This is a genomic window from Pseudomonas sp. CC11G (assembly GCF_056174845.1).
Map to the genome: position 1 here is coordinate 57,672 of NZ_JBWBZC010000017.1, position 55,930 is coordinate 113,601.

At 61.3% G+C, this 55,930-nt stretch carries 49 protein-coding genes and 9 pseudogenes (2 of these 58 only partly in view); 30 read left to right on the forward strand and 28 right to left on the reverse strand.

All coding sequences use genetic code 11. The features are described 5' to 3' along the window. Together AC0V2S_RS18990 and AC0V2S_RS18995 are read right to left on the reverse strand one after the other, a co-directional pair. On the reverse strand, positions 1 to 411 hold the 5' portion of the coding sequence (locus tag AC0V2S_RS18990; protein WP_475511076.1) for a Cache 3/Cache 2 fusion domain-containing protein. It extends 642 nt beyond the left edge of the window; 411 of the gene's 1,053 nt are visible here — the first part of the coding sequence; it begins with the start codon at positions 409 to 411; its stop codon lies beyond the left edge, outside the window. A gap of 142 nt (positions 412 to 553) precedes the next feature. After that, a pseudogene (locus AC0V2S_RS18995) lies at positions 554 to 1,527 on the reverse strand (LysR substrate-binding domain-containing protein). A 153-nt stretch (positions 1,528 to 1,680) separates the two neighbouring features. On the opposite strand from AC0V2S_RS18995, the pseudogene AC0V2S_RS19000 reads away from it, so the two are divergent. Next, positions 1,681 to 3,119 (forward strand): annotated as a pseudogene (locus AC0V2S_RS19000) (NorM family multidrug efflux MATE transporter). On the opposite strand, the pseudogene AC0V2S_RS19005 reads toward AC0V2S_RS19000, so the two are convergent. After that, positions 3,031 to 4,545, reverse strand: a pseudogene (locus AC0V2S_RS19005) (putative bifunctional diguanylate cyclase/phosphodiesterase); the annotation flags it as partial. The pseudogenes AC0V2S_RS19000 and AC0V2S_RS19005 sit on opposite strands and share 89 nt — an antisense overlap. A gap of 410 nt (positions 4,546 to 4,955) precedes the next feature. Here AC0V2S_RS19005 and rep point away from each other — a divergent pair. Next, positions 4,956 to 6,965 carry a DNA helicase Rep gene (gene rep, locus AC0V2S_RS19010; protein ID WP_475511077.1) on the forward strand — a complete coding sequence of 670 codons (2,010 nt, stop codon included), beginning with the start codon at positions 4,956 to 4,958 and terminating at the stop codon, positions 6,963 to 6,965. A 67-nt stretch (positions 6,966 to 7,032) separates the two neighbouring features. Next, positions 7,033 to 7,605: a xanthine phosphoribosyltransferase gene (locus AC0V2S_RS19015; protein WP_475511078.1), complete on the forward strand. Its 573-nt coding sequence runs from the start codon at positions 7,033 to 7,035 to the stop codon at positions 7,603 to 7,605. A 61-nt stretch (positions 7,606 to 7,666) separates the two neighbouring features. Here the strand turns inward: AC0V2S_RS19015 and AC0V2S_RS19020 are convergent, their stop codons facing one another. The 8 genes from AC0V2S_RS19020 to dadA form a co-directional block, all read right to left on the reverse strand. Further along, on the reverse strand, positions 7,667 to 9,610 hold the full coding sequence (locus tag AC0V2S_RS19020) for an acetyl-CoA hydrolase/transferase C-terminal domain-containing protein (protein ID WP_475511079.1): 1,944 nt from the start codon (positions 9,608 to 9,610) through the stop codon (positions 7,667 to 7,669). Then, a complete protein-coding gene (locus tag AC0V2S_RS19025; RefSeq protein ID WP_475511080.1) occupies positions 9,610 to 9,825 on the reverse strand; it encodes a hypothetical protein in 216 nt (71 codons plus the stop codon). Before AC0V2S_RS19025 ends, AC0V2S_RS19020 begins: the two co-directional genes overlap by 1 nt. 226 nt (positions 9,826 to 10,051) lie before the next feature. Continuing rightward, complete coding sequence (locus tag AC0V2S_RS19030; protein ID WP_475511081.1) at positions 10,052 to 12,265, reverse strand: autotransporter family protein; 2,214 nt, start codon at positions 12,263 to 12,265, stop codon at positions 10,052 to 10,054. 1,017 nt (positions 12,266 to 13,282) lie between these two features. Next, complete coding sequence (locus AC0V2S_RS19035; RefSeq protein ID WP_475511082.1) at positions 13,283 to 13,711, reverse strand: c-type cytochrome; 429 nt, start codon at positions 13,709 to 13,711, stop codon at positions 13,283 to 13,285. A gap of 191 nt (positions 13,712 to 13,902) precedes the next feature. Next, positions 13,903 to 14,451, reverse strand: coding sequence for a cupin domain-containing protein (locus AC0V2S_RS19040; RefSeq protein ID WP_475511083.1), 549 nt, complete (start codon positions 14,449 to 14,451; stop codon positions 13,903 to 13,905). Positions 14,452 to 14,551: 100 nt separating this feature from the next. Continuing rightward, entirely contained in the window at positions 14,552 to 15,640 is a 1,089-nt protein-coding gene (alr, locus tag AC0V2S_RS19045; protein ID WP_475511084.1) for an alanine racemase, read from the reverse strand. 40 nt (positions 15,641 to 15,680) lie between these two features. After that, the gene (locus tag AC0V2S_RS19050; protein ID WP_475511085.1) at positions 15,681 to 16,034 is read right to left on the reverse strand and encodes a RidA family protein; all 354 of its coding nucleotides are present in this window, start codon (positions 16,032 to 16,034) and stop codon (positions 15,681 to 15,683) included. Further along, positions 16,009 to 17,307, reverse strand: a complete 1,299-nt coding sequence (gene dadA, locus AC0V2S_RS19055) for a D-amino acid dehydrogenase (protein ID WP_475511086.1) — start codon at positions 17,305 to 17,307, stop codon at positions 16,009 to 16,011. The genes AC0V2S_RS19050 and dadA overlap by 26 nt, the downstream gene beginning before the upstream one ends. A 156-nt stretch (positions 17,308 to 17,463) precedes the next feature. Between dadA and dadR the strand changes: the two genes are divergently transcribed. After that, on the forward strand, positions 17,464 to 17,952 hold the full coding sequence (dadR, locus tag AC0V2S_RS19060; protein WP_108098017.1) for a transcriptional regulator DadR: 489 nt from the start codon (positions 17,464 to 17,466) through the stop codon (positions 17,950 to 17,952). A 4-nt stretch (positions 17,953 to 17,956) separates the two neighbouring features. Here the strand turns inward: dadR and AC0V2S_RS19065 are convergent, their stop codons facing one another. Beyond that, positions 17,957 to 18,310, reverse strand: coding sequence for a YkgJ family cysteine cluster protein (locus AC0V2S_RS19065; protein ID WP_108098018.1), 354 nt, complete (start codon positions 18,308 to 18,310; stop codon positions 17,957 to 17,959). Positions 18,311 to 18,496: 186 nt separating this feature from the next. Here AC0V2S_RS19065 and AC0V2S_RS19070 point away from each other — a divergent pair, with 186 nt between their 5' ends. Then, positions 18,497 to 19,810, forward strand: coding sequence for an NAD(P)/FAD-dependent oxidoreductase (locus tag AC0V2S_RS19070; protein ID WP_475511087.1), 1,314 nt, complete (start codon positions 18,497 to 18,499; stop codon positions 19,808 to 19,810). A 54-nt stretch (positions 19,811 to 19,864) separates the two neighbouring features. On the opposite strand, the gene AC0V2S_RS19075 is transcribed toward AC0V2S_RS19070, so the two are convergent. Then, positions 19,865 to 20,113: a DUF1127 domain-containing protein gene (locus AC0V2S_RS19075; protein WP_475511088.1), complete on the reverse strand. Its 249-nt coding sequence runs from the start codon at positions 20,111 to 20,113 to the stop codon at positions 19,865 to 19,867. Positions 20,114 to 20,322: 209 nt separating this feature from the next. Between AC0V2S_RS19075 and AC0V2S_RS19080 the strand changes: the two genes are divergently transcribed. Next, positions 20,323 to 21,747, forward strand: coding sequence for an aminotransferase-like domain-containing protein (locus AC0V2S_RS19080; protein WP_475511089.1), 1,425 nt, complete (start codon positions 20,323 to 20,325; stop codon positions 21,745 to 21,747). 93 nt (positions 21,748 to 21,840) lie between these two features. On the opposite strand, the gene AC0V2S_RS19085 is transcribed toward AC0V2S_RS19080, so the two are convergent. Together AC0V2S_RS19085 and AC0V2S_RS19090 are read right to left on the reverse strand one after the other, a co-directional pair. Further along, positions 21,841 to 23,001: an MFS transporter gene (locus AC0V2S_RS19085; protein WP_475511144.1), complete on the reverse strand. Its 1,161-nt coding sequence runs from the start codon at positions 22,999 to 23,001 to the stop codon at positions 21,841 to 21,843. A gap of 287 nt (positions 23,002 to 23,288) precedes the next feature. After that, positions 23,289 to 24,782 carry an aldehyde dehydrogenase gene (locus AC0V2S_RS19090; protein ID WP_475511090.1) on the reverse strand — a complete coding sequence of 498 codons (1,494 nt, stop codon included), beginning with the start codon at positions 24,780 to 24,782 and terminating at the stop codon, positions 23,289 to 23,291. A gap of 277 nt (positions 24,783 to 25,059) precedes the next feature. Here AC0V2S_RS19090 and AC0V2S_RS19095 point away from each other — a divergent pair, with 277 nt between their 5' ends. Beyond that, entirely contained in the window at positions 25,060 to 25,425 is a 366-nt protein-coding gene (locus AC0V2S_RS19095) for a cupin domain-containing protein (protein ID WP_475511091.1), read from the forward strand. Positions 25,426 to 25,664: 239 nt separating this feature from the next. Here the strand turns inward: AC0V2S_RS19095 and AC0V2S_RS19100 are convergent, their stop codons facing one another. The 3 genes from AC0V2S_RS19100 to AC0V2S_RS19110 all read right to left on the reverse strand — a co-directional run bounded on the left by AC0V2S_RS19100 (position 25,665) and on the right by AC0V2S_RS19110 (position 29,694). After that, positions 25,665 to 28,088 (reverse strand): TonB-dependent siderophore receptor, encoded by a 2,424-nt coding sequence (locus AC0V2S_RS19100; RefSeq protein ID WP_475511092.1) that lies wholly within the window; start codon positions 28,086 to 28,088, stop codon positions 25,665 to 25,667. A 119-nt stretch (positions 28,089 to 28,207) separates the two neighbouring features. Next, entirely contained in the window at positions 28,208 to 29,203 is a 996-nt protein-coding gene (locus tag AC0V2S_RS19105) for a FecR family protein (RefSeq protein ID WP_475511093.1), read from the reverse strand. Beyond that, complete coding sequence (locus AC0V2S_RS19110) at positions 29,200 to 29,694, reverse strand: RNA polymerase sigma factor (RefSeq protein WP_475511094.1); 495 nt, start codon at positions 29,692 to 29,694, stop codon at positions 29,200 to 29,202. Before AC0V2S_RS19110 ends, AC0V2S_RS19105 begins: the two co-directional genes overlap by 4 nt. Positions 29,695 to 29,967: 273 nt before the next feature. Here AC0V2S_RS19110 and AC0V2S_RS19115 point away from each other — a divergent pair. Continuing rightward, a pseudogene (locus AC0V2S_RS19115) lies at positions 29,968 to 31,172 on the forward strand (glycosyltransferase). A gap of 34 nt (positions 31,173 to 31,206) precedes the next feature. On the opposite strand, the gene AC0V2S_RS19120 reads toward AC0V2S_RS19115, so the two are convergent. Then, complete coding sequence (locus tag AC0V2S_RS19120; RefSeq protein WP_475511095.1) at positions 31,207 to 31,530, reverse strand: ElaB/YgaM/YqjD family protein; 324 nt, start codon at positions 31,528 to 31,530, stop codon at positions 31,207 to 31,209. Between the two features lie 138 nt (positions 31,531 to 31,668). On the opposite strand from AC0V2S_RS19120, the gene AC0V2S_RS19125 reads away from it, so the two are divergent. The 4 genes from AC0V2S_RS19125 to AC0V2S_RS19140 all read left to right on the forward strand — a co-directional run bounded on the left by AC0V2S_RS19125 (position 31,669) and on the right by AC0V2S_RS19140 (position 34,071). Then, positions 31,669 to 31,881 carry a dodecin gene (locus AC0V2S_RS19125; RefSeq protein ID WP_475511096.1) on the forward strand — a complete coding sequence of 71 codons (213 nt, stop codon included), beginning with the start codon at positions 31,669 to 31,671 and terminating at the stop codon, positions 31,879 to 31,881. 163 nt (positions 31,882 to 32,044) lie between these two features. Then, entirely contained in the window at positions 32,045 to 32,269 is a 225-nt protein-coding gene (locus AC0V2S_RS19130) for a DUF1161 domain-containing protein (protein ID WP_475511097.1), read from the forward strand. A gap of 306 nt (positions 32,270 to 32,575) precedes the next feature. Then, positions 32,576 to 33,571: an LLM class flavin-dependent oxidoreductase gene (locus AC0V2S_RS19135; protein WP_475511098.1), complete on the forward strand. Its 996-nt coding sequence runs from the start codon at positions 32,576 to 32,578 to the stop codon at positions 33,569 to 33,571. 74 nt (positions 33,572 to 33,645) lie between these two features. Next, the gene (locus AC0V2S_RS19140) at positions 33,646 to 34,071 is read left to right on the forward strand and encodes an OsmC family protein (protein WP_475511099.1); all 426 of its coding nucleotides are present in this window, start codon (positions 33,646 to 33,648) and stop codon (positions 34,069 to 34,071) included. 48 nt (positions 34,072 to 34,119) lie between these two features. Here AC0V2S_RS19140 and AC0V2S_RS19145 read toward each other — a convergent pair whose 3' ends face one another. From AC0V2S_RS19145 to AC0V2S_RS19155, 3 genes are all read right to left on the reverse strand, one after another. Beyond that, positions 34,120 to 35,487, reverse strand: a complete 1,368-nt coding sequence (locus tag AC0V2S_RS19145; RefSeq protein WP_475511100.1) for a cation:proton antiporter — start codon at positions 35,485 to 35,487, stop codon at positions 34,120 to 34,122. A 186-nt stretch (positions 35,488 to 35,673) separates the two neighbouring features. Further along, positions 35,674 to 36,093, reverse strand: coding sequence for a PA0061/PA0062 family lipoprotein (locus AC0V2S_RS19150; protein ID WP_475511101.1), 420 nt, complete (start codon positions 36,091 to 36,093; stop codon positions 35,674 to 35,676). Positions 36,094 to 36,123: 30 nt separating this feature from the next. After that, entirely contained in the window at positions 36,124 to 36,549 is a 426-nt protein-coding gene (locus AC0V2S_RS19155) for a PA0061/PA0062 family lipoprotein (protein WP_475511102.1), read from the reverse strand. 122 nt (positions 36,550 to 36,671) lie between these two features. Here AC0V2S_RS19155 and AC0V2S_RS19160 point away from each other — a divergent pair, with 122 nt between their 5' ends. After that, entirely contained in the window at positions 36,672 to 37,745 is a 1,074-nt protein-coding gene (locus AC0V2S_RS19160; RefSeq protein ID WP_475511103.1) for an aminopeptidase, read from the forward strand. A 55-nt stretch (positions 37,746 to 37,800) separates the two neighbouring features. Next, positions 37,801 to 38,034 (forward strand): DUF1161 domain-containing protein, encoded by a 234-nt coding sequence (locus AC0V2S_RS19165; RefSeq protein ID WP_475511104.1) that lies wholly within the window; start codon positions 37,801 to 37,803, stop codon positions 38,032 to 38,034. On the opposite strand, the gene AC0V2S_RS19170 is transcribed toward AC0V2S_RS19165, so the two are convergent. Both AC0V2S_RS19170 and AC0V2S_RS19175 read right to left on the reverse strand, forming a co-directional pair. Next, entirely contained in the window at positions 38,031 to 38,678 is a 648-nt protein-coding gene (locus AC0V2S_RS19170; RefSeq protein WP_475511105.1) for an HAD family hydrolase, read from the reverse strand. The two genes, AC0V2S_RS19165 and AC0V2S_RS19170, sit on opposite strands and share 4 nt — an antisense overlap. 56 nt (positions 38,679 to 38,734) lie before the next feature. Continuing rightward, a complete protein-coding gene (locus AC0V2S_RS19175; protein ID WP_475511106.1) occupies positions 38,735 to 39,637 on the reverse strand; it encodes a LysR family transcriptional regulator in 903 nt (300 codons plus the stop codon). Positions 39,638 to 39,758: 121 nt separating this feature from the next. Between AC0V2S_RS19175 and AC0V2S_RS19180 the strand changes: the two genes are divergently transcribed. Next, positions 39,759 to 40,517, forward strand: a complete 759-nt coding sequence (locus AC0V2S_RS19180; protein ID WP_475511107.1) for an SDR family NAD(P)-dependent oxidoreductase — start codon at positions 39,759 to 39,761, stop codon at positions 40,515 to 40,517. Between the two features lie 116 nt (positions 40,518 to 40,633). Here the strand turns inward: AC0V2S_RS19180 and AC0V2S_RS19185 are convergent. Further along, positions 40,634 to 41,175 (reverse strand): annotated as a pseudogene (locus tag AC0V2S_RS19185) (gamma carbonic anhydrase family protein). Positions 41,176 to 41,412: 237 nt separating this feature from the next. Here AC0V2S_RS19185 and AC0V2S_RS19190 point away from each other — a divergent pair. The 5 genes and pseudogenes from AC0V2S_RS19190 (at position 41,413) to AC0V2S_RS19210 (ending at position 44,370) form a co-directional block, all read left to right on the forward strand. Then, a complete protein-coding gene (locus AC0V2S_RS19190; RefSeq protein ID WP_475511108.1) occupies positions 41,413 to 41,706 on the forward strand; it encodes a hypothetical protein in 294 nt (97 codons plus the stop codon). A 365-nt stretch (positions 41,707 to 42,071) separates the two neighbouring features. Continuing rightward, a pseudogene (locus AC0V2S_RS19195) lies at positions 42,072 to 43,042 on the forward strand (M3 family metallopeptidase). A 94-nt stretch (positions 43,043 to 43,136) separates the two neighbouring features. Then, positions 43,137 to 43,334, forward strand: a pseudogene (locus AC0V2S_RS19200) (M3 family metallopeptidase); the annotation flags it as partial. Beyond that, positions 43,334 to 43,600 (forward strand): YheV family putative zinc ribbon protein, encoded by a 267-nt coding sequence (locus AC0V2S_RS19205; protein ID WP_475511109.1) that lies wholly within the window; start codon positions 43,334 to 43,336, stop codon positions 43,598 to 43,600. The pseudogene AC0V2S_RS19200 and the gene AC0V2S_RS19205, both read left to right, overlap by 1 nt. A gap of 3 nt (positions 43,601 to 43,603) precedes the next feature. Continuing rightward, positions 43,604 to 44,370, forward strand: a pseudogene (locus tag AC0V2S_RS19210) (DUF1835 domain-containing protein). Positions 44,371 to 44,505: 135 nt separating this feature from the next. On the opposite strand, the pseudogene AC0V2S_RS19215 reads toward AC0V2S_RS19210, so the two are convergent. Beyond that, positions 44,506 to 45,297: pseudogene (locus AC0V2S_RS19215) on the reverse strand (AraC family transcriptional regulator); the annotation flags it as partial. Positions 45,298 to 45,421: 124 nt separating this feature from the next. On the opposite strand from AC0V2S_RS19215, the gene AC0V2S_RS19220 reads away from it, so the two are divergent. From AC0V2S_RS19220 to AC0V2S_RS19235, 4 genes are all read left to right on the forward strand, one after another. Then, a complete protein-coding gene (locus AC0V2S_RS19220; RefSeq protein WP_475511145.1) occupies positions 45,422 to 46,381 on the forward strand; it encodes a bile acid:sodium symporter family protein in 960 nt (319 codons plus the stop codon). Positions 46,382 to 46,465: 84 nt separating this feature from the next. Further along, positions 46,466 to 47,527, forward strand: a complete 1,062-nt coding sequence (locus tag AC0V2S_RS19225) for a PA0069 family radical SAM protein (RefSeq protein ID WP_475511110.1) — start codon at positions 46,466 to 46,468, stop codon at positions 47,525 to 47,527. Positions 47,528 to 47,592: 65 nt separating this feature from the next. Further along, positions 47,593 to 48,531, forward strand: coding sequence for a carbohydrate kinase family protein (locus AC0V2S_RS19230; protein WP_475511111.1), 939 nt, complete (start codon positions 47,593 to 47,595; stop codon positions 48,529 to 48,531). A gap of 167 nt (positions 48,532 to 48,698) precedes the next feature. Further along, positions 48,699 to 49,433, forward strand: coding sequence for a carbonic anhydrase (locus AC0V2S_RS19235; RefSeq protein ID WP_475511112.1), 735 nt, complete (start codon positions 48,699 to 48,701; stop codon positions 49,431 to 49,433). A gap of 87 nt (positions 49,434 to 49,520) precedes the next feature. Here the strand turns inward: AC0V2S_RS19235 and AC0V2S_RS19240 are convergent, their stop codons facing one another. After that, positions 49,521 to 50,168 carry a hypothetical protein gene (locus AC0V2S_RS19240; protein WP_475511113.1) on the reverse strand — a complete coding sequence of 216 codons (648 nt, stop codon included), beginning with the start codon at positions 50,166 to 50,168 and terminating at the stop codon, positions 49,521 to 49,523. A 407-nt stretch (positions 50,169 to 50,575) separates the two neighbouring features. Between AC0V2S_RS19240 and coxB the strand changes: the two genes are divergently transcribed. The 4 genes from coxB to AC0V2S_RS19260 are packed head-to-tail and all read left to right on the forward strand — an operon-like array spanning position 50,576 to position 54,822. Continuing rightward, positions 50,576 to 51,700, forward strand: a complete 1,125-nt coding sequence (coxB, locus tag AC0V2S_RS19245) for a cytochrome c oxidase subunit II (RefSeq protein ID WP_475511114.1) — start codon at positions 50,576 to 50,578, stop codon at positions 51,698 to 51,700. A 10-nt stretch (positions 51,701 to 51,710) separates the two neighbouring features. Continuing rightward, positions 51,711 to 53,318 carry a cytochrome c oxidase subunit I gene (ctaD, locus tag AC0V2S_RS19250; protein ID WP_475511115.1) on the forward strand — a complete coding sequence of 536 codons (1,608 nt, stop codon included), beginning with the start codon at positions 51,711 to 51,713 and terminating at the stop codon, positions 53,316 to 53,318. 7 nt (positions 53,319 to 53,325) lie between these two features. Further along, entirely contained in the window at positions 53,326 to 53,871 is a 546-nt protein-coding gene (locus AC0V2S_RS19255; protein WP_475511116.1) for a cytochrome c oxidase assembly protein, read from the forward strand. A gap of 27 nt (positions 53,872 to 53,898) precedes the next feature. Further along, positions 53,899 to 54,822 carry a cytochrome c oxidase subunit 3 gene (locus tag AC0V2S_RS19260; RefSeq protein WP_475511117.1) on the forward strand — a complete coding sequence of 308 codons (924 nt, stop codon included), beginning with the start codon at positions 53,899 to 53,901 and terminating at the stop codon, positions 54,820 to 54,822. 9 nt (positions 54,823 to 54,831) lie between these two features. On the opposite strand, the gene AC0V2S_RS19265 is transcribed toward AC0V2S_RS19260, so the two are convergent. After that, a complete protein-coding gene (locus AC0V2S_RS19265) occupies positions 54,832 to 55,035 on the reverse strand; it encodes a twin transmembrane helix small protein (RefSeq protein ID WP_108095132.1) in 204 nt (67 codons plus the stop codon). A 76-nt stretch (positions 55,036 to 55,111) separates the two neighbouring features. Here AC0V2S_RS19265 and AC0V2S_RS19270 point away from each other — a divergent pair, with 76 nt between their 5' ends. After that, positions 55,112 to 55,840, forward strand: coding sequence for an SURF1 family protein (locus AC0V2S_RS19270; RefSeq protein ID WP_475511146.1), 729 nt, complete (start codon positions 55,112 to 55,114; stop codon positions 55,838 to 55,840). 14 nt (positions 55,841 to 55,854) lie between these two features. Next, positions 55,855 to 55,930: the beginning of a hypothetical protein gene (locus tag AC0V2S_RS19275; RefSeq protein ID WP_475511147.1), read on the forward strand. The gene runs 494 nt beyond the window's last position; 76 of the gene's 570 nt are visible here — the first part of the coding sequence; the start codon lies at positions 55,855 to 55,857; its stop codon lies beyond the right edge, outside the window.

Sequence of the window (55,930 nt, forward strand, 5' to 3'; positions counted from 1 at the left end):
AAATTCGTCGCCATCACGCACAAACACGGTAGCCACCCCCGCCGTGAGATTGCGGAATTCGTCGACTTCGTTGAATTCGTTATTCAGCCGGATATCGCCCAGATAGAGCGACGGCGTTTGCATCACCCCCACAGCAACGCGTTCATCGGCGTGCACATTCAGCCCGCCGCGAAAACGCTGCTCGAACAGACCCGCCAGGCGTTGCGTGCTTTCGCGCAGGCTGTCGTGAAAGGTACTCAACTGATCGGCCAATAGGCGCGCTTCGCTGCCCAGATGCTCTTCGCGGGTCGCCAGGGTGGCGTTGCTGAGCGAACGCAGCGCGAACAGGGTACTGAGACCAATCAACAACACCAGAATGACCGCCAGTGCCGAGGCCAATTGCCAGGCAATGCGGGAGCGGGGCTGGGACATTTACATCTCCGTGGGGTAATACGGGCTTTGGACAGTTGCCGCTTGCCTAATAAAAGCAGAAATAAGGCCGTTCGCTTGTGGCGGGCGGCCTGCTGACTAGGTGTTCGGCGGGGCGCGCAGAATACTTGAGTAATTTCGTGCGTCAATTAAAAAGCGGCATTTGGCCAGCACTCGGTCGGAATAACCGCAAACCGTCCCTAGACCAGCCGTTCAACTCTGGCAAATGCATGGCTGCAACCTCGGCCAAGAGGTAATCACGCAGCCGGTGATAACGCGCCTGGCCGCGCCGCGCTTTCGGCCAGACCAAGTAGTAACTGTCCCCACTGGCCGCCGCGCTTCGCCATGGCAGGCCGAGGCGCCCTTGCGCCACGTCCTCGGCCACCATCACCAGATCGCCAATGGACACTCCGTAGCCGCGCGCCGCCGCCACCATGCCGAGTTCCAGCGTATCGAACACCTGCCCGCCTTTAAGGGCGATGTCTTCCGTGAGCCCCGCTGCCTGCAACCAACGGCGCCAATCGCGGCGGTCAGGGTCGGATGCAGCAGCTCGGCTTGTTGTAGACGCGCCAAATCCCACGGCCCCTGAACCACTGCTTCCGGCGCGCAGACGGGAATAAGCCACTCGGCAAACAGCTCGACGCTCTCCCATTCCTCAGAGAACCCGCCCTTGCCGAGCAACACCGCGCAGTCAAAGGGCTCGTGATGGAAATCGACCCGGTCGACATCCATCCAGGCACTGGTCAGTTGCACTTCCATGCCATCACCGAGCAAGCGAAAGCGCGACAGTCGCGCCAGCAGCCAGCGCATGGTCAGCGTCGAAGGGGCCTTAAGTCGCAAAATGCTGTCATCCGCACTCAGCGTGCCGCACGCCCGCTCCAGCGAAGCGAAGCCATCGCGTACACCGGGCAGCAACAAATGGGCGGCCTCGGTCAGCTGTAAATTGCGGCCTGAACGCTGAAACAGGCGACAGCCAAAGTGCTCTTCAAGCGTGCGGATATGCCGACTCACCGCACTCTGGGTGATAGCTAGCTCCTGCGCCGCCTGGGTAAACGATGCATAACGCGCCGCCGCTTCAAAAGCACGCAAGGCATATAAACCGGGAAGTCGCTGCGACATAAACTAAGCTCCAACACGAAGACTCACATGAGTTTAAGTCATGCCAGCCATCGTTTTTATCCTTTTGTGCCCGGCTACGCAAAGCCTGAGAATTGCAGTTCTTCAGCCATGACCCAGCAGTCTGGCCTTTATCTTTCCTGAGCCAGACTCATCATGCCCACCCCCACCCGCGCCGAACTGAAAGCCATCCTGCGCCTTGCCGGCCCTCTTATTGCCGCGCAACTGGCGCACGTGATGATGGTGTTTACCGACACCGTCATGATGGGCCTGCTCGGCCCGGCGGCTTTGGCCGGCGGCGGGCTTGGCGCGGCCAGCTATTCCTTTGTGTCGATCTTCTGCGTTGGCGTGATTGCGGCTGTGGGTAATCTGGTCGCCATCCGTCACGGCAGCGGTGATCGCCGCGGCGTGGTGCAAATTACCCAGAACGGGCTGTGGCTCGGCTGGGCGCTGGCCTTGGCCGCCGGTGTGCTCCTGTGGAATCTGGGGCCGATTCTGCTGCTTTTTGGCCAGACACCGGACAACGTGCACGGCGCCGGACAATTCTCGCCACCCTGGCCTTCGCCCTGCCGGGCTATATGACTTTTATGGCGCTGCGCGGCTTTACCAGCGCCATCGGCCGCGCCGGTCCTGTTATGGCCATCAGCATCGGCGGAGCCATTGCCAACCTGCTGCTCAACTATGCGTTGATCAAAGGGCTTTTCGGCCTGCCACATCTGGGGCTGGCGGGGATCGGCTTGGTCACGGCGATGGTCAGCACCTTGATGGCGCTGGCGTTGGCGCTGCATGTCATGCGTCACGCCGCCTATGGGCCGTACCCGCTGTTTAAAGGGCTGATGCATGCCGAGCGCACCGCCATGGTGGAATTGCTGCGCCTTGGTCTGCCGATTGGCGGCACCTATGCGGTCGAGTCCGGCCTTTTTGCATTTGCCGCGCTGTGCATGGGGGCGCTGGGCAGCACACAGTTGGCGGCGCACCAGATCGCCCTGCAGTCGGTGTATGTGGCGTTTATGGTGCCGGTGGGTATTTCGTATGCGGTGACCTTCCGTATCGGCCAGCACTTCGGTGCCGGTCGTCTCGAAGAAGCGCGCCGCGCGGGGCGCCTGGGCATAGCCATTGGCGGCGTGTGCATGCTGGGGTTTGCCCTGCTGTTCTGGCTAGCGCCGCGGGCCGTGGTGGATCTGTTTCTGGATGCCAACGACCCGGCCTTTGCCGACATCATCGCCATGGCCGTCAGCCTGCTGGCCATCGCCGCGCTGTTCGAGCTGTTCGACGGCATTCAAACCATCGCCATGGGCGCTATTCGTGGCCTCAAGGACGCCCACACTACGTTTGTGGTGGGCATCATCTGCTACTGGCTGGTGGGCGCGCCGGCCGCCTGGCTACTGGCCTTCCATCTGAACTGGGGCGCGCAAGGCGTGTGGTGGGGGCTGGCGGCCGGCTTGGCCTGTGCGGCGCTCGGCCTGACCCTGGGTTTCGAATGGAAAACGGCGCGGTTGCTGGCGGTTAAACCGTCGACAATCCCGTCAGCATCGCCTGACGATTGCCAAACACCAGAAAGCGCGCCAAGTCGGCCAGCGGCAGAGGTTTGCTGACCAGATAACCCTGCACCTGATCACAGCCGAACTGGCGCAGCAGCGCCAGTTGTTCGGCGTTCTCGACGCCCTCGGCCACCACGGCCAGCTCCAGGTTATGCGCCAGGTTGATCATCGCCCGCACCAGTTGACGATTTTCCGGACGATTGTCCATGCCGCCAACAAAGCTCTTGTCGATTTTCAGCATGGTGATGGGCAGGTTGTTCAGGTGGACGAACGACGAGAAACCAGTGCCGAAGTCATCTAGGGAAAACCGCACCCCCAGCTTGCCCAGCGCTTTCATGGTCTGCTGCACATGGTCGCTGCGGCGCATCACGGCGGTTTCGGTGAGCTCGAACTCCAGCCATTGCGCATCCACGCCACGCTCTTCAATCAAGCGACCCAAGGTCGACAACAACTGACTGTCTTGAAACTGGCGGAACGACAGATTCACCGCCATATGCAGTGCCGGCAGACCGCGGCCACGCAGCCACTGCATATCCCGCAGCGCGCGGGAAATCACCCAGTAACCCAGCGGCACGATCAGCCCGCTCTCTTCGGCCAGCGGAACGAATTCGTTGGGCGCCAGCAGCCCGCGCTCGGCATGGCGCCAACGCACCAAGGCTTCCAACCCGAGGATTTGTCCGGTTTTCAGGCACAGGCGCGGCTGGTAATGCAGCTCCAGCTCATCGCGGCGCAAGGCGCGGCGCAGCTCGGTTTCCAGATCGGCGAGGCTACGGGCGTTGCGGTTGATGCGCTCGTCGAACACATGAAAGGTGCAGCCCTGCTGGCTCTTGGCTTGCTGCATGGCGATATGGGCGTGCCACATCAGCGGGTCGGCGCCGGCATCGGCGCGGGCATGGGCCACGCCCAGGCTGCAACCGATCAGCAGGCTTTCACCGTCCACCCAATAGGGCTCGGACAGCGCTTCGGTAATTCGTTCGGCAATCTTCTCGGCGCGTTTGGGGTCGCGACGGATATCCAGCAGCAAGGCAAATTCATCGCTACCCAGGCGGGCCAGGTGATCGTCGACCGACAACTGCGCCTTCAAACGCGCCACCACCTGCAAAATCAGGCGGTCGCCGGCCTGGTGGCCGAGGGCGTCGTTGGCGTGCGAAAGTTATCCAGATCGAGATGGCCGAGGGCCAGGCCACGGCCTTTGAATTCGGCGAGCTGCGCGGTGAGCAGCGTCTGAAAGCCCTGGCGGTTGGCGATGCCGGTGAGCGGGTCTTGTTCGGCCAAACGCTGCAGGGTGTCTTTGAGTACCCCGTGTTCGCGCACATAGCGCAGGCAGCGGCGCAGGGTGTCGGGGGTGAGCGAGCTGCGGACCAGCCAGTCGCTGACGCCAACCGGCGGCTCACCCGGCTCGTGTCCAGCAGCAATACGGTGGCCAATGGGCAACTGCCCGGTGCGGGCTGCAAACCCGGGTAGTCAGCAGAAGGCCTTGGGTGTGTTCGTCGAACAAGCCACTGGCGGCAGTCCACGACGGCGCGGTAATCAGCGCCGACAGGTTGCCCATCGCAGCCAGTTGCTCGCGCAGTAACGCCGCCCATTCTGGCGATTCGGCCAGCAGGACAATACGCAAGGTTTCGACATGCGTAGACAAACGACTTCCCCCAAAGCATTGCACATGGCGGTTCTACCGCCCTTTCGCGCCGTTATCGGCGTCTCTTGCGCACTCCCTGTGCGATGTATTTTCACATCAGCCCCCGCTGATGCGGCACTAGCGTACTGCATTGGTACAAATAACCAAGGCCGTCACGCAGCCAACAAGGTCTGCGTCACAGTATCCAGACGGTTACGGCATTCTGCATCAGGCCTGCTAAAATGCGCGCCCCTTTCCTTTGATACCTGACGATGTCCCGACTCAACCCCCGGCAGCAAGAAGCCGTGAACTACGTCGGCGGCCCACTATTGGTGCTCGCTGGCGCCGGCTCTGGCAAGACCAGCGTGATCACCCGCAAGATTGCCCACTTGGTTCAGCAGTGTGGCATTCGCGCGCAGCACATCGTTGCGATGACCTTCACAAACAAGGCCGCGCGGGAAATGAAAGAACGCGTCGGCACCCTGCTCAAGGGCGCCGAGGGCCGTGGCCTGACGGTGTGCACCTTTCACAACTTGGGCATGAACATCATCCGCAAGGAAGGCGCGCGCCTGGGTTACAAGCCCGGTTTCTCGATTTTCGATGACGGCGATATCAAGGCGCTGCTCAGCGACATCATGCAAAAAGAGTACTCGGGCGACGACGGCATCGACGAAATCAAAGGCTATATCGGCTCGTGGAAAAACGACCTGATCCTGCCACCCGAAGCTCTTGAAACCGCGCGCAACCCGAAAGAACAGACCGCCGCCATCGTCTACATGCACTACCAGCGCACGCTCAAGGCGTACAACGCGGTGGACTTCGACGACCTGATCCTGCTGCCGGTAAAACTGTTCCAGGAGCACGCCGACATCCTGGAGAAGTGGCAAAACAAGGTGCGTTACCTGCTGGTGGACGAATACCAGGACACCAACGCCAGCCAGTACCTGCTGGTGAAAATGCTGGTGGGCATGCGCAACCAGTTCACCGTGGTGGGCGACGACGACCAGTCGATCTACGCCTGGCGTGGCGCGCGCCCGGAAAACCTGATGCTGCTCAAAGACGATTTCCCGTCGCTCAAGGTGGTGATGCTCGAGCAGAACTACCGCTCCACCAGCCGCATCCTCAAATGCGCCAACACGCTGATCGCCAATAACCCGCACGCATTCGAGAAACAACTGTGGAGCGAGATGGGCCACGGCGACGAGATTCGGGTGATTCGCTGCAAGAACGAAGACGCCGAATGCGAGCGCGTGGCGATGGAAATTCTTAGCCTGCACCTGCGCACCGACCGGCCGTACAGCGATTTCGCCATCCTTTACCGTGGCAACTACCAGGCCAAGCTGATGGAGCTGAAACTGCAGCACCACCAGATTCCCTATCGCCTGTCGGGCGGCACCAGCTTCTTTGCCCGTCAGGAAGTAAAAGACCTGATGGCTTACTTCCGCCTGCTGGTAAACCCGGATGACGACAACGCCTTTCTGCGGGTGATCAACGTACCGCGCCGCGAGATCGGCTCCAGCACCCTGGAAAAACTCGGCAACTACGCCACCGAGCGCAAAATCTCGATGTACAACGCCACCGACGAAATGGGCCTGGGCGCGCACCTGGACAGCCGCTACAGCGAACGGCTGCAACGCTTCAAACAGTGGATGGACAAGATCCGCCAGCAATGCGCCGAGAACGAGCCGATTGCCGTGCTGCGCAGCATGGTCATGGACATCGACTACGAGAACTGGCTGCGCCAGAACGCTTCCAGCGACAAGGTGGCCGAAGCGCGGATGGGCAACGTCTGGTTTCTGATCGACGCGCTGAAAAACACCCTTGAGCGCGACGAAGATGGCGATATGACCATCGAGGACGCCATCGGCAAACTGGTGTTGCGCGACATGCTCGAACGCCAGCAGGAAGAGGAAGAAGGCGCCGAGGGCGTGCAGATGCTGACGCTGCATGCCTCCAAAGGCCTGGAGTTCCCGTACGTATTCATCATCGGCATGGAAGAAGAAATCCTGCCGCACCGCTCCAGCATCGAAGCCGACACCATTGAAGAAGAACGCCGCCTGGCTTACGTGGGCATCACCCGCGCGCGGCAGACGCTGGCGTTCACCTTCGCGGCCAAGCGCAAGCAATACGGCGAGATCATCGACTGCTCACCGAGCCGTTTTCTCGATGAATTGCCGCCCGAAGACCTGGCCTGGGAAGGCTTGGAAGACACGCCTGTGGAAGTCAAAGCCGTACGCGGCAATGCGGCGTTGGCCGATATCCGCGCCATGATGAAAAAGTGACCGGGCGCGCTTGCACGCATGCCCTACCTTTACTAAACCCAGCAACAACTGAAATGAGAGCCCTGAGATGGAAGCGCTGAAAAACAAGATTATCGAAGAAGGCGTGGTGCTGTCCGACCAGGTGCTCAAGGTCGATGCCTTTCTCAACCACCAGATCGACCCGCGCCTGATGCAACAGATCGGCTCGGCCTTTGCCGAGCTGTTCAAGGATCAGGGCATTACCAAGATCGTGACCATCGAAGCGTCGGGCATTGCCCCGTCGATCATGGCCGGTCTGGAACTCGGCGTGCCGGTGATTTTCGCGCGCAAATACCAGTCGCTGACCCTCACCGACAACCTGCTGGTGTCCAAGGTGTTTTCCTTCACCAAACAGACCGAAAGCACCATCGCCGTCTCGGCCAAGCACCTGCTGCCAACTGACCGCGTGCTGCTGATCGACGACTTCCTCGCCAACGGCCGCGCGGCCCATGGGTTGATCGACCTGATCAAACAGTCCGGCGCCACCATCGTGGGCATTGGTGTGGTGATCGAGAAGTCGTTCCAGAAAGGCCGCGAAGAACTCGACGAGCAAGGCTACTGGGTCGAGTCGCTGGCGCGGATCAAATCGCTGGAAGGCGGTAAGGTCGAGTTTCTGGAGTAAGCCTGAGCGATTCCGGATTCCCGCCTGCGCGGGAATGACGGCGTTATCACAAACGCCACCGTCATCCCCGCGCAGGCGGGGATCCAGAATGGTGAGCCGAGCACGTTGCCTGCAACCCCGCTAATACCAGCTTCTGATACACCTGCTCCTTCAACCCTTGCGGCTGCGCCAACTGCAGCCGCTCAAGGTGCGCGTCGAACACGCCCGGCGGCGGCTGATCGAACAACGCCGCCTTGCCCAGATCCAGAATCTCGCTGAGCTTGAGCTTGCTCTTCAGCCAGCGCAGCGCCCGCAGCAAGTCCTGCTCTTCGCCGGTGAAATCGCATCCCAACGGGTACTCGGCAAACAGCTGCCGATGCTGTTCGTAGCACGCCTGCAAGCGCTCCGGCGTGTTATCGCGGTACGCCTCCTCCAGCACAAAATCCTCGCTCAGCTTGCCGGCGTCCTGCGCCTGCTGAATCAGCTCGTCCTGAAACCGTGAGTCGGCAATTTGCAGCAAGGCGGTGATCACCTGCGCGTCGTTCTTGCCGCGCAAGTCGGCGATGCCGTACTCGGTAATCACGATATCGCGCAGGTGCCGGGGAATGGTGGTGTGGGCGTACTGCCAGCGGATATTTGAGCTCACCTCACCATCCGCCTCGCGCCAGCTGCGCAACATCAGGATGGCGCGAGCGTCGCCCAACTCATGAGCTTGAGCAAAGAAGTCGTATTGGCCGCCGACACCGCTGATTACGCGGCCATCTTCCAACTGATCGGCCGCGCTGGCGCCAAGCAACGTGACGCAGAACGCGCTGTTGATAAACCGCGCCTGGCCGCGCTGCAAACGCTTGAGGTCTTCCTGCCCGTACAGGCGGTTGATATAGCTGATGCCGGTCATGCCGATGCGTGAACGGCGCTCGTCGCTGAGCTGCTGCAAACGGCGGTAAAACGCCTGCGGCCCGAGGAAAAAACCACCGTGAATGCATACGCCGGCGCCGGTCGGTTGCAGGTAGGGCTGCAAGGCCGAGACACAGGCGGGGTTGTGCAAATCGGCGACGATCATCTGGCCGTTGGCGAAGCGCAGGTTCTGGCCTTCGACGCTGACCTCACCGGTCAGCAAACCCTGCGTTTGTAGCCAGGTAATCAGCGGTTGGTCCAGTTGCAACTCCGGTTCCGCGGCGCACCAGGCGGCGAGATCGAGCTGCCCGTGTTCATCCAGCACGCCGGCATTGGCCAACCGTTGCAGGCGCTCATCGGGGAATACCGGGCGGCGCACGATGCCAGCGTCGAACAAGGCCACCAGCCCCGGCACCAGCATTTCGCTGCAGCCGTACAAACCCTTGGCGAACGGCTGCACGCCACCGAAGCGCTCGATCAACTCGGCCCAACGCGGCGCATGCAGGTCCTGCAACAGGGCCTGATAGCCCGCGTTGTCGCCCTGGCGATTAAGTAGTGCGGCCGTCACGGCATCGCCCATCGAACCGATGCCGATCTGCAACGTACCGCCATCGCGCACCAGGCTGCTGGCGTACAGGCCGATGGCATGGTCGGCGATGCCGACCGGCATATTCGGCGTGGAGAACAAGGTGCTTGGCTCGCCGGCCTCAACCAGCAGATCGAAATCCTCCAGCGGCCGCTCGGCATCGCCGGGCATATACGGCAAGTCCGCATGCAACTGGCCGACGCAGAGAATGGTTTCTCCGGCCTGCTTGCGCGCTTGCAGCATGGGCAATAAATCGAGGGTGATATCGGTGTTGCAGCTCAGGCTCAGGGTGTTCGGGCGGGCGATATCGGCGGCAACCAATTGCGCCACCACGTTGATGCCCTTGCGGTTGAGGTCGCGGGCTACCTGGCTGTAATTAAGGCTGACGTAGGCCTGCTGGGCCTTGGGGTTATGCAGTTGGCTACCCGGCTGCAGGTAGAACTCCTGCAACTGCACGTTGGCGGGAAGCCCGCCGCGGCGCTGGTCTTTGAGGTAATCGAGCTCGGGATAATTGCCGAATACGCGCTCGAGAAATGGCGCCATCAGACGCTTTCAAGATCGCTGCTGGCGTGAGGGCGACCCAGGGACAGGGCGGTATAGATGGTCAGCGAGCGATGGGGTTCGGCCTTGATTCGCTGGTAGAGCGCGTTGACCAGGCGATTGGGCTTGCCCAGACCAAGGGGCAAACCGAGGTGAATCGGCCCGTCGATACGCTGCAGAATCTGCTCGACGACATAATCCAGGGAGCTAAGGGCCACAGATCAATCTCCATAAGACGGCTTGTGGAGTGTGACTGCAAAAACGCTGGAATGACGCCCGTGGTTACAATCCGTCGGGGAATTATTTTAACGGTGCGCCAGACAAGACTCCTGACACACCGCCATGGACCACAACACCGGCGCTGTTACCAGCGCAACGACATCCCGACAGTGCCGCTGGTGGAGCCTTTGATTTCCGTCTTGTCATCGAAGGCGCCGCGCTGACTCAGTTCGGCGTAAATGACGTAGGTCGGCGACAGATGCAGGTTCGCGCCCACGGCCAGTTCAGCGCCTGAATGCGCGCCGGAGGTTTTGATCCTGGCGCTGCCGGCGGGCCCGATATAGTGGCCGACGTCGGCACTGCCGCTGCCCTTGTACAGATTGACCTGCGTATAGGGCTGCAGCATACGCCAGTTGCGGTCGGCTCACTCGCCACACGCAACCCCGCCCTGCCCAGCCAGCTGGCCGGCGTGTCCTGCCGAACTTGGGCACCGGGAATGCGGACGTCGTCCATGTCGAGTTGCTGAACCATCAGCTGCAATTGCGGCTCCACGTGCCAGCCGGATCCGACCGGAAACGCTTGGCCCGCTTCGATCGAGGCCGACAGGCTTTCGCCCTTCCCTTTTGTTGCAGCGCTGCCGCTGGATTTGGCCGAGTAACGATGAAACCCTTTCTGCAGGACCACGTCGGCGTAGGCGCGGCTGCTGTTTCGCCAGGTTCCATAGCCGCCAACGTAGTTGTTCTTCAAATCGTTGCTGCCCACCTGCTTGTCGGCGGCGCCGGCATAGGCCCCGCTCACACTCATATCGCCGTCGAGCTGGCCAATGTAGGCGCCGGCACGCCAGTCTCCGTTCGCCCACAGATCGCTACCGACCTGAAACCCGTTAAACCGCCCTTCGCTGGTCGGGTTCAGAGGGCCGCTCTGATTTATCGTGCGTTGCGCACTGATCACCCGCCCCCACGCCTGGCGCTGCTCGGCGCCATCTGGCTGGGCGCTGCCCCCTCTTTGAAACAAGGTTCCCAACATGGCCTGGTTAGCTTGCCTGAACTGCTCTGGCAGGGCGCCATACAGCAGGGTTTCCCGCCGATACGCTGGCGCATCGCTGCCGGGCATGGGCAGGGAGGAACGCAGATACCAGCTCTCGCCTGCGCCATTGGCGTCGGCGGCAAACAGCCGGTACTCATACGCGCCGGCATCGACATGCCCACCGACCAACCGGAAGCCATCCGCACTGCTTTGCGCGGTGCTGGTTGCGCCATTGATGGCGCTCACCACTTCAATGCCATCGCCCTCCGTCAACGCGCCCAATCCGTCCAGATTGACCACCTGAATATGGGTTGCGCCGGTCACTTTGGCAGCGGCGCCGTCCAGTACCAACCGGTCGCTGATACTGGTGCTGTCATCCAGGACGACGCCGAGGCGCAGCACGCCGCCGCTGCCGTGCCATACGCCGGTGACCGCCAACGTGGTCCCAGGCACATCGCCCAGCAGGTTGACCAGGCCACTGTTGTTCATTCCGGCAATTGTCTGGTCGTGACCATTAAGGTCGAGGTTGGCGCCGGATTGAACGCTGTACACCGAGTTCGCACTGAGCGTGTTGGCGGCGCCTGCCAGCAGGGTTCCGGCTGCTACGTTTGTGGCACCGGAGTAGGTGTTGGCGCCGTTCAGAATGAGCGTGCCAAGCCCCGTCTTGGTCAATTGGCCTGCGCTTCCCGCTAGCGCATCGCTGATGGCGCCGTCGATGGTCAGCGTCGTGTCTGCCTCGGTGGAGAAAGCCCCGCCAGCGCTGCCTAGCAGCACGTCTCGCGTCATGGTGTAAGAGCCTGTGGCGTTGACGGTGCCGCCGTCCAACGTCAGCTTCGACGAAGCGGCGCCGAGATTCCCATCGGCACTGGTGCTGATCGTGCCGCCACGAACGGTTGTACCGCCCAGGTACGAATTGGTGTTGGTAAGTGTCAGGACACCGGAGCCGGTTTTCTCGAGCGAACCGTTGCCACTGACAATGCCGTCAATCGTCAGATTATTAGCCTGGGTATCGAGCGTACCTAGGCCGTCGAAAACGAACGCGTTGGCCATAACCAGGCCTTCGGTATTCGCAACGATGTCAGCACTGGCGCTGGCCTGCACCCATATCGCACCGTCGATAACCGACCCGGTGTCCATTTGAAGCCGGTTACTGTTGCCGCCTGTCCAGTTGATTGCAGCCCCCTGCTCACCATTGCCAGCCGACACGTAAGCGGTACCACCCTTGCCTCCCGCGCCACCGGCAATAGTCCCGCTATTGATGATGGTGACGTTGGCACCTTGAACGCCTGCGCCGCCTCCCCCGCCACCCGTGGCCGACTCTGCCGAGCCCCATCTGCTCGCGCCGTTGCCACCTTCACCGCCCTTGATGAGGCCTCCGTCATTAACCAACGTACCCCCGTCGGAAAAAATCACACCGCTCCCTCCACCTCCTCCACCGCCAGCGTTGGACTGAGTGGAGCCTGGTCGCGCCCCAGCTCCGGCCCCGCCGTTGCCACCTATTACTTGCACGCTCTGGTTGACCGTTATGGTGACTGCAGACGACGCGAAAATACCGCCGCCGCCACCGCCGCCACTCGATCCGTGAAACTGAGCAGAATTACCCGCCACACCATTAGCCCCGTCACCCCCAGAAGTGGACTGCGTGACGCTAAGATCGGTAGCGACCGAAGTCCCTACTATGCCGCCCTTGGCAGCGTTGACCGCGTTGTTGACGTAGTTATAACCATCGCCTCCATTGCCACCAGAAGGGCCTGCTGTTTGATTCGCAAACACGCCGGAATAGCCGCCTCCTGCGCCGCCCGCCTCCCCATAGCCTGCCCCAGCGCCTCCGCTGCCAGGCGCACCGCTGGCCAACGAGGCGCCGAGCAGCAGCCCTGCACCTAAAAACGCGGCCGCATAAAAGCCGCCTCGTTCACGGCGTATAGGAGCAATAACGTTCACAGAGGCCGACAGCAGGTGCGGGGGTTGTGGAAAGACAGGTGAGATGAGGCGGCGGCTAAAGGCGTTTAGAGCGAGCGGCGGCGCGCAAAGCGCCACTGGCACAGGGCAACTGAGCCCTTCTCGAACGAACGTGGACAGAATCGACATTGGCGCTCTCCAGAAAAAGAAGGCCCAAGTCTATGGACGGGATACCCATCCAAGATGGAAGCAACAGACGCAAACCTCGTACGAAGTTTCCGTCACCTGGCAAGAAATGAAGCCCGTTTTCCTACAGCCCAATTCCCAGCCCTCCCTTGCCCGCATCCCATCATTTTTCTCAACTAAAACCCGGGCTCCAGCCTCGCCAACTGGTGGTAATCATCGTGTTCGGTAGACACGCAGCCATAAAAAAATGCCCCGTATCTTTCGACACGGGGCATTTTTTGAAGCACCACAGATGGCTAGATTTTCACACCATCCGCTAAAGGCAGCTGTTCAGTAACGCCAACCTTACTTAAGGCCGGACATCTTCTGGATAGTGGCTTTCAGCTCAGCATCGCTGCAATCAGCACAGGTGCCTTTTGGCGGCATGCTGTTGATACCGGTGATGGCTTTGGCCAGCAGACCGTCGAGGCCGCCCTGGTGGTCGGCGCGGTCTTTCCAGGCAGCGCTGTCACCAATCTTCGGAGCACCCAGTACACCGGCGGTGTGGCAAGCGCCACAGTGGCCAGCAATGATGTCATCCGGCGTTTTCGCGCCGCCGCCAGCAGCGGCAGCAACGGTTTCGATGCCTTTGCACTCTTCGCCCTGGATGCACACTTCACCCACTGGCTTCAGTCGCGCAGCGATGTCGTCATTGGTCGTCGCAGCCTGAGCGCTGACCGCCCAGAGGGCCAACACAGCGACGTGCGCCGCCAGCATTTTCTTAATTAGGTTCACGCTTACACCCTCTATCGTGGCTAGTCACGCTCGCGGCCACGGTTGCGCGAGCGGGCGTCAGTATACCGATTAGGTCGGTGTGTCGAAACACGCCATCCTGTCGCAGGTCGTTGGGATAAAACAAAGCCGCCCAAAGGACGGCGTTTTTCTGGTGTTTAGAGCTCGGCGGGCTGCAAGGCCCTGCTTCAAGCTTAGAAGTTCGCCGGTGTCGTCGCGCTGATCAGGCGTGCCGGTTCACCGAACGGGTTACGGAAACGATGGGGCTTACTGCTTTCAAAGTAGTAGCTGTCACCGCTTTCGAGGATATAAATCTCGCTGCCTACCGTCAGTTCCAGGCGACCGTCGACCAACAGACCCGACTCTTCACCTTCATGGGTAAGCATCTCGTCGCCGGTATCGGAGCCTGGCGGATAGGTTTCGTCGAGAAAGGCGATGGCCCTACTCGGATGCGCCTTGCCGACCAATTTCATGGTGACCGCGCCACTGGACAAATCGACCAGTTCGCTCGCTTTGTAAACCACTTGGGTGTGGTTGTCCTGTTCCACTTCGAGGGAGAAAAACTCGACCAACGACATGGGTATGCCTGCCAACACTTTTTTCAGCGAGCTGATCGAGGGGCTTACGCTGTTCTTCTCGATCATGGAAATAGTGCTGTTGGTGACGCCCGCCCGTTTGGCGAGTTCACGTTGAGACAGGCCTTTAAGCTTGCGAATAGATTGCAGTCGAACGCCGACGTCCAATGATAGAGCCCCCTTGGGAAGATGCGGATTTGAGGCCGCATCATCGCAACAGCGTTCAGTATTTACAACACTTGGACTGCAATCCTGCTCAGGCTCGGCGCTAAGCCCCGGAATAGACGAGTGGGGCCCGCCGTAAATTACAAAAAATCTGGTAGGGAATTGTGCCAGCGGCTGCCGCTACGTCGCTGGCCAGTACCTGTTTGCCCCACAACTCCACCCGACTTCCGACCCCAGCCTGAGGCAGATGGGTGAGATCGACGGTGAGCATATCCATCGAAACCCGGCCAATCAGACGGCTCGGCTGGCCATCGATGGTCACCGGGGTGCCGCTCGGCGCATGGCGCGGGTAGCCATCGGCGTACCCCATGGCCACCACACCGACGCGGGTCGGTTGTTCGGTGACGTAACGGGCGCCATAACCAATCGGCTCGCCCGCCGGCAGTTCGCGCAGGCTGATGATTTTCGATTCCAGGGTCATCACCGGTTGTAAGCGGGCGGCATGCTCGTGCGGGGTTTCGAACGGGCTGGCGCCGTACAGCATCAGCCCGGAGCGCACCCAATCGGTTTTCTGCAAGGCGGGAAAACGCGGCGACCAACCGAGAATGGCCGGCGAGTTGTACAGACTGACTTCAGCCTGCAAGCCTTCGCGGGCCTGAGCGAAGGCGGTCATCTGCTCTTCGCTGCGCGGATTTTCCAGTTCATCGGCGCGGGAAAAGTGCGTCATCAGCACAATCTTTTCGACCTTGCCGCTCGCCTGTAAGCGGCGGTAGGCGTCCTGGTACTGCTCGGGGAAAAAGCCCACGCGATGCATGCCCGAGTCCAGCTTCAACCACACCTGCAACGGCTTGCGCAGCTGGGCGCGTTCGATGGCATCCACCTGCCAGGGCGCATGCACCACGCACCAGAAATCATGCTCGACGATCAGCGCCAGTTCATCGGCTTCGAAAAACCCTTCGAGCAACAGAATCGGCCCGGTGATACCGGCCGCGCGCAGGCTCAGTGCTTCTTCGATAGCGGCTACAGCAAACCCGTCGGCCTCATTCTGCAATGCCTGCGCACAAGGCACCGCGCCATGACCGTAGGCATCGGCCTTGATCACCGCCAACGCCCGGGCGCCGGTCAATTCACGGGCCAGGCGGTAGTTATGGCGCAGAGCAGCGAGGTCGATCAGGGCACGGGCGGGACGCATGGCGACGGTCTTCTTGGTGTTTTTCTAGTGAGATGAAGGCTTACGGCAGGGCCGCGATGACGGTCATTTCCACCAACGCTTCGTCGGTGTACAGCTTGGCTTCAACGCAGGCGCGGGCCGGTGCGGTGCCGGGCGTAACCCAGGCGTCCCACACGGCATTCAGGCCGGCATAACCGCTGACCATGTCTTTGAGGTAGATGGTTACCGACAGGATACGGCTCTTGTCGGTACCGGCCTCGGCGAGCAGGCGGTCGATGTTGTTCAGGGTTTCCCGCGTCTGCTGGGCCGCGTCGCCGGCGTAACTGTCAGCCAACTGGCCGGCCAGGTAGACCGTGCCGTTGTGGATAACAATTTCGCTGTAACGGGTTTCAGTGTGCTGGCGCTGGATGGGCATGTTTGTGGCTCTCTTTGGCGTGGCCGTAGCGGGAAATATCAAGACCTTCGGCGCTGATCTGCGGTTGTTTTTTCGCCATCAGGTCAGCCAGCAAACGGCCAGAGCCGCAGGCCATGGTCCAACCGAGGGTGCCGTGGCCGGTGTTAAGAAACAGATTCTTGTATGCGGTGGCGCCAACGATTGGCGTGCCGTCCGGCGTGGTCGGGCGCAGGCCGGTCCAGAACTCGGCCTGGGCCAGATTGCCGCCTTGTGGATAAAGATCGTTGACGATCATTTCCAGGGTTTCGCGGCGACGCGGGTTGAGGCTCAGGTCGAAGCCGGCGATTTCCGCCATGCCACCGACGCGGATGCGGTTGTCGAAACGGGTGATCGCGACCTTGTAGGTCTCATCGAGAATGGTCGAAGTCGGAGCCATGTCGCCGTTGGTGATCGGCACGGTCAGCGAGTAACCCTTGAGCGGGTACACCGGCGCCTTGATGCCCAGCGGCTTGAGCAACTGCGGCGAGTAGCTGCCGAGGGCCAGCACGTAGCGATCGGCGGTTTCCAGCTTGCCGTTCACCCACACCCCATTGATGCGGTCGCCGGCGTGGTCGAGACCTTCGATGGTTTGGCCGAAACGGAATTCCACACCCAGCTCTACGCACATTTCTGCCAGGCGGGTGGTGAACATCTGGCAATCGCCAGTCTGGTCGTTCGGCAGACGCAGGGCGCCAGCAAGGATATTGGTGACGCCAGCCAGGGCAGGCTCTACGCGGGCAATGCCGTCACGGTCAAGCAATTCATACGGCACGCCGGATTGCTCCAGCACGGCGATGTCTTTGGCGGCGTTATCCAGTTGCGCTTGAGTGCGGAACAGTTGGGTGGTGCCTAAGCTCCGGCCTTCATAAGCGATGCCGGTTTCGGCGCGCAGTTCGTCGAGGCAGTCGCGGCTGTATTCAGACAACCGCACCATGCGCTCTTTATTCACCGCATAACGGCTGGCGGTGCAGTTGCGCAGCATCTGCAGCATCCACATGTATTGGTCGATATCGGCGGTGGCCTTGATGGCCAGTGGCGCGTGGCGTTGCAGCAGCCACTTGATGGCTTTGAGCGGCACACCCGGGGCGGCCCAGGGCGAGGCGTAACCAGGCGAGACCTGACCGGCGTTAGCGAAGCTGGTTTCCTTGGCGGGCGCGTCCTGACGGTCGACCACCACCACTTCAAAGCCGGCACGGGCCAGATAGTAGGCGCTGGTGGTACCAATCACACCGCTGCCCAACACCAGAACTCGCATGGTTTGCTCCCTCGTCGCGACTTTACGCTGACGTTTGATATCTTGATCGAAATTCCGCGCAGTATATGGAGCCGCTGCCAGTGCATTTCACTGTATTGATAGCTATATTTGGCGAGAATTCTTGGCAAAAGCCCTTAATACAGAGGCAGATTCCCCATGAGAACCCAGCATCAGAGCCGTCGTGAACTGGACAAAATCGACCGTAATATTTTACGGATCCTGCAGGAAGACGGTCGTCTGTCCTTCACCGAGCTGGGGGAGCGCGTCGGCCTGTCCACCACGCCCTGCACCGAGCGGGTTCGCCGCCTGGAGCGCGAGGGCATCATCATGGGCTACAACGCCCGGCTGAATCCCCAGCACCTCAAGGCCAGCCTGTTGGTGTTCGTTGAGATTAGTTTGGACTACAAATCTGGCGATACTTTCGAGGAGTTCCGACGGGCTGTGCTGAAGCTGCCGCACGTGTTGGAGTGCCATTTGGTGTCGGGCCACTTTGACTACTTAGTTAAGGCGCGGATTTCCGAGATGGCCTCGTACCGCAAACTGCTGGGCGACATCCTGCTCAAACTCCCACATGTGCGTGAGTCCAAGAGCTATATCGTGATGGAAGAAGTGAAGGAAAGTCTGACCCTGCCCGTGCCGGACTAAGGCCTCAAACTAATACCTGACGGGTGCTGGCAATCAGCTGATGCACGCCCTTTTCCACCCGCTCATCTATCCACTCTTCCGGCCGCTGACCATTCGGGCACGGCAGGCGCGGCGTGGTGCCGAACAGACGGCAAATCAGCGGGCGCTGGTCATACACCGTGCAGCCTTGCGGGCCCAGGTGCACACAGTTGAACTCGGCCAGCGCGGCATCGTGCTCGGCATCGCTCTTTACCGGCAGACGAGACATTTCCTCAGACGAGGCCGTCACCGGCCCACAGCAGTCATGGCAACCCGGCACGCAGGCAAAGCTGGGGATGCGCTGGCGCAGGTGGTCGATCTTGCGGCTGTTGCAGCTCATGGAGTGCAGTTCATGGGATGGCATCCTCGAATGGCGCGGCATATTAGCAAAAGCCGACCCTTTCTCTTCCCAGTCTTGTCTATTCACGACCGAACGGTAGTTTTTTCCTACTACGCTCTTGGCTCGGTCTGACCCCGCGCTTATCCTGCGTAAAATTTACCAAACATAAGAATCAGGATTTCAAACATGAACGCCAGCGTTCAGCCTTCCGTAAAGTCGCAATCGCACGCCCCCTCCTATTACGCCGCTACCGCCAACCGCCAGCTCAGCTACCCGGCACTGACCGGCGATGTGCAGGCCGACGTCTGCATCGTCGGTGGCGGATTTTCCGGGCTAAACACCGCCATTGAGTTGGCCGAGCGCGGCCTGTCGGTGGTGCTGGTAGAGGCCAATCAGATTGGCTGGGGCGCCAGCGGGCGCAACGGCGGGCAACTGATTCGCGGCGTCGGCCATGACGTCGACCGCTTTGCCAATGTGGTCGGCGACGATGGCGTGCGCGAGCTGAAACTGCTTGGCCTCGAAGCGGTGGAGATTGTTCGCCGGCGCATCGAGCACTTCAATATTCCGTGCGACCTCACCTGGGGTTACTGCGACCTGGCGAACAAACCCAGCGACCTCGAAGGCTTTGCCGAAGACCTCGCCGAACTGCGCGGCCTGGGCTATCGCCACGACCTGCGCCTGCTGCACGCCGACGATATGCACCAGGTGGTCGGTTCCAGCCGCTATGTCGGCGGCCTGATCGATATGGGCTCCGGCCATCTGCACCCGCTCAACCTGGCCCTCGGCGAAGCGGCAGCAGCGCAGTCGCTCGGCGTGAAATTGTTCGAGCACTCCGCCGTTACCCGTATCGACTACGGCAACGAAGTGGTCGTGCACACCGCCACCGGCAAGGTACGCGCGAAGAATCTGGTGTTGGCCTGCAACGCCTACCTCAACGGCTTGAACAGCAACCTGGGCGGCAAAGTGCTGCCCGCCGGCAGCTATATCATCGCCACCGAGCCGCTGAGCCAAGCCCAGGCACGCACGCTGATCCCGCAAAACATGGCGCTGTGCGACCAGCGCGTGGCCCTTGATTACTATCGCCTGTCGGCCGACCGCCGCCTTCTGTTCGGCGGCGCCTGCCACTACTCGGGGCGAGATCCGCAAGACATCGCTGCCTATATGCGGCCGAAGATGCTCGAGGTGTTCCCGCACCTGGACAAGGTAAAAATCGACTTCCAGTGGGGCGGCATGATCGGCATCGGCGCCAACCGCTTGCCGCAGATTGGACGCCTTAAAGACCAGCGCAATGTGTTCTACGCCCAGGCTTACTCAGGCCACGGCGTGAACGCCACGCACCTGGCCGGGCGCCTGCTCGGTGAGGCGATTGCCGGTCAGGAGAGTCGTGGGTTTGATCTGTTTGCCCAAGTGCCCCATGTGACATTCCCCGGCGGCAAATTCCTGCGCTCGCCGTTGTTGGCGTTGGGGATGTTGTGGCATCGGTTGAAGGAAGTGATGTAAGCCATACGCTGAAAATCGTCATTCCCGCGAAGGCGGGAATGACGGAGTTAAAGATCACAACGTCCAGAACGGCCGCAGCGCCTCGTAGTTGGCTTGCGCGCGGGTAATGCCAATATCGGCGAGCTGAGCATCAGTGAGGTTGAGCAAGGCGCGGCGTGTGGTCAGTCGGCGCCAGAAGGCAGCCCAGCGCGACATCGGCGCTTTCGGCATCGCCACGCGGTTCGACACCGCCTTGGCCACTGCTATTTTCCCGACCAAATCGTTTTGACCCAAGGTCAACCGAACATCGCTAAGCCCATTCATTTCCCTCACCCTGCTTTGTGTGTATGTGGGAAATGATGATGCGCCCACGCATAAAAGCAGGACAGATTCAAAAATCTTCTTTTAACTCCATACAGATTGCACATAGCTGCAGCTGAATGGTGATTTTGCGTGCCATCTGTATGGGTCTTGTCAAAACACCCCACAGAACGCACCATCTGTCCTTTCTGCCGCCCCGCAGGCACGCCGCCATGACGCTCTATGTAAACCTCGCCGAATTGCTCGGCTCGCGTATCGAACAAGGTCTGTATCGCCCCGGCGACCGTTTGCCGTCGGTACGCGCGCTAAGTGCCGAGCATGGCGTCAGCCTGAGCACCGTGCAGCAGGCGTACCGGCACCTCGAAGATCAGGGCCTGGCGCTGCCCCGGCCGAAGTCCGGGTACTTCGTGCCAGAGGAACGCGAGAAGCCGGCGCTGCCGATGGTCTCGCGCACCGCACAGCGGCCGGTGGAAGTGTCGCAATGGGATCAGGTGCTGGAGCTGATCAGCGTGGCGCCCGGCAGCGAAGGCCTGCTTCAACTGGGCCGCGGCCGCCCCGACCACACCAGCCCGACCCTTAAACCGCTGCTGCGCACCCTGTCGCGCCTTAGCCGTCGGCAAGACCTCAATGGCCTGACCTACGGCTGCATTCGCGGCCACCTGCCGCTGCGCGAGCAGATTTCGCGGCTGCTGGTCGACTCCGGCTGTCAGATCCCCGCCGACGACATAGTGATCACCACCGGCTGCCACGAAGCGCTATCGGCAGCGATCCGCGCCATCTGCGAGCCGGGCGATATCGTAGCGGTCGACTCGCCGAGCTTTCATGGCGTGATGCAGGCGCTGAAAGGCTTCGGCATGAAGGCGCTGGAACTGCCGACCGACCCGCTTACCGGTATCAGCCTGGAAGCTCTGGAATTGGCGTTGGAGCAGTGGCCCATCAAGGCCATACAGTTGACGCCCAACTGCAATAACCCGATGGGCTACATCATGCCCGACGCCAACAAACGCGCACTGATCGCCCTGGCCCAACGCTATGACGTGGCGATTATCGAAGACGATGTGTATGGCGAATTGGCTTACCACTATCCGCGACCGCGCACGATCAAGTCTTACGACGATGATGGTCGTGTGCTGCTCTGCAGCTCGTTTTCCAAGACGGTAGTGCCGGGCCTGCGCATTGGCTGGATCGCGCCGGGCCGTTATCAGGAACGCGTGCTGCATATGAAATACATGGGCACCGGCACCACGGCGCAACTGCCGCAACTGGCGCTGACCGAGTACCTGGAGGCCGGGCACTACGAGCCGCATATCCGCCGCATGCGCGCGCAATATATGCGCAGCCGCGACCAGATGATCGATTGGGTGAGCCGCTATTTCCCGGCTGGCACGCGGGTCAGTCGGCCGCAGGGCAGCTTTATGATCTGGGTGGAAATGCCGGAGGGGTTTGACAGCATTCGCCTGAACCGGGAGCTGAAACCGCACAAGATTCAGATTGCGCCGGGGAGCATCTTTTCCGCGGCGGGCAAGTACCGCAATTGTTTGCGCATGAGTTATGCCAGTAAGCCGGATGCGAAGACGGAGGCGGCGGTGCGGGTTGTTGGGGAGACCGTGGCGCGGTTGCTTGCTGAGCACGCCTGACGCTTGTAGGAGCCAGCTTGCTGGCGAACCCTGGAAACGAGGTTTTCAGGGTTCGCCAGCAAGCTGGCTCCTACGGATATGACGTCGGCTTGATCATTCCCCGCCAGCCAATTTCGCCTGCGCCGGCTCACCCAACCCACCGCCACGCATCAACAACACTACGAACCCCGCCGCCCCGACCGCCATCAGCAGCGGCAACGCATGCCCGCTCACCCACTGGCTCACCGCCCCGGTCACCAGTGGGCCGATCAGACAACCGATGCCCCACAGCTGGGAAATATGGGCGTTGGCGCGCACCAACTGGTCGTCACGAAACCGCTCGCCAATCAGAATCAGCGACAGGGTAAACAGCCCGCCCGCACTGGCGCCGAACAGCACCCATACCGGCCAGATCAGTGGCGTATGCAACAGCAACGGCACACACAGGCTGGAGATCATCAGCGTAACGCCACAACCAAAGAACAGGCGTTGGCGGGACATGCGGTCAGCCAGCCAACCAATCGGCAGTTGCAGCAAGGCGTCGCCGACCACCACCACGCTGGCCATCAGCAAGGCCGTTTCCTGGGTAAACCCCTGGCGCAGGCCATACACCGGCAGCAACGTCAGCATCATCGCTTCGAATGCAGCAAACAGGCTTACCGCCCAGGCAATCGCCGGCATGCTCGCGCAGAAGGCCCACAGGCCACGGCCCGACGCGCTGTGAGCATCGACCTTCGGCGCCCCGGTGCGACCCCAAAGCATCAACGACCCACCGATCAGCAAGCCGGTGCCGGTCCAGAATCCCAGGTCCGTGGTGGTGCCGAGCAGACTCAGCACCAGCGGACCACACAGTTGGCTTAGCGCATAACCGGTGCCATACAGCGCCACCAGCCGACCGCGCCAACGGTCGACGGCCAGTTGGTTGATCCAGCTTTCGCCCAGAATAAACACCACGGTCAGCGCCACGCCCAGCAGCAGCCGCAGCACCAGCCAGATCGGATAGCTGGGAAACAGCGCCATGGTGCTCACGCCCACTGCGCTCACCAACAGGCAGATTTGCATCAGGCCCGTGGTGCCAAAACGGGCGGCCAGGCGCCCGGCCAATACCGAGCCCAGCAACACGCCCACGGCCGGCATGGCCGCCATGACGCCGATGGCGAAATTGCCGTAACCCCAGCCTTCGAGACGCAGCGATACCAACGGCATGGTTACACCCAGCGCCAAGCCGATGCTGACCACCGCCGCAACCACGGCGAAATACGTACCCCAACGCATGACCACAGGTCATCTCCTTGCCGGGTTTGCCCAAAATAAAAACGGCCGGGTTTCCTCTCAGAAACCCGGCCGCAGGTATGGCTCGTAGAGCCGGCCCCTTCCTAAGAAAGAGCGGACCTTACAGGTGTGCTTTTAAAAATCTAAACCCACCTTAAATAAAGATCTCCTGGGCTAAGGCCAGGCAAGGCGCCCCGGAGCTTTTAAGCGCAGCGTACTGCAGTACGTGAGCATTAAAAGCGAGGACGCAACGCCGCATGGCCGACGACCAGGAGATCGCCCCGATATCGTTACAGCTTGATCCAAGTCGATTTCAATTCGGTGTATTTGTCGAAAGCGTGAAGGGATTTATCACGGCCGTTACCGGACTGCTTGAAACCACCAAACGGAGCGGTCATATCGCCACCGTCGTACTGGTTCACCCACACGCTACCGGCACGCAGGGCCTTGGCAGTGAGGTGGGCTTTGGAGATGTTGCTGGTCCATACCGCGGCCGCCAGACCGTAGATGCTGTCGTTGGCGATTTGCACGGCTTCTTCAGCGGTGTCGAAGGAAATAACCGACAGCACAGGGCCGAAGATTTCTTCTTGGGCGATACGCATGGAGTTGGTCACGCCGTCGAAAATGGTCGGCTCGACGTACGTACCACCGGTGGATTCCAGAGTGCGCTTGCCACCTGCTACCAACTTGGCGCCGTCGGTGTGGCCGGCTTCGATGTAGCTCAGCACGTTGTTCATCTGCTGGGTATCGACCAGGGCACCGACGTTGGTTTCCGGGTCCAGCGGGTTGCCCGGTTTCCAGCCTTTCAGCGCTTCAATTACCAGCGGCAGGAATTGGTCTTTGATCGAACGCTCGACCAACAGGCGGGAGCCAGCGGTACACACTTCGCCCTGGTTGAAGGCGATGGCGCCCGCAGCCGATTCAGCAGCGGCTTGCAGGTCTGGTGCGTCAGCAAAAACGATGTTCGGGCTCTTGCCACCGGCTTCCAGCCACACGCGTTTCATGTTCGATTCGCCCGAATAAACCAGCAATTGCTTGGCGATTTTGGTCGAACCGGTGAACACGATGGTGTCCACGTCCATATGCAGGGCCAGGGCCTTGCCGACAGTGTGGCCGTAGCCTGGCAGCACGTTCAGCACGCCAGCCGGAATGCCGGCTTCGATGGCCAGTTGAGCGATACGAATGGCGGTCAGCGGCGATTTTTCCGAAGGCTTGAGCACCACCGAGTTACCGGTAGACAGCGCTGGGCCGAGCTTCCAGCAGGCCATCATCAACGGGAAGTTCCACGGCACGATGGCGCCAACCACACCGATAGGCTCGCGAGTTACCAGGCCCAGTTCGTTGTGCGGAGTAGCTGCAACTTCGTCGTAGATCTTGTCGATGGCTTCACCGCTCCACGACAGCGCGCGGGCGGCGCCCGGTACGTCGATGTTCAGCGAGTCGCTGATTGGCTTGCCCATATCCAGGGTTTCCAGCAGGGCCAGCTCTTCGGCGTGCTCGTCCAGCAGCGCGGCGAAGCGGATCATGATTTCTTTGCGCTCGACCGGCGCCTTGCGCGACCACACGCCGGAGTTGAAGGTGGCGCGGGCGTCTTTGACGGCCAGTTCGGCATCGGCCAGGTCGCAGCTGGCAATTTTGCCCAACACACGGCCATCGACCGGGCTGACGCAGTCGAAGGTGTCACCGGATACCGCAGCGGTGTATTCGCCATGGATAAAGGCGCGGCCTTCGATCTTCAGGTCCTGGGCACGTTTTTCCCAGTCGGCGCGGCTCAAGGTAGTCATGTGTGCGTCCTCTTATTAATCGAGCTTTAATCAAGACTAAACAGACGGCGTGGGCCACGTGCGTCTGTCAAAAATTCTGCAAGGCCAGCTCGGCCAAGTGTGCCGGCCACACTAAACCAGAGCACGGCACCTTTCCATTATTTTTTACAGTCGAGGGTAAAACGCCCTTGTCATGTTCGTTTTATTAAACATAGACTGCGAACCTCTTTGCCAGACCGGCAAGTACCCGCCGCTGCGCGGGGTCCGTGAGCAATAAAACCAACACCTGGACCATCGCATGAATATCCAAGCCATCGTCGACTTCGCCGCTGCCGCCACGGCCGCCGAACACTACCGCCCCGCGCCTGAAAAAGTGCTCAAGGGCGACCCCGAGCAAAGCGTGCGCAATCACTACTCAAGCCCGTGCGGCCAGTTCGCCAGCGGTGTCTGGGAAGGCGCACCAGGCCAGTGGACGGTGAATTACACCGAACACGAATACTGCGAAATTCTGCAAGGCGTGTCGGTGCTGCGTGACGGCGAAGGCAATGCCAAAACCCTGCGTACGGGCGACCGTTTCGTTATCCCGGCCGGCTTCAAAGGCACCTGGGAAGTACTGGAAACGACCCGCAAGGTGTATGTGATGTTTGAACAGGCGGCGAGCTGAGCGGCGCCTATAGACCCGAGTTTTCCTGCGTGAAATTTTTGCCCGCTTAGTGCGGGCTTTTTTACGCGTGTGTTACTAACCGATCGGCTGCGCGTCGGCCTGGCGGCGTTAAAAATACTTTTCCGAATGCTCATTGGCTGCAGCCAACTGCGCTTCAAAAAAGCATATTTGCCTTGCCAGACCTAGCTCGCTCGATCTTGACCTGTGGGCAGCCCACATCTAAAGCCGAGCGTTAGAGATTAGAACTCCACCGTACTCGACACCTCAACCATCCGCGGATCACCAATCGAAATCAGGTACGCATTGGTCGACGACGAGTAGTAGGTCTTGTCGAACATGTTCTTCAGGTTGAATTGCAGCTTCACCTTCTTGCCCCCCAGGTGCGTGTCGTACGTGGCGAACGCATCGGCCGTGGTGTATTGCGGCAAGGTGAAGGTGTTTTCCGCATCGCCGGCACGCTCGCCCACGTAACGGGCGCCGGTGCCGATGCGCAGGCGGTCGCCGCCCAGCACTTGGCCGAAGTCGTAGACGCCAAACAACGACGCGGTGTTGCGCGCGACGTTCGCCAAATCGTTGCCCTTCAGCGCCGGGTCTTTGGTCACCCAGGCATCGAGGTAGGCATAGCTGCCGATCAGGCTGATCTGGTCGGTCAGCTGGCCGGTAATGTCCAACTCAACGCCTCGCGACGTCACGGCACCCGCAGCCCGCGCCAGGGTGTCGCTACCCCCTGACGGCAGCGTGTAGGTCTCGGTGACCATCACGTTTTCTTTATCGATGGTGAACAGCGCCAGGGTGCCGGTGACACGCCCCGGCATGTCCAGCTTGGCGCCGATTTCCCAGGATTTCCCTTCCTCCGGGTCCAGCCCATTGATGCTCGCGGTGCCGGCCAATGCGGCGATGGTGGAGTTCGGTTTGAACGACTCGCTGTAGCCGCCGTACAGGGAAAACTCATCGGTCCATTGGTAGACCAGCCCGGCCCGCGGCAGCCATTTCTGGCCGTTGATATCGGTGTTCTTTTTGAAGGGCCGACCCTTGCCCGCCAGTTGGTCATAGAGCTGATAACGCGCACCGCCGACCAAAATCCATTGGTCGTCTAGGTGGATGGAGTCCTGCACGAATGCGGACTGGCTATACATCTTGTCGGTCTGGTCGCTGTCGGTCGCGGACACGGTGGTGGGTTCCGGGACCAGGCCGTAGACCGGGTCCTGCGTGTCGAACCGCACGGTGGTGTTCTGGCGTAGCAAGTCAGCGCGGAAAATCTTGCGGTATTCGTGGTCCACGCCGGTCAGCAGTTCGTGGCGCATGCCGCCGATTTCCAGGTCGCCCGATAGATCCAGCGTGCCGAAATGCTCGGTGCTCACCGCGCCACGGGTGCCGTCGAGGCGACGCGTCAGTAACGTCGAGCTGCCGGTAGCGAAGCCAGTCACTCGCGCTTGGTAATCGTCATAGCGGTCGCGGTTGTAGCTGTAGGCGAAGTGGGTTTTCCAGGTGTCATCAAGGCGATGCTCCACATCGAAAATCGCCAGGTCGGAGCGCCCTTCGGTTTTGTTGTAGGGCTCATCCAGACGGCGCTCGCGCGGCACATTCAACGGTTTGTCGCTGCCTTTGGCGAGGATGGTGCCCCGGTCAAACGGCGTCAGGTAGTCGCGGTGTTCCCACGAGACATTCACCGTGGTGTCATCGCCAAACCAGGCCAACGACGGGGCGACGGTTTTTTCCCGGCTGTTGCCGAAGTTGCGCCAGTAATCGGCCTCGTCGTAGTCGGCCACCAAGCGGTAAGCCAGGTTGGTGTCGCCGACGGCGCCAGTGGTGTCGAGCTGGCCGCCGCTGCCGTTCTTGCCATCGGCATAGGTCGAGGCGCGGGCGGTGATGGCGTTGTATTGCTCAAGCTGCGGCTTCTTGCTGACCAGGTTGATAACGCCGCCCGGGTCGAGAATGCCGTACAGCATCGACGCCGGCCCCTTGAGCACTTCCACCCGCTCGACGTTGGCGGTGAAGTTGCGGCCCTGCACGGTGCGCATGCCGTCACGCAGAATCGAGCCATCGCGATTGTCGCCAAAGCCGCGTTTCATCACCGCGTCCATGGTGCTGCCCAAGGTGTTTGCCTGGGTGATGCCGCTGACATTTACCAACGCGTCGTCCAGGTTGCGCGGTTGCTGATCTTGCAGCACCTGCCTGGGCACTACGGCGATGGCCTGGGGAATTTCCAGCAGCGGCGCTTCGGACCGCATGATTTTGCTGGTGGGCGGCGGCTGGTAGCTCTGCGCTTGCTGCGCCTGGCCGCTGATGTTGGCGGCATCAAGGTTCATGGCGGCGTCATTACGCAGGCGTTGCAGGGTCAGGGTGCGTTCGTCCGCACGGCGGAAGGTAAAACCCGAACCTTGCAGCAATTTACCAAGGGCCTGCTCGGCGCTCATCTGCCCGTTAACGGCTGGGGCTTGCAGGCTGTACGGCGCATCGTCGCTGTACACCAGGCTCAGGCCCGTCACCCGGCTGAACGCGCTCAGCGCCTGGGGCAACGGCTGGGCGGCGATGGCAAAACTGTACTGCGCCTGCGTGGCAGCGGCGGGCGCCTCGGCGGCCTGCACCAGCAGGGGCGCGCTGGTGGCCAGCACCAGCGAAAGACCGAAGCCGCGTTTTCCAGCCAGTAGCCTGTACGTCATAAGCACCTAATCCGTGAAAGTGTCCCGACACCGGGTTTCTGCGATCTATTCGCAATTACAAGCACTACACGGATGCCAACGTGGGATACCTCACCGTTGGCTGAAATTATTTTTAGGGGCTACCGCACAACCGTGATACCGAGCAGCTGGTGGTGCGTAAAGCCCACCACGCTGGCCAGCGAAGCCAATACTTTTTCGGGGTCTTGGCTGGGGAAACTGCCGCTGATGCGTTGCTGCCCCAGCGCCGGGTTCAGCAGCACGATGCGCGTCTGGCTGTAGCGCTGCAGTTCATTGAGCACTTGCGTTAACGGCAGTTGGTAGAAGGTCAGCCAGCCTTGGCGCCAAGCCAGGCTGGCGTCACTATCGACACCCTGCACGGTGCCGGCCAGGCCCTGCTGATAACTCACCTGCTGATTGGCACCGAGCACCTGTGCCGTCGCGCCGGGCTTGGCGGTGACCGCCACGCGGCCCGACTGCACCGTCACCTGCGCGCCGTCTTCGCGCAAACGCACTTCAAATTGAGTGCCGAGCACCTGCGCTTCACCGTCGGCGGCGCTCACGATAAAGGGCTGGCCGGTGTGTCTGACCTGAAAATAGGCCGCGCCGCGCAGCAATTCGATGCGCCGCTGCTGGCCGGTGAAATGCACTTGCACGGCGCTGTCGGCATCGAGCAGGAGCACCGACTGATCGGCCAGGGTGATCTGCCGCAACTGGCCGGGCGCCGACACATAGTCCGCGCGCAGCGAGTCCGCCCAGCGCTGCGGCTGCCAGCCCAGCAAGCCGAGCATCAGCAGCACGCTGGCAGCCGTGGCCAGCGCGCCCTGCCACCAACGCGAAGCGCGGCGCGGCGCGGGCGTCATGGCGTTCAAGTAATGCGCCATGGCTGCGGCTTCTTCGCGGGCTAGCTGCTGCGCCGGCTGCTCGGTCAACGCCCACAGCGCCTGTACCTGCGCATAGGCTTCGACATGGTCGGGCTCGGCATACAGCCACGCATCAAAGGCCGCTCGCTCGGCCGCGCTCGGCTGGCCGCGCAGGCGCTCATGCCAGGCCAGGGCGGCCTGTTCAAGCGACGGGGCGGTGTCGGCAACAACGCGCAGAGGGGGCGAATGGCTCATTGATCAGGCGACTCCAGGCTCGCCTTGCAGGCATAGAGGGCGCGCATCATATGTTTTTCCACGGCGCTCTGGGACAGCAGCATCACCTTGGCGATTTCGCCATAGGTACGCCCGTGCACCCGGTTCAGCAGAAAAATATGCCGCGTGCGTTCCGGCAGCGCGCGTAGCGCCTGGTCGACGCGCTGCAAGTCGTGGCTGGCATCCAGCGCTGCATCCGGCGCGGAAGGTTCGCCCAATTGCTCGGTCAGCAGGCCGGTTTCGTTGCGGCTGCGCGAGCTTTCACTGCGCAAATGGTCGATGGCCATATTGCGCGCCGAGCGCAGTAGGTAGGTGCTGAGCTCTTCCACCTGCACCTGCGGGCGGCGCCAGAAGCGCAAAAACAGGTCTTGCACGAGGTCCGCCGCCGTCGCCCGGCAGCCCACACGGCGGCTGACCAACGCCTCCATCTGCGAGCGCTGCGAGAGAAACACCCGCAAGAAATCCGCGCGCAAGGCAGGCTCGGTCGCTAGCCGCGTTTCGGCAAGCGGATCGGTGGGGGAAGTGGGTCAGCCATGCGGGCGGGATGTCAGGCGATCAGAATAGTGCGCAAATGATAATGCCTTGCATTAAAGCCCGATAGAGGCCCTCGGTCGGATCCCGCATAATGGCCGCCGTTTTCGCCCGCCAGGACAGTCGCCGTGCCTTCATCGCCCACTCCCAACAGCTTGCTGGTTATCGGTTACGTCTGGCCCGAGCCACGCTCCTCGGCGGCCAGCGGGCACATGATGCAGTTGCTCGACTGCTTTCTTGAGCGCGGCTGGCGCATCACCTTCGCCAGCCCCGCCAACGAAGGCGAGCACAAGGCAGACCTACAAGCGCTGGGCATCGCCGAACAACTTATCGAGCTGAACAACGAAAGCTTCGACACGTTCGTGCGCGAGCTGAACCCCAGCGTAGTGCTGTTTGACCGTTTCATGATGGAAGAACAGTTCGGCTGGCGCGTGGAGCAGCAATGCCCGCAAGCGCTAAGGGTGCTGGAAACGGTCGATCTGCACACCCTGCGCGATGCCCGTCAGCAATTGCTCAAGGCCCATCTGGCCGCTGGTTTGGGTGATGATTGCGAGGCGCTGTTCAATCCGCCCGCCGAGGTGCTTACCAGCACATGGCGGCCAGCGACACGGCGCAGCGGGAAATCGCCTCGATCTACCGCTGCGACCTGAGCCTGATGGTCTCGGATGACGAAATCCGCCTATTGGGCGAGCAGTTCAAGCTGCCGGCAGACTTGCTGTTGCACTGCCCACTGCTACTGAACAGCACGCAACGCCCCACCCGCCCCTTCGCCGAACGGGCGCATTTCATCAGCATCGGCAACTTTCGCCACGCGCCCAACTGGGATGCCGTGCTTTGGCTGAAGCAAAGCATCTGGCCGTTGATTCGCCAGCAGTTGCCGCAAGCGCAGTTGCATGTGTATGGCGCTTATACGCCGCCCAAAGCCACGGCCCTGCACAACGCCGCGCAGGGTTTCACATCATGAATTGGGCGCCGGATGCGCTGGTGGTGATGGAAAGCGCGCGCGTGTGCCTGGCGCCGCTGCGTTTTGGCGCCGGTATCAAGGGCAAGATTGCCGATGCCATGTTGTGCGGCACGCCGAATGTCACCACGCCGATGGGGGCGGAAGGCATGCACGGCGAGTTTGCCATGGCCAGGTGAGGTGGTCGGGAACGCAGCTGAATTTGCCGAGGCGGCCGTGCGTTTATACCGCGACGAACATGCCTGGCAGCAGGCGCAAGACCAAGGCTGGGCCCTGTTGGCGGCGCGTTATGACCGTCAAGCGATTGGGCAACTGCTGATGCAGCGCATTGAAGACTGCCTGGCCAATCTGGCCGAGCATCGCCTGCAGAACTTCACCGGAACGATGCTGCGCCACCATCAGCACAAGAGCACTAAATACATGGCGCAGTGGATCGAAGCGAAGAACCGCCGCGACTGAGCGCCCCGCATAGGCGGGGACGAGGCTTAGGCGCTTAATCGTTATTGCGGAAAATCAGGTAACCCGCCAATGCCACCACACCCAACGCCAGGCTGGCCGATGCCACCGGGTGCTCGCGGGTGTAATCACGGGTGGCCACGCCGGCTTGCACGGTCTTTTCCTTCACATCTGCATAGGTGTCGCTCAGCAGGTCGCGGGAATGGCCCAGCACGCGCTCAGCACTACTGCGCAGGCTTTTCAGCGACTTCTGCGATTCCTCACTGACTTCGCTTTTCAGGCTGTCGAGGCTGGAGATCAGGTGCTCGATCTCGGTTTCGATGCTGTGCAGGGATTTGTTGCGCGAGGCAAAAATAGCCATGGTCAGTCTCTCCTATCGTTCATAAGGGCGTACGAGGTGTGACTGCGCTCACTTGGAAAGTGCAGCTAATCTGAACTTATCGGGCGCCTGGCAGGACTCATTCTGTAAGCGCGTTTCCCTATAAGAGAGGACTACAGCATGTCGAATCACACCTACAAATTGATTGATATTGTCGGTTCGTCGCCTACCAGCATTGAAGACGCCGTTCAGAACGCCCTCGCCGAAACAGCGAAAACCGTGCGCAATCTGGAATGGTTCGAAGTGGTCGAGACTCGCGGTCACATTGTTGACGGAAAAGTGGGCCACTATCAGGTGACCTTGAAAGTCGGTTTCCGCATCGGCGACAGCTGATAACCCGTTTTAATGCGTGACGGCCTGCGGGCCGTTTACGCTCACCGAGGCTGTGGGACAACGCCCGGTGTTGCTTTTGGCGATCTCAGGTTGCCAATTTTGCTGCTCGAGGTTTGGCGTGGTGTTCGAGCATTTGTCGTTACCAACGAGGGAGCGTTACCCCATGAAGAAAGTGATCCTGGCCTTTGGCCTGTTAGTTATGGCTGGCTCGGCCTTCGCGGCGCCAAAACCTTGCGAAGAGCTGAAGTCGGAAATCGATGCAAAAATCCAAGCCAAGGGCGCCAAGTCCTACAGCCTGGAAATTGTTGAAAAAGGCAGCGCTGGCGACAAGAAAGTCGTAGGCAGCTGCGATGCAGGTGCTAAGGAAATCGTCTACCAGCGCAATTGATCGCGCCTAGACACTCTCAACCGGCGTTGCTTAAACAACGCCGGTTTTTTATTGCCCAGTTTTTAGCGGCCGCCGCGCACAGCAAAAGCTAAGGGTTTGCCTTAAGGACTTTCGCGCAGTACAGTAAGCCCCACTGAAACAGTCGGGTATTACGTCACTGTTTTCCTCGATACAGATTTTCTGGGCTAGAGCCAGACAAGGCGAAAGCGAGCCGAACAGCGCAGCGTAGTTAACTACGTGAGCATGTGAGGCGAGGTTTCAACGCCGTATGGCCGACGACCAGGAAATCGCGCCCGGAGTGCAATCATGAAAACCCTTTCCGATATAAAAATTTCCGTGCTGGACTTGGCCCCAATCCGCGCCGATGGCGGCCCGCAACAAGCCCTGCGCAACTCCCTGGCGCTCGCCCAGCACGCCGAAAAACTCGGCTTTACCCGCTTCTGGGTAGCCGAACACCACAACATGGACGGCATCGCCAGTTCCGCCACCTCGGTGCTGATCGGCTACCTCGCAGCCGGCACCAGCAGTATTCGCCTCGGTGCCGGCGGTGTGATGCTGCCCAACCATGCGCCGCTGGTGATCGCCGAGCAGTTCGGCACGCTGGCCACCTTGTACCCCGGTCGTATCGACCTGGGTCTGGGGCGCGCGCCCGGTGCCGATCAATACACCGCCCATGCGCTGCGCCGCGAACGTTCCGGCAGTGCCGACGATTTCCCGGCCGACCTGACTGAACTACAGACCTACCTCGGCCCTTTGCAGCGCAATCAACGCGTGATCGCCATGCCCGGCACCGGCACCGAAGTGCCGATCTGGCTGCTCGGTTCCAGCCTGTTCAGTGCCCAGCTGGCCGGTCAGCGCGGCTTGCCTTACGCCTTTGCCTCGCACTTTGCGCCGCGGATGATGCATGAGGCGATTCGCGTGTACCGCAACCACTTCAAGCCGTCGGCCGTGCTGGATAAACCCTACGTGATGCTCGGCGTACCGTTGCTCGCCGCCGACACCGACGAGCAGGCGCAATACCTGGCCACCAGCGCCTACCAGCGCATTCTCGCTTTGCTGCGCGGGCAGAGCCTGGTGCAGAAGCCGCCGGTGCAAAGCATGGAAGGCCTGTGGCTGCCCCATGAACGCGAGGCGGTCGGTGAGTTCTTCGGGTTGGCGATGGTCGGTGGGCCGGAGAAGATCCGCAGCCATATCAACCAACTGCTGGAAAAAACCGACGCCGACGAGCTGATTTTCACCAGCGATATGTACGACTTCGTCGACCGCTTGCATTCCTACGAGGTGCTGGCCAACCTGCGCTAAGCCGGCGAAAAAAAGCGAACGACTGCCGCGCCAGTGCCTCTGAACCCTATACCCCAACGGCAAGGACAACTCAGATGAAAAAGACAGCATCGGCTCACTGGCAAGGCGGCATCAAAGACGGCAAAGGCACCATCTCCACCCAGAGCGGCGTGTTGAAACAAAGCCCTTACGGCTTCAACACACGCTTTGAGGACGGCCCCGGCACCAACCCGGAAGAACTGATCGGCGCCGCCCACGCGGGCTGTTTCTCCATGGCTCTGTCCAAGGAACTCGGTGACGCCGGCATGACCGCCGAAAGCATCGACACCCAGGCCGAAGTCACCCTCGACAAAGCCGACGGCGGCTTCGCCATCACCGCCGTGCACCTCAAGCTCAGCGCCAAGATTCCTGGCGCCGACCGTGAAGCGTTCGAGAAAGCCGTGGAAAGCGCCAAGACCGGCTGCCCGGTTTCCAAAGTGTTGAATGCAGAAATCACCCTGGAAGCGACACTGGAAAATTAAGGTTCCGAGTAAAGGCTATCGAGGCTGAATCCTCTCCCACAGAAACTCTCATTTCCTTGTGGGAGAGGCTTCAGCCTCGAGCTTTTGATCTTTCCTGCGCTCATACCGATCCAACAACGGCTGCGTCGTCAGGCCGTGCACCGCAATACTCAACGCCACCACCGACAACGTCAGGCCAATCGCCTCCTGCGCCGCCGCGCCTTCCAGGCCGTGGTTAAGCACATACGCCAGGTAGTACAAACTGCCGATGCCGCGAATACCAAACCAGCCCATCAGCCAGCGTTGCCGTTCGCACAGCGCATTGCCGCGCACAATCGCCACCACGCTCAGTGGCCGAATAACGCAGAACAACGCTAGCCCCAGCGGCACCGCACGCCAGTCCCAATGAAAGGCCAGCAGCGCGCCGAGCAGGGTGACCAGCAGCACTTCGAGCACCCGTTCGACGATATCGCCGAAGGACAAAATTTCGCCGATCAGCAAACCCGCCACCACCTTCGGCTCGCTGGTATCGCTGACCTGCTCCTTGATCTGGTCCAGGCTGCCCGCGTCTTTGGGAATAGCCGACGCCACTTCCTCGGCCGGCACACTCGAATTGTCAGAAGAAGCGACTTCGGCATGGCGCAGGCCGATGCCGGCCGCAAAGGCGGCGAGAAAGCCCAGCGCGCCAACGGTTTCTGCCAGCCAATACGACAGGGCAATAAGCGCCATGGCGAGAAAGTCGTTGGGTGAGATGGCCGCGTCGCGGTGGCGCGTGCGCAAATAAATGGCCAGCCGCCCCACCCCGCGGCCAAGCAGAAAGCCAATCAGCAGCCCGGCCGGAATCGCCCACAGCAATCGCTGCGTAGCCCAGCCGCTCAGCCACTCGCCACCAGTGCCGTCGTGCTGGATCCATAACAGGGCAAACAGCACAAAGGGAAACGCCACACCATCGTTAAACCCGGCCTCGCCCGACAGGCCATAGCGCATGCGGTCAAAATCGCCGGCGTGGTTTACCTGCACCAGGCTGGCCAACACCGGGTCAGTAGGCGCCAGCACCGCGCCGATCAGCATCGACAACCCAATGCTCAACCCCAACCCGTAATGGCCCACCAGCGCCACCCCGGCAATACACGCCAGCATCACTGGGCCAGCTAGCAGATAGGCGCTGCGCCACGCCGGGTCGGCAAACCCCAGGCGCAGCTTCATGCCGCCGCTGAACAGGGAAAACAGCACGGCAATTTCAGTGAGGTGCTCAAGCCAGTCGGCCACCTCGATAAAATTCATCTTCCACAGCCCAAGCCCCAGCGGGCCGATGGCCAGGCCGAACGCCAGGTACAGAGTGGAGGTGGTGACGGGAAGCCAGCGCAGGTAGGCCGAGGCCAGGGTCAGAATCAGCAGAATGCTGCCCAGCACCGCCATCCAGTGCAGAAAGCTCATAAGCGGGCTCGCTCCGAGGGTGCATGGCGGGTCGGGGTGACAGCGCGCTATCTAGGTTCGAGACGCTTGCAGCGGATATGGTTCAGCCCCTGTAGGAGCGAGCTTGCTGGCGAACCCTGGAAACGAAATTCACGACCGCCTTTTGCAGGGCTCGCGACCAAGGTCGCTCCTACAGAACAGCGTTGGTCAAAGCGGCCCGCAGCCCTCGACATTGACCTGCTTGAGCGCTTTGCGCGGCATCGAATACAACCAGGCCTGGGTACTCATCGCCACCGGACGCGCCTCCAGACGATAGCGTTGCCCGGCGACAAAGTCGTACTTCACCTTGAGATGGCAGGTGAGCTGTCGCGGGTTTCCCATGGTGCCGCCGCCACTGCCGTTATTTACATCAAACTGAAAGCGCGCCCGCAGTTCGTGGCTGCCCGGCGTCACCTGGAAAAAGCGCCCGTCGCCGACTTTTTTGCCATCGAGTTTTTCCGCCATCAAGGTATTGCCCGGCGTGCTGTACAGCTCGACCCACGCCTGCGCCGGATCAGCCTCGGGCAAGGGAGCGGCAGCGCAAGCGGCCAGCGGAAGGGTGCAGAGCAAAATGGGCAGCAGGCGCATGGCGGTCTCGGCGTTAACGGCAAGCCAGAATCATGGTGTCATTCCCACCTCACCGCAACGGCCTTCTTTGGCCCGGGCCAGCAGTTGGTGCTGCTGGTCATACAGCTTGGCCCACGGGCGAAAGCCAATGCTGCCAGCCACCAGGTTATAGCGCTGGCCGGCGGCGAATTCCGGGTAATCGAGCTTGAGTACGCAGTTGCGCTCAAGGCCCTGGCTATCCGGCCCGATATTGGTCGGTGCCACGGCAAACTGCAGGCGCATATGCAGCTCGTGCTGGCCTGGGGTTACCTGAAAATAGCGGTCGTCTTCCAGCTCGCTGGCGTCCACCTTGGCGGCCTGCAGGGTGTTGGCTTCGCTGGTGCGCAAATCCACCCAGGCCTGATTCGGGTCGGGCGTGGGCAACATGGCGCAGCCACCCAGGGTGAGCAGGCTGGTGGCGAGCAGAAATGGGCGCATGGTCGGGCTCCGTGGTCTGGTTTTTATGGCCATTTTTTATGGGGGTGAGCGCAGCGCTGGCTGGAGCGCGGGAGCGGGATGGGGTAGGTTCTGCGCCAGCCTTAGCCTTTGCCGGATCGCCCATGCCGCCCTGCTTATCCTGGTTACTCGACCTGCCGCGCTGGCGCTGGGTTCCGCTGTCCCTGGTTTTGCTGCTGAACGGTTGCAGCTACTACACGCAGTTGCTGACCGGTCAGGTCGATCTGCTGCGCCGGCGCGAGCCCATCAGCGAGTTGCTCGCCAAACCCGATCTCGACCCGCAATTGCGCAAACGTCTGGCCCTGGCCGAAGACGCCCGCACCTTCGCCAGCCGCGAACTCGGCCTGCCGGATAACCAGAGCTATCGCCTGTACGCCGACCTAGGCCGGCCTTATGTGGTGTGGAATGTGTTCGCCACGCCGGAATTTTCACTGGAGCCGCAAACCCACTGCTTCCCCATTGCCGGCTGCGTGGCCTATCGCGGCTTTTATGACCAGAACCGCGCCCGTGGCGCGGCGGCGCTGCTCAAACAGGACGGGTTGGATACGTATGTGGCCGGCATCGAGGCCTATTCCACCCTCGGCTGGTTTGCCGATCCGCTGCTCAACACGATGCTGCGTTGGGACGATCAGCGCTGGGTGTCGGTGATCTTCCATGAGCTGGCGCACCAGCAGTTCTACCTGCCGGGCGACACCGCGTTCAATGAGTCCTACGCCAGCTTTGTCGAGACCGAAGGGCTGCGCCAATGGCGTGCGGCGCGGGGTTTGAAGGCCGCCGAAGACGGCGCACGGGACCGTCAGCGCGAGCAGTTCAGCGCGTTGGTCTTAGCCAGCCGTGATCGCCTGCAAGCCGTGTATTCAAGCGGCAAGACCGAGGCGCAAATGCGCAGTGCCAAGGCGGCCGAGTTCGAACGGTTGCGCAGCGAATACCGCGTGCTGCGCACTACCCAATGGGCAGGCGATGGCCGCTTTGACGCGTGGATGTACCGCCCGCTGAACAACGCCAAGCTGTTGCCCTTCGGGTTGTATGACCAATGGCAGCCGGCGTTTGCCGCGTTGTTTCGTGAAGTGAACGGCAACTGGCCGCAGTTTTATGCGGCGGTGAAAACCCTGGGTGAGTTGCCCGACGCCGAACGACAAGACCGTTTGGCGCAGCTGCAGCGGGGCCGAACTGAATAGTTTGCGGCGCAGTCAAAAGCTCGAGGCTGAAGCCTCTCCTACAGAGAAATGTGCCATGAACAGAATCATCGTCAGCCTGCTGTTCGCCGTTCTGGCAGCGCCCGCGTTCGCCGCGCCCAAGTCCTGCGACGAGCTAAAGCAGGAAATCGAAACCAAGATCCAGGCTGCCGGCGCGGCCAGCTACACCCTGGAAATTGTCGATAAAGCCGAGGTGCACGACCCAAGCATGGTGGTCGGCAGCTGCGAGTACGGCAGCAAGAAAATCATCTACCAGAAGAACGGCCGTTAACGCTGAAACGCCGCGTGTAATTCGGCCAGCGTGCGGAAGTGATAAGTCGGACTTTCGGCCAGAATTTCTTCCTCGCTGCCAAAGCCATAACCCACCGCAACCGACTCCAGCCCATTGCTGCGCGCGCCGATGAGGTCGTGCTTGCGGTCGCCGATCATCAAAGTCTGCGCCGGGTCCAGTTGCTCCTGCTCCAGCAGGTGAGCAATCAGCTCGACCTTGTTGGTGCGGGTGCCATCCAGCTCGCTGCCGTAAATCACTTTGAAGTGCTTGGCGAAATCAAAATGCCGGGCAATTTCGCGGGCGAATACGTGAGGTTTGGAGGTCGCGATATACAGCGTGCGGCCCTGGGCATTGAGGCTGCTGAGCAGTTCACCGACGCCTTCGAACACCAGGTTCTCGTACAGGCCGGTGACCTTGAACCGCTCCCGGTAAAAATTCACTGCTTGCCAGGCCTTGGCCTCATCGAAGGCATAGAACTGCATAAAGGCTTGCAGCAAAGGCGGGCCGATAAAGTGCTCAAGCTGGCGCAGGTCCGGCTCGTCGATGCCGAGTTGGGCCAGGGCGAATTGAATCGAACGGGTGATGCCTTCACGGGGGTCGGTGAGGGTGCCGTCGAGGTCGAAGAGGATGGTTTGCTGGTGCATGGCAAGGCTCGCCCAAAGTGCGGGGGCGCCATGATAACCGCCCCGACGGTGTACGTTCACGCGTTCAAATGCGGCGCCATCGTCACCGCCAGCCACTCCATAAACACCTTCACCCGGTGGGGCAGATTGCGCCGGTGGGCGTACAGCAGCGTCACGTTCATCGGCGCCGGCACCCACTCGGGCAATATCTCCACCAACTCGCCGCGCGCCAGGCATTCACGTTTGCCGGCGACCGGCGCCTGCACGATGCCAAAGCCCGCCAGGCAGGCGGCGTTGTAGCAGTCGGTGTTATTCACGGTCACGGTGCCGGCCATGGGCAGGCAGTGGCGTTTGCCGTCTTGCTGGTACTCGAAGCCCACCGAGCGCGAGCCGAACGTGGTCACGTAATGCACCAGCCGGTGGTTGGTCAGGTCGTCCAGCGTGCGCGGCGTGCCATAGCGTTCGAGGTACGCGGGGCTCGCGTAGTTGGCCTGGCGCAGCGCACCGAGCGGCCGGGCCACGAGGCTGGCGTCCGGCAATTCGCCCACCCGCATCACGCAGTCAAACCCCTCGCGCACCAGATCGACGCGCCGGTCGGTGGCGCTGATTTCCAGCTCGATATGCGGGTGCAGGTCGCTGAATGCCGGCAAGTGCGGCAGCACGTATTCGCGGGCGGTCACGGTCGGCAGGTCGATGCGCAGGCGACCGCGTAACACGCTCTGGTCCTGGCGAAACAGGCTTTCCAGTTCGTCCACCTGGTCGAGCATGTCTTTGCAGCGCTCGTACAGCACCAGCCCGTCCTGGGTCGCCTGCACCTTGCGCGTGGTGCGTTGCAGCAGGCGCGCGCCGAGCAGCTCTTCAAGCAAGCGCACATGTTCAGACACGGTGGACTTAGGCAGCCCCAGGCTTTCACTGGCCTGGGTAAAACTGGCCAGTTCGGTTACCCGGGCAAAGGTTTTGTACAGATCGAGCTTGTTCATGGCCGCGCCTATTGTTCGGCTAATCCGCATTGTTTATGCAGATTCTTCGTCTTTATCGACTTATGCCCAAACCCTACAGTGGCCTCGACCTCACCGCTAGCCCCTTCTGGAGATGCACAGCATGACTCGTAAAATTGCACTGATCACCGGCGCCAGTCGCGGCCTTGGCAAAAACGCAGCACTGCACCTGGCCGCCCAGGGTGTGGACATTATCGGCACCTACCACAGCCGCCGTGACGACGCGCAAGCGTTGGTCACCCAGATCGAAGAAGCCGGCGGGCGCGCCGTGATGCTGCAACTGGACGTGGCCGAAAGCGTCAGCTTTGCCGCATTTGCCGATAACGTGAAAAGCGCGCTGACCAGCCACTTCGAACGCGACACCTTCGACTTTCTGCTCAACAACGCCGGCATGGGCATTCACGCGAGCTTCGCCGAAACCAGCGAGGCGCAGTTCGACGAACTGGTAAACGTGCACCTCAAAGGCCCGTTCTTTCTGACCCAGCGGCTGCTGCCGTTGCTGGCCGATGGCGGGAAGATCGTGAACGTCTCGTCCGGCCTGGCGCGCTTTGCCCTGCCGGGGTATGCCGCGTACGCGGTGATGAAAGGCGGGATTGAAGTGCTGACCCGCTACCAGGCCAAGGAGCTGGGTGCCCGTGGTATCAGCGTGAACACCCTGGCACCGGGCGCCATCGAAACCGATTTTGGCGGCGGCGCGGTGCGTGACAACGCGGCACTGAATGCGATGGTGGCCAGTAACACCGCGCTCGGCCGCGTGGGCGTGCCCGACGATATCGGCGCGGCGATTGCCTTGCTGTTCAGCGAAGGCAGCCGCTGGATCAATGCGCAGCGGATTGAGGCGTCGGGCGGGATGTTTCTCTAACCCTTTTGTAGGAGCGACGTAGGTTGGGTTGAGCGCAGCGAAGCCCAACTAGGACTAGGACCGATACGCGCCGGCCGATCCCCGGCCTGTTGGCTTCGCCGTTGGCTCAACCCAACCTACAGGTCATAACCTTCGGCAAGGTGTTGGTCCTTCAACCGCACATAATTCGCCGCGCTGTAGGTAAAAAACGCCCGCTCCTTTTCGGTCAGCGGGCGCGCCTGTTTGGCCGGCTGCCCACATACAGAAACCCGCTCTCCAACACCCGCCCCGGCGGCACCAGGCTGCCGGCGCCGATGATCACTTCGTCCTCGACCACCGCGCCATCCATCACTGTCGAGCCCATGCCGATCAAAATGCGGTTGCCCACGGTGCAGCCGTGCAGCATCACCTATGGCCGATGGTCACGTCATCGCCAATCAGCAACGGAAAGCCATCGGGTTGAACGGGCCGGCGTGGGTGATATGCAGCACGCTGCCATCCTGCACGCTCTGGTGCGCGCGCCGATCCGGATGCGGTGCATATCGCCGCGAATCACCGTCAGCGGCCATACCGAGCTGTCATCGCCCAGCACCACGTCGCCGATCACCACGGCTGACGCGTCGACAAACACCTTTTCGCCGAGGGTCGGCGTGGTGCCCTGATATTTACGAATTGCCACGATAGAAAGCTCCTAGGCTGCGTTTGGCCTTGATTGTAATTAAGATGGCGCCATATCTGCTGAAGCGCATCCAAGTAGCTACAGCCCGAATTTCCCAGCCAGACAGGTGACCGTCGTGAGCGAGAACAACCCTCTACTGCAAGCCTTCGACCTCCCACCCTACTCCGCTATCCGCCCCGAACACGTCGAACCCGCCGTCGACACGCTGCTGCGTGAGGGCCGCGAAGCGCTGGCCAAGTGCTGGCCGAACAGCCGCAAACCCCAACCTGGGACGGCCTGGTGTTGGCGCTGGACGAGCAAGGCGAGCGCCTGGGCCGTGCCTGGAGCCCAGTCAGCCACCTGAATGCGGTGTGCAACAACGCCGAATTGCGCGAAGCCTACGAGGCGTGCCTGCCCAAGCTGTCGGAGTACTGGACCGAACTCGGCCAGAACCGCGCGCTGTTCCAGGCCTATGAAGCCCTGGCCAATAGCCCGGCCGCCGCTAACTTCGATGTGGCGCAAAACCACCATTCTGCGAAACGCCCTGCGTGATTTCCGCCTGTCCGGTATTGATCTGCCGGAAGCCGATCAGCAGCGCTATGGCGCCATCCAGATGAAACTCTCGGAGCTGGGCAGCCGCTTCTCCAACCAGTTGCTCGACGCCACCCAGGCCTGGACCAAACATACCTCGACGAAGACGCCCTGGATGGTTTGCCGGAATCGGCCAAGGCGCAGATGGCCCAAGCCGCCCAGGCCAAGGAACTGGATGGCTGGTGATCAGCCTGGAATTCCCCAGCTACTACGCGGTAATGACCTACGCCAACGACCCGCGCCCTGCGTGAAGAGCTGTTACGCCGCCTACTGCACCCGCGCCTCCGACCAGGGCCGAATGCCGGCAAGAACGACAACGCCCGGTGATGGCCGAAATCCTCGACCTGCGTCAGGAGCTGGCCCAGCTGCTGGGTTTCGCCAACTACTCCGAGCTAAGCCTGGCCACCAAAATGGCTGAGAACAACGACCAGGTGCTGACCTTCCTGCGCGACCTGGCGCAGCGCAGCAAGCCGTTTGCCGAACAAGACCTCGGCGAGCTGAAGGGCTATGCCAACGAGCAAGGCTGCGCCGATCTGCAAAGCTGGGACGTGGGCTACTACAGCGAAAAACTGCGCGAGCGTCGTTACAGCATTTCCCAGGAAATTTTGCGCGCCTACTTCCCCATCGACAAAGTGCTGAGGGCCTGTTTGCCATCGTGCAGAAGTTGTACGGCATCGAAATCGCCGAGCTGAAAGGCTTCGATACCTGGCACCCGGATGTCCGTCTGTTCGAAATCAAGGAAAACGGCCAGCACGTCGGCCGCTTCTTCTTCGACCTCTACGCCCGCGCCAACAAACGCGGCGGCGCCTGGATGGACGGCGCGCGCGACAAGCGCCGCACCGCCAGCGGCAACGTGGTAAGCCCGGTAGCCAATCTGGTGTGCAACTTCACCCCGGCCGTGGGCGACCAGCCGGCGCTGCTGACCCACGATGAAGTCACCACCCTGTTCCACGAATTCGGCCATGGCCTGCACCACCTGCTCACCCGCGTTGAACACGCCGGTGCTTCGGGCATCAATGGCGTGGCCTGGGATGCGGTTGAGCTGCCGAGCCAATTTATGGAGAACTGGTGCTGGGAGCCTGAGGGCCTGGCGCTGATTTCCGGGCACTACAAAACCGGCGAAGCACTGCCGCAAGACCTGCTGGAAAAAATGCTCGCCGCGAAAAACTTCCAGTCCGGCCTGATGATGGCGCGGCAGGTGGAGTTCTCCTGTTCGACTTCGAACTGCACGCCACCCATGGCGACGGCCGTTCGGTGCTCGACGTGCTGGAAGGCATCCGCACCGAGGTGTCGGTAATGCGCCCGCCGGCCTACAACCGGTTTCCCAACAGCTTTGCGCATATTTTGCCGGCGGTTACGCGGCTGGTTACTACAGCTACAAATGGGCTGAAGTACTGTCGGCAGATGCCTTCTCCAAGTTCGAGGAAGACGGCGTGCTCAATGCCGACACCGGCCGCGCGTTCCGCGAAGCGATTCTGGCCCGTGGCGGCTCGCAGGCGCCGATGGTGCTGTTCGTCGACTTCCGCGGTCGCGAGCCGAGCATTGATGCCCTGCTGCGTCACCTCGGTCTGAGTGCGGAGGCGGCGTAATGGCAATCGGCAAAAAACGCTTTATCGCCGGGGCCGTGTGCCCGGCGTGCAGCGAGGGCGACAAGATTCAAATGTGGGACGTGGACGGCACGCCGCACCGCGAATGCGTGGCGTGCGGCTACGCTGATACGTTGAACGAACAAGGTCAGTCAGTGCCCAGAGAGTTGGGCACGCGGGTCAACAAGATCGCAGTGAAACAGGCCGACCCCAAGGTGCAGGGCGTGCAGTTTTTTCCCAATCCGAAGCTTAAAAAACCAGCGGAATAAGCTATGTGGCATGTGGTGTGCGGCGACAACGCGGCTGAGGGCGTGACTCGAGTAGTCGGCGAGGAACTGTCGTTGCAGGTGCTGCGGGATGACCTGGCAGTCGGGCCGTTGGTGGATGTTGATCGTCCGCCGTGCACCCAACGTGCGGCGTTCTGGCAGTCGGTCTGGCCCGCGGCGGTAAAGCCTGCACCCGACTTTTCCACCCTCAGCGACGATGTGCTCTGGCTGCAAGGCCTGGCCACCCACACCGAACCGGTCACCCTCTGGCATGGCGACAGCTGCTCCGAACAGTTGATGCTCTGCCGGGTTGCCGCCGCGCTGCAACACAGCCACCTGCCGTTTTTCGAAGTGCCCTGCGGCACCGGCGACAGCCGCGTAGCGTGGCGCCGTGCGGTGGCCATGCACGCGCCGGATGAACTGCTGAAGTTGTACGAACCCAAGCTGGTCAGCCCGGCGCGCCGGCAACGGCTGGCCGCGCAATGGCACCAGGCCGTGGCGGAAAGCGCTGTGGTGCGGCGCTGGTCTAACGACGCCTTCCACGGTGAAGACTACCGCGCCATCGACTCCGCGTTGCTCAACGCCTGCAACGACCAATGGCAACCGCTGGCGCGGGCCATGGCTGAGGTGATGGGGCATAGCGATGGTTTTTTTGCGACGGACTTTTTCTGTTTTGGCGGGCGCGGGAGTTGGCCAAGGCGGGACGGTTGGAGCTTTCGGGTGATGCGGATGTGCATACCTACTCTGAGCTGAGTGCGCGCAAACCCTCCTAAACCCACCGTCGTCCCAGCGCAGGCTGGGACCCAGCGTGTTGCGTCTTGCGCAAATAGGCGTCCCATCCAAGATTCTGGATCCCAGCCTGCGCTGGGATGACGGCGTGAGGGATGGCCAGGTGAACTAACCCCGGCGAAAAAACTCCCCGGCGTGCACTCGAACTGCTGCCGAAACGCCGCAATAAACGCCGACGTCGAGTCATACCCGCACCCCAACGCCACATCCGTCACCCGCGCGCCCTGCTCCAGCGGAGACAACGCACCCAGCAACCGCAAGCGCTGACGCCAGGCACGAAACGTCAGCCCGGTATCGCGCAGAAACAGTCGGCTCAAGGTTTTCTCCGACGTCCCCAACTGCCCACTCCAATCGCTCAAGCTGCGGCTATCTTCAGGGTGGGCCTGCAAGCGGCGGCACAGCTGCTGCAACCGCGGATCGGTCGGCAGCGGCAGCGACAGGTGCACTTCTTCGGCGCTGCGCAGCTGGTCCAGCAACACCTGCACCAAACGCCCATCGGCGCCCGTCTCGTCGTATTCCACCGGCAATGCTGAAAAGCGGCTGATCAATTCGCGGGTCAGCGGGCTTACGCTCAGCACTCGGCAATGCCCCGGCGCCCAGTCGGTGACTGCGCAATCCAGATACAGCCCACGCAACTCGGTGTGCGGCGAGCTAATCACTTCATGCTCCAGCCCGGCGGGAATCCAGATCGCCCGCTGCGGCGGCGCGACAAAACTGCCGGCGTCGGTGTGCACATGCAGCACGCCCTGAATCGCGTAGGAAAGTTGCACCCACGGGTGGCTGTGACGCGGCGTGCCTACTTGCAGCGGCAGCGATTCGGCCCGCGCAAATACAGGGCGCGGCAGGTTCGTCATGGTCGGAACCCGGCGTTGGCCGAGGGGTTGCGGGGAAATCTGTCCGTTTGCCGGCATATTCTGGCTTTCTGGCGTTAGTCGGTAATGAGTGGCCACGTTAAAGTCCCGGCCTACTCTTTGGCAACCTGTCCTCCGGTACCACGCCCATGGCCCGCTCGAAGCTCCTCCCGATAACTTCACCCTGACGCTGATCGCTGTCGTCGCCACCGCTAGCCTCTTGCCGTGCAGCGGTACCGCCGCTGTGGCCTTCGGCTGGATCACCAATATCGCCATCGCCCTGCTGTTTTTCCTGCACGGCGCCAAGCTTTCGCGCGAGGCGATCATTGCCGGTGCCGGCCACTGGCGCCTGCATCTGCTGGTGTTCAGCTGCACCTTTATCCTCTTTCCGCTGCTGGGCCTGGCGCTCAAGCCGGTGCTATCGCCGGTGGTTGGCAACGAGCTGTATATGGGCATCCTTTACCTCTGCGCCCTGCCGGCCACGGTGCAGTCGGCGATTGCCTTTACCTCGCTGGCACGCGGCAATATTCCGGCGGCCATTTGCAGTGCGGCTGCTTCCAGCCTGTTCGGGATTTTTCTGACGCCGCTGTTGGTAACTCTGCTGCTTAACGTGCACGGCGAAGGTGGTTCCACCCTCGATGCCATCGTGAAAATCAGCGTGCAATTGCTGCTGCCGTTTATTGCCGGGCAAATCGCCCGCCGCTGGATCGGCACCTGGGTGGCAGCCAATAAAAACTGGCTGCGCTATGTCGATCAGGGTTCGATTTTGCTGGTGGTGTACACGGCCTTTAGCGAAGCGGTGATCGAAGGCCTGTGGCATCAGGTGCCGCTGCCCAAGCTGCTGGGCCTGGTGCTGGCCTGCTGCGTGCTGTTGGCCCTGGCGCTGGTGATCGTGCATTTCCTCGGCAAGTGGCTGGGCTTCAACATGGAAGACCGCATCACCATTTTGTTCTGCGGTTCGAAAAAGAGCCTGGCCACCGGCGTGCCCATGGCCCAGGTGCTGTTTGCCGGCGGCTCCATCGGCCTGCTGATTCTGCCGCTGATGCTATTTCACCAGATTCAGCTGATGGTGTGTGCGGTACTCGCCCAGCGCTTCTCCGAGCGCGAGGAAACCGACGAAACGGCGGTCGCCGAGCGCCGCTAAGCGGAAAATTCCCGACGGCGTCTGGCGCCTTTCCCGCAAACAATTTACTGTACATACATCCAGTAAATTGTTTGCAGGTGCGCCATGTCGCAGTTTCTCCCACCTCGCGGCCGTGGTACGGCCAGCAACCCGCACAACCGCTTCGCCGCCACCCGCTCGGTGCGCGAGGACGACGGCTGGTACCAGGAAGAAACCCCGTTCACCTTCACCACCGAGGTGCGCGAGGAGTTCGCCAAGAGCGTGATCACCCGCAATACCTCGCCAGACGTCGGCTTCGACCGCTCGGTAAACCCCTACCGTGGCTGTGAGCACGGCTGCATTTACTGCTTCGCCCGCCCCAGCCACGCGTATTGGGATTTATCGCCGGGCATCGATTTCGAAACCAAGCTCATCGCCAAGACCAACCTGGCCAGCCGCCTGGAAGAGCAGCTGCAAAAACCCGGCTATGTACCGGCGCCGATTGCCCTGGGCATCAACACCGACGCTTACCAACCCATCGAACGCGAACAACAGCTGACTCGCCGCAGCCTGGAAATTCTGCTGCGCTACCGCCACCCGGTACACATCATCACCAAGAGCTCGCTGATTCTGCGCGACCTCGATCTGCTCAGTGAGCTGGCCAGCCGCAACCTGGTGAGCGTGGCGTTTAGCATGACCACCCTGGACGATGAGTTGAAACGCATCATGGAGCCGCGCGCCGCGTCACCGAAGGCGCGCCTGCGGGCGATGAAGGAATTGCACGAGGCCGGCGTGCCGGTGAGTGCGCTGGTGGCGCCGGTAATTCCGATGATCAACGACATGGAGCTGGAGCAGATTCTCGCCGCCGCCAAAGAGGCGGGCGCACGCTCGGTCGGCTATATCCTGCTGCGCCTGCCGCTGGAAATTGCCGAGCTGTTCGAGGAATGGTTGAACAGCCACTTCCCCGACCGCGCGGCCCATGTGATGAGCCTGATTCGCCAGTCCCGCGGCGGCAAGAATTACGACAGCCGCTTTGGCGTGCGCATGAAGGGCGAAGGTATTTTCGCCGAGCTGCTGAACCAGCGTTTCAAGCTGGCGATCAAACGCCTGGACCTGAACCGGCGCGGCGATTTCGAGCTGGACTGCAGCCAGTTCTGCCCACCTGGCGCACAAATGAACTTGCTCTAGGCGCTGGGCACAGGCCGGCGCGCACGCTACCGTGCACGCACAATAATCAGCCTCTGGAGTGGACTATGTACGTGGTGTGCGGCGAAGCGTTGTTCGACTTTTTCACCCATGCAGCCGGCGCGCGCAGCAGCGAGCTTGAATACAAGGCCATCGCCGGTGGCTCGCCCTTCAACGTGGCGGTGGGCTTGCGTCGTCTGGGTGTGGACTCGGCTTTGTTCGGCGGGCTCTCCAACGACTTTCTCGGCGAACGCCTGCGTCGGGTGCTGGAGGAAGAAGGCGTACGCGGCGACTTTCTGATCGCCAGCGACACCCCCACCACCATGGCCATGGTCGCGCTGGATGCCAACGGCCACCCACACTACTCCTTCCGCGGCGAAGGCTGCGCTGACCGAGCCCTGCGCAGCGAACACCTGCCGGTGCTCGGCAACGACGTGCGCGGGCTGCACCTGGGCTCGTTCTCGCTGGTGGTGCAGCCAATTGGCGACACGCTGCTGGAGCTGGCACGTCGCGAAGCCGGCAAGCGGTTGATCAGCCTGGACCCCAATGTGCGCCTGAACCCGCAGCCCGATGTGGCGTTGTGGCGTGAGCGCGTGGAAGAGCTGGCGACGCTGGCTGACCTGATCAAAGTAAGTGATGAAGACTTGGGGCTTCTCTACCCCGAGACGGCGCCGGAGCAGATTATCGAGCGCTGGCTGGGTGGGCGTTGCCAGCTGGTGGTGATGACCCGCGGCAGCAAAGGCGCGACGGCGTTTAGCCGTGAGCACGGTGTTGTCGAAGTGCCACCGCGTAGCGTTCAAGTGCGCGACACGGTCGGCGCGGGCGACACCTTTCAGGCCGCGCTGCTGGCCTGGCTGACACGTGCTGAGCTGGATAGCCCGGAAGGGATTGCACGGTTGAGTCGCGAGCAACTGGATAGTTTGCTCAACTACGCCGTGGCTGCTGCCGCGTTGACCTGCTCGCGCACTGGGCCGGATTTGCCTTTCCATCATGAGGTCGTGCTCTAAAAGCATCGAGGCTGGAGCCTCTCCCACACTAAAGCATCTGTCCGTGTGGGAGAGGCTTCAGCCTCGATTCCTGCAAACACCTATCCCCGCGTTGAGAATCCCTTTCTTAGCTGGAACAATACCCGCCTATAGTCTTTCAGGCCCCCGTTCCCTGCTCAGGAGTCTCTATGAACACGCGCGACCAACAGAATCTCGACCGCCTCGACCAGGCCCAGGGCGAAGGCGCCGATGAGGCGTTGCAGCAGATCGTGGCGGGCTTCCAGCGGTTTCGCACCGACGTCTTCCCCGAGCAGCAGGAGCTGTTTCAAAAGCTCGCCAACGCCCAGCGCCCACGGGCGATGTTTATCACCTGCGCTGACTCGCGCATCGTTCCGGAATTGATTACGCAAAGCTCGCCGGGCGATCTGTTCGTCACCCGTAACGTGGGCAACGTGGTGCCGCCTTATGGGCAAATGAACGGCGGCGTTTCCACTGCCATCGAATACGCGGTGCTGGCCCTCGGCGTGCACCACATCATCGTGTGCGGCCACTCCGATTGCGGCGCCATGCGCGCGGTGATGAACCCCGACACCCTGGAAAAAATGCCGACGGTAAAAGCATGGTTACGCCATGCCGAGGTGGCCAAGATCATGGTGGCCGACAACTGCAGCTGTGGCACCGAACATGAAACGTTGGGTGTGCTGACCGAAGAGAACGTGGTGGCCCAGCTCCAGCATCTGCGCACGCACCCGTCGGTGGCTTCGAAGATGGCCAGCGGGCAGTTGTTTATTCACGGCTGGGTGTACAGCATCGATACCTGCGAGATTCGCGCCTACGACGCCGAGCGGGCGGAGTTTTTGCCGCTGGATGGCAGCAGCCCGATTCCGATGGCGACGCCTCGGCCGCGGTATTCGCCGCAGTAAAAGCGTCGAGGCTGAAGCCTCTCCCACAGGAAATACGCGATTTGAAGTGGGAGAGGCTTCAGCCTCGATTTCCTGGAAACGACAATCTCAACCCACTTCCTGCAACTCCAACTCCACCCCCAGCTGCCGCGATAGACATGGCCACTGCTGCCAAGCCGCATGCGTGTTCGGGCTGCTCAGGCGGCCGCGATAGGCCTGCACCGATTCCTGCTCGAAAATGCTCGCGTCCAGCATGCCGTCCACGGCGTGGTGCACGGCTTCGTCCAGTTGGTTGGCAAAGGGTTCGCCGATCAACTGGTGGGCGATCAGGTTGGCGACCGTGGTATCCAGCGGAATCAGCGGCTGGCCCAGGTGGGTGATATAGCGGTCGTTCACTTCTTCCACCAGACGATGCGCCAGATAGGCTTCGTCGAGCATGCCGTCCAGCCCTTCGTGGCCGGCCATTAGCGCCGGCGGGTGGAGGAAAAACTCCTCGGCCACTTTCAACACCGGCTTGATCTGGCCTTCGATACCGGCATCACGCGCCACCTGATTGGCGGCGTCGAGAATATCCGGCACCTGATCGATATAGGCGGCGACGAAACGCACCAGCGCGCCTTTTTCATCGGCGGCCGGCAAACGGATGGAACGGTGCAAATCGGCGATCTTTCCTTCGAGCTGTTTGGCCAGGTTGGCACTGTCAGCTTCATGCTGGTGTGCGCGTTGAATCAGCTCGCGCAATGCGGCGGTTTTCATGACTGCTCCCGAACAAAGGACATGGAGTAACTGGATAGCCTGCTTAGCAATGAAACAGGTGCGAAAGACAAACACCTTAGCTGGCACCGAGCCGCTACTCAGACTTGATCGCGATAATTACACATTCTTTACCGTTCGCGCCGTTATAACGCCAGCGTTACACCTTTGCCCAAGCCAATAGAACCGGGGGCTTTAGCACACGGCCTGGCTGCTCGTATCGATTTTCGCCTCCACGTTGCGAGGTCGAAGTCGCTGGCTATACTCCGACTCGAAAGACATGACCTGATGAACCCGGACTGAGCCACGGCAAGGAATGGGTGCGACAGCTAAGTCAGTTTTCTAGCTCGACGCTCCCTTCGCCGCAGGCATAGCCGGCGGGATAACAAGAACGATAAGGGGAACCCGCAATGATGCGACATCCACGAGTTTGGATGGGCCTCCTGCTGTGGTCGGTATTCAGCCAGGCGCACGCCGCCTGGACCATGAATATGACGCAGGGCGCAACGGCAACGAGCAACGCCGTGTTCGATCTGCACATGACTATCTTCCTGATCTGCGCCGTCATCGGCGTACTGGTATTCGGCGCCATGTTCTGGTCGATGCTGGTCCACCGCCGCTCTACCGGCCAGGTCGCCTCACATTTTCATGAAAGCACGACGGTCGAGATTCTCTGGACCGTCGTGCCCTTCGTGATTCTGGTGGTGATGGCCATTCCGGCGACCAAGACGCTGATCAATATCTACGACAGCAGCGAGTCGGAGCTGGATATCCAGGTCACCGGCTACCAGTGGAAGTGGAACTACAAATACCTCGGTCAGGAGGTGGAGTTCTTCAGCAACCTGGCCACCCCCACCGAGCAGATCCACAACCAGGCGCCCAAGGACGAGCACTACCTGCTGGAAGTGGATCAGCCGCTGGTGATTCCTGCCGGCACCAAAGTGCGCTTCCTGATTACCGCTGCCGACGTGATCCACTCCTGGTGGGTGCCGGCGCTGGCGGTGAAGCGCGATGCCATCCCAGGCTTTGTGAACGAAGCCTGGACCAAGGTGGAGAAGCCCGGCATCTACCGTGGCCAATGCGCCGAGCTGTGCGGCAAGGACCACGGTTTTATGCCCATCGTGGTCGAGGTGAAATCCAAGGAAGACTTCGCCAAGTGGCTGGATGAGCGCAAGCAGGAAGCGCTGGCCATGAAAGAGCTGACCAGCAAGGAATGGACCCGCGAAGAACTGGTTGAGCGCGGCGACAAGATTTACCACACCACCTGCGCCGCCTGTCACCAGCCCGAAGGTCAGGGCCTGCCGCCGATGTTCCCGGCGCTCAAGGGCTCCAAGGTCGCCACCGGGCCGAAGGAGGATCACTTGCACACCGTGTTCTTCGGCAAGCCTGGCACCGCGATGGCCGCGTTCGGCAAGCAATTGTCGGAAGTGGATATCGCGGCGGTGATCACCTACGAACGTAACGCGTGGGGCAACAACGTCGGTGACATGGTCACCCCGAAAGACGTTCTGGCCCTGAAACAGGCGAACAAATAGGAGCCCCACCATGAGTGCAGTGATTGAGCCTGGCCATGCTGGGCACACAGACCACGACCACGACCACGGGCATCACGGACCCGCCAAAGGCCTGATGCGCTGGGTGCTGACCACCAACCACAAAGACATCGGCACCATGTACCTGTGGTTCAGCTTTGCGATGTTTCTGATTGGCGGCTCGTTCGCCATGGTGATTCGCGCCGAGCTGTTCCAGCCGGGGCTGCAAATTGTAGAGCCGGCGTTCTTTAACCAGATGACCACCATGCACGGCCTGGTGATGGTGTTTGGCGCGGTGATGCCGGCCTTCGTCGGCCTGGCCAACTGGATGATTCCGCTGATGGTCGGGGCGCCGGACATGGCCCTGCCACGGATGAACAACTTCAGCTTCTGGCTGCTGCCGGCGGCCTTCGGGTTGCTGATCAGCACCTTGTTCACCGCCGGTGGCGGACCGAACTTTGGCTGGACGTTCTACGCGCCGCTCTCCACCACCTACGCGCCGGAAAGCGTCACCTATTTCATCTTCGCCATTCACCTGATGGGCATCAGCTCGATCATGGGCGCGATCAACGTGATCGCCACCATCCTCAACCTGCGCGCCCCCGGCATGACGTTGATGAAGATGCCGCTGTTCGTCTGGACCTGGCTGATCACCGCCTTCCTGCTGATTGCGGTAATGCCGGTACTGGCCGGTTGCGTGACGATGATGCTGATGGATATCCACTTCGGCACCAGCTTCTTCAGTGCGGCCGGTGGCGGTGACCCGGTGCTGTTCCAGCATGTGTTCTGGTTCTTCGGCCACCCCGAGGTGTACATCATGATTCTGCCGGCCTTCGGTGCCGTCAGCTCGATCATTCCGGCGTTCTCGCGCAAGCCGCTCTTTGGCTACACCTCGATGGTGTACGCCACCGCCTCGATTGCCTTCCTGTCGTTTATCGTCTGGGCGCACCACATGTTTGTGGTGGGTATTCCGCTGGTGGGCGAGCTGTTCTTTATGTACGCGACCTTGTTGATTGCCGTGCCCACCGGGGTGAAGGTGTTCAACTGGGTGACCACCATGTGGCAGGGCTCGCTGACCTTCGAAACGCCGATGCTGTTTGCCGTGGCCTTCGTGATTCTGTTCACCATCGGCGGGTTCTCCGGGCTGATGCTGGCCATCGCCCCGGCGGACTTCCAGTACCACGACACCTACTTCGTGGTGGCGCACTTCCACTACGTGCTGGTGCCGGGCGCCATTTTCGGTATCTTCGCTTCCGCCTATTACTGGCTGCCGAAGTGGACCGGCCACATGTACGACGAAACCCTCGGCAAGCTGCATTTCTGGCTGTCGTTCGTGGGCATGAACATGGCCTTCTTCCCGATGCACTTCGTGGGGCTGGCCGGCATGCCGCGGCGGATCCCGGACTACAACCTGCAGTTCGCCGACTTCAACATGGTGTCGTCGATTGGTGCCTTCAGCTTCGGCGCCACGCAGTTCCTGTTCCTGTTTATCGTCATCAAGTGCATCCGTGGCGGCAAACCGGCCCCGGCCAAACCATGGGATGGTGCTGATGGCCTGGAGTGGACCATTCCATCGCCCGCGCCGTACCACACCTTTACCACCCCGCCGGAAGTGAAGTGAGCCCGCCATGAGCGAAGGCATTGCCACCAAGAAACTGGTCACCCGCCTGCTGCTGTTGGTGGTGGTGATGTTCGCCTTCGGTTTTGCCTTGGTGCCGATCTACGACGTGATGTGCAAAGCGTTCGGCATCAACGGCAAAACCGCCGGGCAATACGCCGGCGCCCAGCAACAGGAGGATGAAGCGCGGCAGGTGAAGGTGCAGTTTCTAGCCACCAATGCCGCCGATATGGTCTGGGATTTTCACCCAGTGGCGGCCGATGTGATGGTGCATCCCGGCGCGGTCAACGAGATGACGTTTATCGCCCAGAACCCCACCGACAAACCCATGGCGGCGCAGGCCATTCCCAGCATCGTGCCGTCGGAAGCGGCCGCCTATTTCCACAAGACCGCCTGCTTCTGTTTTAACCAGCAAGTGTTGCAACCCGGTGAACGCATCGAAATGAAAGTGCGCTTCATCGTCGACCGTGATCTGCCCAAGGATGTCTACCACCTGACCCTCGGTTACACGCTGTTCGACATCACCGCTCGCCACGCGCCGATCGCGGCCAAGTAAGCGGTGTAAAACAAGGAGAACAATAAGATGGCGACGCACGACGAGGCCCTGGAAAAGAGCCCCAGTTCCACTTACGAGCACTACTACGTTCCGGACCAGAGCAAGTGGCCGATCATTGCCACCATTGGCATGCTCACCACCATGTACGGCCTGGGCACCTGGTTCAACGACCTCAAGGCCGCGCGCCCGGAATCCCATGGGCCGCTGATTTTTTCCATCGGCGGATTGCTGGTGGCGTACATGCTGTTCGGCTGGTTCAGCGCGGTGATCAAGGAGAGCCGTGCTGGCCTCTATAGCACGCAGATGGACCGCTCGTTCCGCTGGGGCATGAGCTGGTTCATCTTCTCCGAGGTGATGTTCTTTGTAGCCTTCTTCGGCGCGCTGTTCTATGTGCGCACCTGGGCCGGCCCGTGGCTCGGCGGCGACGGCGCCAAGGGCGTGGCGCATATGCTCTGGCCGAATTTCGAATACACCTGGCCGCTGCTGCACACCCCGGACCCGAAACTGTTTCCGCCACCAAAAAGCGTGATCGACCCGTGGCACCTGCCGCTGATCAACACCATCTTGCTGGTGAGCTCCAGCGTCACCGTCACCCTCGCCCACCATGCATTGCGCCACGGCAAACGCGGGGCGTTGAAGGCCTGGCTGGGGCTGACGATTTTGCTCGGTGTGTGCTTTCTGGCCCTGCAGGTCACTGAGTATGTAGAGGCCTACCACGAGCTGGGGCTGACCCTGGGCTCGGGCATCTACGGCGCCACGTTCTTTATGCTCACCGGCTTTCACGGGGCGCACGTCACCATCGGTACGTTGATTCTGACGGTGATGCTGGTGCGCATCATGAAAGGCCATTTCGATGAGAAACAGCACTTCGGTTTCGAAGCGGCCAGTTGGTACTGGCACTTCGTCGATGTGGTGTGGGTGGGGCTGTTTATCTTTGTGTACGTGCTTTAACGCACCGGCTTACCACGTGGCGTGGGTGACCAGCTGGCCGCTGTAAAAGCCCCAGGTCACCAACGCCAAGGTCAGCGCCGCGAGCACCACACGCACGGTCAGCGCATTGACCAGCCGGGATGAGTTGCCCTGGTCCTTGACCAGAAAGAACAGGCCGCTGAACAGACTGACGATGGTGGCCAACAGCATGAACACGATTGCCGCTTTGAGCATGGTGTGAGTCTCGCCAATGGGGAAGGGGAATGCCGTGGAGTATAGCCAGTCACCCGCCGCTGTTCGGCAACGTCTGTTGAGGCGGTTTCGCCCTGGCTGGCTGCCGACTCTGGTGGTGGCCGTGCTGCTGCCGGTGCTGGTGCTGTTGGGGTTCTGGCAGCTGGCGCGGGCCGAAGAAAAACGTCAATTGCTGGCCAGCTACGACGCGCGCCGCACTGCCGACCCCATGCCCATCAGCGAGCTGGAAAACATCGCCGACAAAGCCTACCGCCGCGTGCACCTGAGCGGCCATTTCGATGCGCAACACAGCGTGCTTCTCGATAACCGCACCCGCGATGGCCAGGCCGGCGTCGAACTGCTGCAACCCTTCTATGACCAGGCCAGCAACCTGTGGCTGCTGGTGAACCGTGGCTGGCTGCCGTGGCCAGACCGTCGCACGCCGACGCAATACACCACCTCACCGACCATGGAGAGCCTGGACGCCTGGGTTTACGTGCCACCAGGCGCCACCTTCCAACTGCAAGCCGATGCGCCGAGCAACCAATGGCCGCTGCTGGTCAACGCCGTGCACCCGCAGGCCTTGTGGCAGCAGTTGGGTCGCACCGGCCTTGCCTATGAAGTGCGCCTGGAACCCAGCCCCGCCGCCTACCAGGCCGACTGGCCGGTGGTGGCTATGGGGCCGGAGCGTCATCAGGCCTATGCCGTGCAGTGGTTTGCCCTGGCGGCAGCACTGCTCGGTCTTTTTATCTATTTCGGTTTTCACGCTACGCCCAAGCACGAGCCAATTCTGGGAGAACAAAAATGAATCCAGCTATGCCCATGCCACAGCATCAAGTACCGCCTCGTCGCCAAGGCCGCCTGCAGTTGATTCTGCTGCTGGTGCTCACCATCGGCC

What these genes read in the sequence shown, in the direction of transcription:
- AC0V2S_RS19100 (WP_475511092.1), bottom strand. Translation starts at nt 28,088, where the DNA reads ATGACGTACAGGCTACTGGCTGGAAAACGCGGCTTCGGTCTTTCGCTG.
- AC0V2S_RS19105 (WP_475511093.1), bottom strand. Translation starts at nt 29,203, where the DNA reads ATGAGCCATTCGCCCCCTCTGCGCGTTGTTGCCGACACCGCCCCGTCG.
- AC0V2S_RS19175 (WP_475511106.1), bottom strand. Translation starts at nt 39,637, where the DNA reads ATGAACAAGCTCGATCTGTACAAAACCTTTGCCCGGGTAACCGAACTG.
- AC0V2S_RS19225 (WP_475511110.1), top strand. Translation starts at nt 46,466, where the DNA reads ATGTCGCAGTTTCTCCCACCTCGCGGCCGTGGTACGGCCAGCAACCCG.
- AC0V2S_RS19075 (WP_475511088.1), bottom strand. Translation starts at nt 20,113, where the DNA reads ATGAATGGGCTTAGCGATGTTCGGTTGACCTTGGGTCAAAACGATTTG.
- AC0V2S_RS19170 (WP_475511105.1), bottom strand. Translation starts at nt 38,678, where the DNA reads ATGCACCAGCAAACCATCCTCTTCGACCTCGACGGCACCCTCACCGAC.
- AC0V2S_RS19050 (WP_475511085.1), bottom strand. Translation starts at nt 16,034, where the DNA reads ATGCCCATCCAGCGCCAGCACACTGAAACCCGTTACAGCGAAATTGTT.
- AC0V2S_RS19150 (WP_475511101.1), bottom strand. Translation starts at nt 36,093, where the DNA reads ATGCGCCTGCTGCCCATTTTGCTCTGCACCCTTCCGCTGGCCGCTTGC.
- AC0V2S_RS19125 (WP_475511096.1), top strand. Translation starts at nt 31,669, where the DNA reads ATGTCGAATCACACCTACAAATTGATTGATATTGTCGGTTCGTCGCCT.
- AC0V2S_RS19155 (WP_475511102.1), bottom strand. Translation starts at nt 36,549, where the DNA reads ATGCGCCCATTTCTGCTCGCCACCAGCCTGCTCACCCTGGGTGGCTGC.
- AC0V2S_RS19240 (WP_475511113.1), bottom strand. Translation starts at nt 50,168, where the DNA reads ATGAAAACCGCCGCATTGCGCGAGCTGATTCAACGCGCACACCAGCAT.
- AC0V2S_RS19065 (WP_108098018.1), bottom strand. Translation starts at nt 18,310, where the DNA reads ATGAGCTGCAACAGCCGCAAGATCGACCACCTGCGCCAGCGCATCCCC.
- dadR (WP_108098017.1), top strand. Translation starts at nt 17,464, where the DNA reads ATGAGAACCCAGCATCAGAGCCGTCGTGAACTGGACAAAATCGACCGT.
- AC0V2S_RS19205 (WP_475511109.1), top strand. Translation starts at nt 43,334, where the DNA reads ATGGCAATCGGCAAAAAACGCTTTATCGCCGGGGCCGTGTGCCCGGCG.
- AC0V2S_RS19180 (WP_475511107.1), top strand. Translation starts at nt 39,759, where the DNA reads ATGACTCGTAAAATTGCACTGATCACCGGCGCCAGTCGCGGCCTTGGC.
- AC0V2S_RS19070 (WP_475511087.1), top strand. Translation starts at nt 18,497, where the DNA reads ATGAACGCCAGCGTTCAGCCTTCCGTAAAGTCGCAATCGCACGCCCCC.
- AC0V2S_RS19235 (WP_475511112.1), top strand. Translation starts at nt 48,699, where the DNA reads ATGAACACGCGCGACCAACAGAATCTCGACCGCCTCGACCAGGCCCAG.
- AC0V2S_RS19145 (WP_475511100.1), bottom strand. Translation starts at nt 35,487, where the DNA reads ATGAGCTTTCTGCACTGGATGGCGGTGCTGGGCAGCATTCTGCTGATT.
- AC0V2S_RS19080 (WP_475511089.1), top strand. Translation starts at nt 20,323, where the DNA reads ATGACGCTCTATGTAAACCTCGCCGAATTGCTCGGCTCGCGTATCGAA.
- AC0V2S_RS19260 (WP_475511117.1), top strand. Translation starts at nt 53,899, where the DNA reads ATGGCGACGCACGACGAGGCCCTGGAAAAGAGCCCCAGTTCCACTTAC.
- AC0V2S_RS19265 (WP_108095132.1), bottom strand. Translation starts at nt 55,035, where the DNA reads ATGCTCAAAGCGGCAATCGTGTTCATGCTGTTGGCCACCATCGTCAGT.
- dadA (WP_475511086.1), bottom strand. Translation starts at nt 17,307, where the DNA reads ATGCGAGTTCTGGTGTTGGGCAGCGGTGTGATTGGTACCACCAGCGCC.
- AC0V2S_RS19090 (WP_475511090.1), bottom strand. Translation starts at nt 24,782, where the DNA reads ATGACTACCTTGAGCCGCGCCGACTGGGAAAAACGTGCCCAGGACCTG.
- AC0V2S_RS19020 (WP_475511079.1), bottom strand. Translation starts at nt 9,610, where the DNA reads ATGGCGCCATTTCTCGAGCGCGTATTCGGCAATTATCCCGAGCTCGAT.
- AC0V2S_RS19085 (WP_475511144.1), bottom strand. Translation starts at nt 23,001, where the DNA reads ATGCGTTGGGGTACGTATTTCGCCGTGGTTGCGGCGGTGGTCAGCATC.
- AC0V2S_RS19135 (WP_475511098.1), top strand. Translation starts at nt 32,576, where the DNA reads ATGAAAACCCTTTCCGATATAAAAATTTCCGTGCTGGACTTGGCCCCA.
- alr (WP_475511084.1), bottom strand. Translation starts at nt 15,640, where the DNA reads ATGCGTCCCGCCCGTGCCCTGATCGACCTCGCTGCTCTGCGCCATAAC.
- AC0V2S_RS19095 (WP_475511091.1), top strand. Translation starts at nt 25,060, where the DNA reads ATGAATATCCAAGCCATCGTCGACTTCGCCGCTGCCGCCACGGCCGCC.
- coxB (WP_475511114.1), top strand. Translation starts at nt 50,576, where the DNA reads ATGATGCGACATCCACGAGTTTGGATGGGCCTCCTGCTGTGGTCGGTA.
- AC0V2S_RS19130 (WP_475511097.1), top strand. Translation starts at nt 32,045, where the DNA reads ATGAAGAAAGTGATCCTGGCCTTTGGCCTGTTAGTTATGGCTGGCTCG.
- AC0V2S_RS19120 (WP_475511095.1), bottom strand. Translation starts at nt 31,530, where the DNA reads ATGGCTATTTTTGCCTCGCGCAACAAATCCCTGCACAGCATCGAAACC.
- AC0V2S_RS19160 (WP_475511103.1), top strand. Translation starts at nt 36,672, where the DNA reads ATGCCGCCCTGCTTATCCTGGTTACTCGACCTGCCGCGCTGGCGCTGG.
- rep (WP_475511077.1), top strand. Translation starts at nt 4,956, where the DNA reads ATGTCCCGACTCAACCCCCGGCAGCAAGAAGCCGTGAACTACGTCGGC.
- ctaD (WP_475511115.1), top strand. Translation starts at nt 51,711, where the DNA reads ATGAGTGCAGTGATTGAGCCTGGCCATGCTGGGCACACAGACCACGAC.
- AC0V2S_RS19255 (WP_475511116.1), top strand. Translation starts at nt 53,326, where the DNA reads ATGAGCGAAGGCATTGCCACCAAGAAACTGGTCACCCGCCTGCTGCTG.
- AC0V2S_RS19230 (WP_475511111.1), top strand. Translation starts at nt 47,593, where the DNA reads ATGTACGTGGTGTGCGGCGAAGCGTTGTTCGACTTTTTCACCCATGCA.
- AC0V2S_RS19140 (WP_475511099.1), top strand. Translation starts at nt 33,646, where the DNA reads ATGAAAAAGACAGCATCGGCTCACTGGCAAGGCGGCATCAAAGACGGC.
- AC0V2S_RS19165 (WP_475511104.1), top strand. Translation starts at nt 37,801, where the DNA reads ATGAACAGAATCATCGTCAGCCTGCTGTTCGCCGTTCTGGCAGCGCCC.
- AC0V2S_RS19015 (WP_475511078.1), top strand. Translation starts at nt 7,033, where the DNA reads ATGGAAGCGCTGAAAAACAAGATTATCGAAGAAGGCGTGGTGCTGTCC.